Source organism: Rhizorhabdus sp. P4_G6, from assembly GCF_056401045.1.
Genome location: NZ_JBFUKC010000002.1, coordinates 331,848 through 382,567, shown reverse-complemented (window position 1 = coordinate 382,567; position 50,720 = coordinate 331,848). Strand labels below are relative to the sequence as shown.

The 50,720-nt window shown below is 64.0% G+C and carries 55 protein-coding genes, 1 tRNA gene and 1 riboswitch (1 of these 57 only partly in view); of the genes, 32 read left to right on the top strand and 24 right to left on the bottom strand.

Going from position 1 to position 50,720, the window contains the following annotated elements; translation table 11 throughout:
* Nucleotides 1-751, top strand: a 751-nt coding sequence (locus AC1DPF_RS04095; RefSeq protein ID WP_477959819.1) for a PLP-dependent transferase, incomplete at its 5' end; no start/stop codon positions are given.
* A 60-nt stretch (nt 752-811) separates the two neighbouring features.
* On the opposite strand, the gene AC1DPF_RS04090 is transcribed toward AC1DPF_RS04095, so the two are convergent.
* Entirely contained in the window at nt 812-1,696 is an 885-nt protein-coding gene (locus tag AC1DPF_RS04090; RefSeq protein WP_477959817.1) for a winged helix DNA-binding protein, read from the bottom strand.
* 198 nt (nt 1,697-1,894) lie between these two features.
* Here AC1DPF_RS04090 and AC1DPF_RS04085 point away from each other — a divergent pair, with 198 nt between their 5' ends.
* Nucleotides 1,895-2,455 carry a hemerythrin domain-containing protein gene (locus tag AC1DPF_RS04085; RefSeq protein WP_477870259.1) on the top strand — a complete coding sequence of 187 codons (561 nt, stop codon included), beginning with the start codon at nt 1,895-1,897 and terminating at the stop codon, nt 2,453-2,455.
* A gap of 15 nt (nt 2,456-2,470) precedes the next feature.
* On the opposite strand, the gene hglS is transcribed toward AC1DPF_RS04085, so the two are convergent.
* The 5 genes from hglS to AC1DPF_RS04060 form a co-directional block, all read right to left on the bottom strand.
* A complete protein-coding gene (gene hglS, locus AC1DPF_RS04080; RefSeq protein WP_477870257.1) occupies nt 2,471-3,760 on the bottom strand; it encodes a 2-oxoadipate dioxygenase/decarboxylase HglS in 1,290 nt (429 codons plus the stop codon).
* A 5-nt stretch (nt 3,761-3,765) separates the two neighbouring features.
* Entirely contained in the window at nt 3,766-5,049 is a 1,284-nt protein-coding gene (murA, locus tag AC1DPF_RS04075) for a UDP-N-acetylglucosamine 1-carboxyvinyltransferase (protein ID WP_477870255.1), read from the bottom strand.
* A gap of 162 nt (nt 5,050-5,211) precedes the next feature.
* Nucleotides 5,212-5,538: an ATP-dependent Clp protease adapter ClpS gene (gene clpS / locus AC1DPF_RS04070; RefSeq protein WP_477870846.1), complete on the bottom strand. Its 327-nt coding sequence runs from the start codon at nt 5,536-5,538 to the stop codon at nt 5,212-5,214.
* 206 nt (nt 5,539-5,744) lie between these two features.
* Nucleotides 5,745-6,698 carry a phasin family protein gene (locus AC1DPF_RS04065; protein ID WP_477959815.1) on the bottom strand — a complete coding sequence of 318 codons (954 nt, stop codon included), beginning with the start codon at nt 6,696-6,698 and terminating at the stop codon, nt 5,745-5,747.
* 205 nt (nt 6,699-6,903) lie between these two features.
* Nucleotides 6,904-8,670 carry a PHA/PHB synthase family protein gene (locus AC1DPF_RS04060; protein WP_477870249.1) on the bottom strand — a complete coding sequence of 589 codons (1,767 nt, stop codon included), beginning with the start codon at nt 8,668-8,670 and terminating at the stop codon, nt 6,904-6,906.
* A gap of 128 nt (nt 8,671-8,798) precedes the next feature.
* Here AC1DPF_RS04060 and AC1DPF_RS04055 point away from each other — a divergent pair, with 128 nt between their 5' ends.
* The 3 genes from AC1DPF_RS04055 (at nt 8,799) to AC1DPF_RS04045 (ending at nt 10,925) form a co-directional block, all read left to right on the top strand.
* Entirely contained in the window at nt 8,799-10,007 is a 1,209-nt protein-coding gene (locus tag AC1DPF_RS04055; RefSeq protein WP_477870247.1) for an LL-diaminopimelate aminotransferase, read from the top strand.
* 67 nt (nt 10,008-10,074) lie between these two features.
* Complete coding sequence (locus tag AC1DPF_RS04050; protein ID WP_477870245.1) at nt 10,075-10,536, top strand: DUF2721 domain-containing protein; 462 nt, start codon at nt 10,075-10,077, stop codon at nt 10,534-10,536.
* The gene (locus AC1DPF_RS04045; RefSeq protein ID WP_477870243.1) at nt 10,533-10,925 is read left to right on the top strand and encodes a DUF4345 domain-containing protein; all 393 of its coding nucleotides are present in this window, start codon (nt 10,533-10,535) and stop codon (nt 10,923-10,925) included. The genes AC1DPF_RS04050 and AC1DPF_RS04045 overlap by 4 nt, the downstream gene beginning before the upstream one ends.
* Nucleotides 10,926-11,159: 234 nt before the next feature.
* Here the strand turns inward: AC1DPF_RS04045 and AC1DPF_RS04040 are convergent, their stop codons facing one another.
* From AC1DPF_RS04040 to AC1DPF_RS04030, 3 genes are read right to left on the bottom strand one after another with little or no spacing between them, the layout of a single operon-like run.
* On the bottom strand, nt 11,160-11,687 hold the full coding sequence (locus AC1DPF_RS04040; RefSeq protein ID WP_477870241.1) for a hypothetical protein: 528 nt from the start codon (nt 11,685-11,687) through the stop codon (nt 11,160-11,162).
* A gap of 48 nt (nt 11,688-11,735) precedes the next feature.
* On the bottom strand, nt 11,736-12,392 hold the full coding sequence (locus AC1DPF_RS04035) for a hypothetical protein (protein ID WP_477870239.1): 657 nt from the start codon (nt 12,390-12,392) through the stop codon (nt 11,736-11,738).
* Nucleotide 12,393: 1 nt separating this feature from the next.
* Nucleotides 12,394-12,999 (bottom strand): hypothetical protein, encoded by a 606-nt coding sequence (locus tag AC1DPF_RS04030; RefSeq protein ID WP_477870237.1) that lies wholly within the window; start codon nt 12,997-12,999, stop codon nt 12,394-12,396.
* Nucleotides 13,000-13,149: 150 nt separating this feature from the next.
* Here AC1DPF_RS04030 and AC1DPF_RS04025 point away from each other — a divergent pair, with 150 nt between their 5' ends.
* From AC1DPF_RS04025 to AC1DPF_RS04015, 3 genes are all read left to right on the top strand, one after another.
* On the top strand, nt 13,150-13,755 hold the full coding sequence (locus AC1DPF_RS04025; RefSeq protein ID WP_477959813.1) for a YdeI/OmpD-associated family protein: 606 nt from the start codon (nt 13,150-13,152) through the stop codon (nt 13,753-13,755).
* Between the two features lie 71 nt (nt 13,756-13,826).
* Nucleotides 13,827-14,408: an extensin family protein gene (locus AC1DPF_RS04020; protein WP_477959811.1), complete on the top strand. Its 582-nt coding sequence runs from the start codon at nt 13,827-13,829 to the stop codon at nt 14,406-14,408.
* Between the two features lie 64 nt (nt 14,409-14,472).
* A complete protein-coding gene (locus AC1DPF_RS04015; RefSeq protein WP_477870231.1) occupies nt 14,473-15,375 on the top strand; it encodes an LOG family protein in 903 nt (300 codons plus the stop codon).
* Here AC1DPF_RS04015 and AC1DPF_RS04010 read toward each other — a convergent pair.
* Nucleotides 15,372-15,947: an alpha-ketoglutarate-dependent dioxygenase AlkB gene (locus AC1DPF_RS04010; RefSeq protein WP_477959809.1), complete on the bottom strand. Its 576-nt coding sequence runs from the start codon at nt 15,945-15,947 to the stop codon at nt 15,372-15,374. The genes AC1DPF_RS04015 and AC1DPF_RS04010 overlap by 4 nt on opposite strands.
* Nucleotides 15,948-15,950: 3 nt before the next feature.
* Nucleotides 15,951-16,577 (bottom strand): YbhB/YbcL family Raf kinase inhibitor-like protein, encoded by a 627-nt coding sequence (locus AC1DPF_RS04005; protein ID WP_477870227.1) that lies wholly within the window; start codon nt 16,575-16,577, stop codon nt 15,951-15,953.
* 90 nt (nt 16,578-16,667) lie between these two features.
* Between AC1DPF_RS04005 and xth the strand changes: the two genes are divergently transcribed.
* From xth to trmFO, 9 genes are all read left to right on the top strand, one after another.
* A complete protein-coding gene (xth, locus tag AC1DPF_RS04000; protein ID WP_477870225.1) occupies nt 16,668-17,462 on the top strand; it encodes an exodeoxyribonuclease III in 795 nt (264 codons plus the stop codon).
* A 4-nt stretch (nt 17,463-17,466) separates the two neighbouring features.
* Nucleotides 17,467-17,727 carry a hypothetical protein gene (locus AC1DPF_RS03995; RefSeq protein ID WP_477959807.1) on the top strand — a complete coding sequence of 87 codons (261 nt, stop codon included), beginning with the start codon at nt 17,467-17,469 and terminating at the stop codon, nt 17,725-17,727.
* Entirely contained in the window at nt 17,724-18,872 is a 1,149-nt protein-coding gene (locus AC1DPF_RS03990) for a winged helix-turn-helix domain-containing protein (RefSeq protein WP_477959805.1), read from the top strand. The genes AC1DPF_RS03995 and AC1DPF_RS03990 overlap by 4 nt, the downstream gene beginning before the upstream one ends.
* Before the next feature lie 161 nt (nt 18,873-19,033).
* Entirely contained in the window at nt 19,034-19,819 is a 786-nt protein-coding gene (locus AC1DPF_RS03985) for an IclR family transcriptional regulator (RefSeq protein ID WP_477959803.1), read from the top strand.
* A gap of 274 nt (nt 19,820-20,093) precedes the next feature.
* Nucleotides 20,094-22,649 carry a TonB-dependent receptor gene (locus AC1DPF_RS03980; RefSeq protein WP_477959801.1) on the top strand — a complete coding sequence of 852 codons (2,556 nt, stop codon included), beginning with the start codon at nt 20,094-20,096 and terminating at the stop codon, nt 22,647-22,649.
* Nucleotides 22,650-22,786: 137 nt separating this feature from the next.
* Nucleotides 22,787-24,166 carry a hypothetical protein gene (locus AC1DPF_RS03975; protein ID WP_477959799.1) on the top strand — a complete coding sequence of 460 codons (1,380 nt, stop codon included), beginning with the start codon at nt 22,787-22,789 and terminating at the stop codon, nt 24,164-24,166.
* A 179-nt stretch (nt 24,167-24,345) separates the two neighbouring features.
* Entirely contained in the window at nt 24,346-24,714 is a 369-nt protein-coding gene (locus tag AC1DPF_RS03970; RefSeq protein ID WP_477959797.1) for a ribonuclease E inhibitor RraB, read from the top strand.
* Nucleotides 24,715-24,847: 133 nt separating this feature from the next.
* Nucleotides 24,848-24,927, top strand: a riboswitch (ZMP/ZTP riboswitch).
* Nucleotides 24,928-24,943: 16 nt separating this feature from the next.
* Nucleotides 24,944-25,426: a protein tyrosine phosphatase family protein gene (locus tag AC1DPF_RS03965; protein WP_477959795.1), complete on the top strand. Its 483-nt coding sequence runs from the start codon at nt 24,944-24,946 to the stop codon at nt 25,424-25,426.
* Nucleotides 25,427-25,521: 95 nt separating this feature from the next.
* Complete coding sequence (gene trmFO / locus AC1DPF_RS03960) at nt 25,522-26,865, top strand: methylenetetrahydrofolate--tRNA-(uracil(54)-C(5))-methyltransferase (FADH(2)-oxidizing) TrmFO (protein WP_477870209.1); 1,344 nt, start codon at nt 25,522-25,524, stop codon at nt 26,863-26,865.
* Here the strand turns inward: trmFO and AC1DPF_RS03955 are convergent.
* Complete coding sequence (locus tag AC1DPF_RS03955; RefSeq protein WP_477870207.1) at nt 26,852-27,262, bottom strand: low affinity iron permease family protein; 411 nt, start codon at nt 27,260-27,262, stop codon at nt 26,852-26,854. The two genes, trmFO and AC1DPF_RS03955, sit on opposite strands and share 14 nt — an antisense overlap.
* A 315-nt stretch (nt 27,263-27,577) precedes the next feature.
* On the opposite strand from AC1DPF_RS03955, the gene AC1DPF_RS03950 reads away from it, so the two are divergent.
* The gene (locus tag AC1DPF_RS03950) at nt 27,578-28,759 is read left to right on the top strand and encodes a glycosyltransferase family 4 protein (RefSeq protein WP_477870205.1); all 1,182 of its coding nucleotides are present in this window, start codon (nt 27,578-27,580) and stop codon (nt 28,757-28,759) included.
* Between the two features lie 3 nt (nt 28,760-28,762).
* Here AC1DPF_RS03950 and AC1DPF_RS03945 read toward each other — a convergent pair whose 3' ends face one another.
* Both AC1DPF_RS03945 and AC1DPF_RS03940 read right to left on the bottom strand, forming a co-directional pair.
* On the bottom strand, nt 28,763-29,080 hold the full coding sequence (locus AC1DPF_RS03945) for a DUF2218 domain-containing protein (protein WP_477870203.1): 318 nt from the start codon (nt 29,078-29,080) through the stop codon (nt 28,763-28,765).
* Nucleotides 29,080-29,688: a PadR family transcriptional regulator gene (locus tag AC1DPF_RS03940; RefSeq protein ID WP_477870845.1), complete on the bottom strand. Its 609-nt coding sequence runs from the start codon at nt 29,686-29,688 to the stop codon at nt 29,080-29,082. The genes AC1DPF_RS03945 and AC1DPF_RS03940 overlap by 1 nt, the downstream gene beginning before the upstream one ends.
* A gap of 125 nt (nt 29,689-29,813) precedes the next feature.
* Between AC1DPF_RS03940 and AC1DPF_RS03935 the strand changes: the two genes are divergently transcribed.
* From AC1DPF_RS03935 to AC1DPF_RS03920, 4 genes are all read left to right on the top strand, one after another.
* Entirely contained in the window at nt 29,814-31,127 is a 1,314-nt protein-coding gene (locus AC1DPF_RS03935; RefSeq protein ID WP_477870201.1) for a replication-associated recombination protein A, read from the top strand.
* Nucleotides 31,124-31,474, top strand: coding sequence for an MmcQ/YjbR family DNA-binding protein (locus AC1DPF_RS03930; RefSeq protein ID WP_477870199.1), 351 nt, complete (start codon nt 31,124-31,126; stop codon nt 31,472-31,474). Before AC1DPF_RS03935 ends, AC1DPF_RS03930 begins: the two co-directional genes overlap by 4 nt.
* Complete coding sequence (locus AC1DPF_RS03925; RefSeq protein WP_477959793.1) at nt 31,474-32,343, top strand: hypothetical protein; 870 nt, start codon at nt 31,474-31,476, stop codon at nt 32,341-32,343. Before AC1DPF_RS03930 ends, AC1DPF_RS03925 begins: the two co-directional genes overlap by 1 nt.
* A gap of 19 nt (nt 32,344-32,362) precedes the next feature.
* A tRNA-Thr gene (locus AC1DPF_RS03920) sits at nt 32,363-32,438 on the top strand.
* 149 nt (nt 32,439-32,587) lie between these two features.
* Here the strand turns inward: AC1DPF_RS03920 and AC1DPF_RS03915 are convergent.
* The 3 genes from AC1DPF_RS03915 to AC1DPF_RS03905 form a co-directional block, all read right to left on the bottom strand.
* Nucleotides 32,588-34,708 carry a molybdopterin-containing oxidoreductase family protein gene (locus tag AC1DPF_RS03915; RefSeq protein ID WP_477959791.1) on the bottom strand — a complete coding sequence of 707 codons (2,121 nt, stop codon included), beginning with the start codon at nt 34,706-34,708 and terminating at the stop codon, nt 32,588-32,590.
* Between the two features lie 268 nt (nt 34,709-34,976).
* A complete protein-coding gene (locus AC1DPF_RS03910) occupies nt 34,977-35,828 on the bottom strand; it encodes a sigma-70 family RNA polymerase sigma factor (RefSeq protein WP_477959789.1) in 852 nt (283 codons plus the stop codon).
* Nucleotides 35,828-36,280, bottom strand: a complete 453-nt coding sequence (locus tag AC1DPF_RS03905) for a carboxymuconolactone decarboxylase family protein (RefSeq protein ID WP_477959787.1) — start codon at nt 36,278-36,280, stop codon at nt 35,828-35,830. Before AC1DPF_RS03905 ends, AC1DPF_RS03910 begins: the two co-directional genes overlap by 1 nt.
* A gap of 213 nt (nt 36,281-36,493) precedes the next feature.
* On the opposite strand from AC1DPF_RS03905, the gene AC1DPF_RS03900 reads away from it, so the two are divergent.
* Both AC1DPF_RS03900 and AC1DPF_RS03895 read left to right on the top strand, forming a co-directional pair.
* The gene (locus AC1DPF_RS03900; protein ID WP_477870189.1) at nt 36,494-36,976 is read left to right on the top strand and encodes an Hsp20 family protein; all 483 of its coding nucleotides are present in this window, start codon (nt 36,494-36,496) and stop codon (nt 36,974-36,976) included.
* 71 nt (nt 36,977-37,047) lie between these two features.
* The gene (locus tag AC1DPF_RS03895) at nt 37,048-37,563 is read left to right on the top strand and encodes an Hsp20/alpha crystallin family protein (protein WP_477959785.1); all 516 of its coding nucleotides are present in this window, start codon (nt 37,048-37,050) and stop codon (nt 37,561-37,563) included.
* 42 nt (nt 37,564-37,605) lie between these two features.
* Here the strand turns inward: AC1DPF_RS03895 and AC1DPF_RS03890 are convergent, their stop codons facing one another.
* The gene (locus AC1DPF_RS03890; protein ID WP_477959783.1) at nt 37,606-39,063 is read right to left on the bottom strand and encodes a cobyric acid synthase; all 1,458 of its coding nucleotides are present in this window, start codon (nt 39,061-39,063) and stop codon (nt 37,606-37,608) included.
* 329 nt (nt 39,064-39,392) lie between these two features.
* Between AC1DPF_RS03890 and AC1DPF_RS03885 the strand changes: the two genes are divergently transcribed.
* Entirely contained in the window at nt 39,393-39,779 is a 387-nt protein-coding gene (locus tag AC1DPF_RS03885; protein WP_477870183.1) for a response regulator, read from the top strand.
* A gap of 179 nt (nt 39,780-39,958) precedes the next feature.
* On the top strand, nt 39,959-41,356 hold the full coding sequence (locus tag AC1DPF_RS03880; protein WP_477959781.1) for a sensor domain-containing diguanylate cyclase: 1,398 nt from the start codon (nt 39,959-39,961) through the stop codon (nt 41,354-41,356).
* 57 nt (nt 41,357-41,413) lie between these two features.
* Here the strand turns inward: AC1DPF_RS03880 and AC1DPF_RS03875 are convergent, their stop codons facing one another.
* The 4 genes from AC1DPF_RS03875 to AC1DPF_RS03860 all read right to left on the bottom strand — a co-directional run bounded on the left by AC1DPF_RS03875 (nt 41,414) and on the right by AC1DPF_RS03860 (nt 45,249).
* Nucleotides 41,414-42,352: an ROK family protein gene (locus AC1DPF_RS03875; RefSeq protein ID WP_477870179.1), complete on the bottom strand. Its 939-nt coding sequence runs from the start codon at nt 42,350-42,352 to the stop codon at nt 41,414-41,416.
* Nucleotides 42,353-42,460: 108 nt separating this feature from the next.
* Nucleotides 42,461-43,765 carry a serine hydrolase domain-containing protein gene (locus AC1DPF_RS03870; RefSeq protein WP_477870177.1) on the bottom strand — a complete coding sequence of 435 codons (1,305 nt, stop codon included), beginning with the start codon at nt 43,763-43,765 and terminating at the stop codon, nt 42,461-42,463.
* A gap of 126 nt (nt 43,766-43,891) precedes the next feature.
* The gene (locus tag AC1DPF_RS03865; RefSeq protein WP_477959839.1) at nt 43,892-44,542 is read right to left on the bottom strand and encodes a 3-oxoacid CoA-transferase subunit B; all 651 of its coding nucleotides are present in this window, start codon (nt 44,540-44,542) and stop codon (nt 43,892-43,894) included.
* Complete coding sequence (locus AC1DPF_RS03860; protein ID WP_477959779.1) at nt 44,542-45,249, bottom strand: CoA transferase subunit A; 708 nt, start codon at nt 45,247-45,249, stop codon at nt 44,542-44,544. Before AC1DPF_RS03860 ends, AC1DPF_RS03865 begins: the two co-directional genes overlap by 1 nt.
* A 62-nt stretch (nt 45,250-45,311) precedes the next feature.
* On the opposite strand from AC1DPF_RS03860, the gene AC1DPF_RS03855 reads away from it, so the two are divergent.
* Nucleotides 45,312-45,803: an antibiotic biosynthesis monooxygenase family protein gene (locus AC1DPF_RS03855; RefSeq protein WP_477959777.1), complete on the top strand. Its 492-nt coding sequence runs from the start codon at nt 45,312-45,314 to the stop codon at nt 45,801-45,803.
* A 33-nt stretch (nt 45,804-45,836) separates the two neighbouring features.
* Here AC1DPF_RS03855 and AC1DPF_RS03850 read toward each other — a convergent pair whose 3' ends face one another.
* Nucleotides 45,837-46,505 carry an exopolysaccharide biosynthesis protein gene (locus tag AC1DPF_RS03850; protein ID WP_477959775.1) on the bottom strand — a complete coding sequence of 223 codons (669 nt, stop codon included), beginning with the start codon at nt 46,503-46,505 and terminating at the stop codon, nt 45,837-45,839.
* Nucleotides 46,506-46,602: 97 nt separating this feature from the next.
* Between AC1DPF_RS03850 and AC1DPF_RS03845 the strand changes: the two genes are divergently transcribed.
* Together AC1DPF_RS03845 and AC1DPF_RS03840 are read left to right on the top strand one after the other, a co-directional pair.
* Nucleotides 46,603-47,181, top strand: a complete 579-nt coding sequence (locus AC1DPF_RS03845; RefSeq protein ID WP_477959773.1) for a hypothetical protein — start codon at nt 46,603-46,605, stop codon at nt 47,179-47,181.
* Complete coding sequence (locus AC1DPF_RS03840) at nt 47,156-47,533, top strand: PRC-barrel domain-containing protein (RefSeq protein WP_477870167.1); 378 nt, start codon at nt 47,156-47,158, stop codon at nt 47,531-47,533. The genes AC1DPF_RS03845 and AC1DPF_RS03840 overlap by 26 nt, the downstream gene beginning before the upstream one ends.
* A gap of 53 nt (nt 47,534-47,586) precedes the next feature.
* Here the strand turns inward: AC1DPF_RS03840 and thiS are convergent, their stop codons facing one another.
* Nucleotides 47,587-48,591, bottom strand: coding sequence for a sulfur carrier protein ThiS (gene thiS, locus AC1DPF_RS03835; RefSeq protein ID WP_477870165.1), 1,005 nt, complete (start codon nt 48,589-48,591; stop codon nt 47,587-47,589).
* A gap of 83 nt (nt 48,592-48,674) precedes the next feature.
* On the opposite strand from thiS, the gene aroQ reads away from it, so the two are divergent.
* The 3 genes in view from aroQ to accC are tightly spaced (at most 40 nt apart) and all read left to right on the top strand, a layout consistent with a single transcriptional unit that may run on beyond the window.
* Nucleotides 48,675-49,115 (top strand): type II 3-dehydroquinate dehydratase, encoded by a 441-nt coding sequence (gene aroQ, locus AC1DPF_RS03830; RefSeq protein ID WP_477870163.1) that lies wholly within the window; start codon nt 48,675-48,677, stop codon nt 49,113-49,115.
* Nucleotides 49,116-49,155: 40 nt separating this feature from the next.
* Nucleotides 49,156-49,626, top strand: a complete 471-nt coding sequence (accB, locus tag AC1DPF_RS03825; protein WP_477870161.1) for an acetyl-CoA carboxylase biotin carboxyl carrier protein — start codon at nt 49,156-49,158, stop codon at nt 49,624-49,626.
* 6 nt (nt 49,627-49,632) lie between these two features.
* On the top strand, nt 49,633-50,720 hold the 5' portion of the coding sequence (accC, locus tag AC1DPF_RS03820; RefSeq protein ID WP_477870159.1) for an acetyl-CoA carboxylase biotin carboxylase subunit. 271 nt of this gene lie beyond the right edge of the window; 1,088 of the gene's 1,359 nt are visible here — the first part of the coding sequence; it begins with the start codon at nt 49,633-49,635; its stop codon lies beyond the right edge, outside the window.

Sequence of the window (50,720 nt, the reverse complement as noted above, 5' to 3'; positions counted from 1 at the left end):
TCTCGAAAGTCCGGCGAACCCCACCAACGCGCTTGTGGATGTGGAGGGTGTCCGGGACGCTCGAGATGCACTGTTCACGGATGACGGCGAACGGCCGCCGATCGTCATCGACAATACTTTTCTGGGGCCGATCTGGTCGAAACCGCTCAAGCATGGCGCGGACCTGGTGGTCTATTCGCTCACCAAATATGCAGGCGGGCATAGCGATCTGGTCGCCGGCGGCGTGGTCGGCGCCAAGGCGCTGCTCGATCCGGTGCGCGCGATGCGCAACACGATCGGCACGATCACCGATCCGAATACCGCATGGATGCTGCTGCGCTCACTGGAGACGCTGGAACTCAGGATGAGCCGCGCAGGCGAAAATGCCGCCAAGGTGTGCGAATGGCTTCGCCACCAGCCGCAGGTCGAGCGAGTCGGCTATCTCGGCTTCCTCGATCCCGGCTCGCGACAGGCCGACATTTTCGACCGCCACTGCGACGGCGCCGGATCGACCTTCTCACTCTACCTGAAGGGCGGTGAAAGCCAGGCCTTTGCATTTCTCGACGCCCTCAAGGTCGCCAAGCTCGCTGTCAGCCTGGGCGGCACCGAAACGCTGGCGAGCCATCCGGCGGGAATGACCCATTTGTCGGTGTCGGACGAGCGCAAGAAGGCGCTCGACATTGGCGACAATCTCGTCCGCATCTCGATCGGGATCGAGGATCCCGATGACCTGATCGCAGATTTCGGCCAGGCGCTGAAGGCGATTGGCTGACCGGCTGCTCCACCGGCCGGGCACGCCTGGCCCGCCGGTGGAGCAGTGTCGGAACGAAGCTCAGCCGCGCATTCCGTTCGACGTAGCGGCGAAATAGGACATCATTCCGGCGGCAGCCGCGCCGGTCAGTTCGATGAACACGCGACGACCGTCGACCGGATCGGCAACGCGCCGTAGCAATCCGGCCTCGGTGAGTTGCTTGATCCAGCGCAGGGCGGTGGTCGCCGGAACTGCCGCGGCGATGCAGAGGCTGGACACTGCGACGGACCGGCCTTCGATCTTCGCCGCGCTCAGGTCCAGCAGAATATCCCACGCAGGGTCGGCGAAGAGCCCGGCACCGAAGAGATCGTCACGCAGGCGCCGCGCCCTTATCATCTCACGGATTGCTCCCGCGGCGCATGTATCGCCATCGCTCGCCTGCTCGGGCATTGCGCTGCGCGCACTGGCGGCTTCCGCCGCCAGCGATGACAGGACGCGCCCGATCCGCGCATTCTCCTTGCCGCGAAGCCCCGATCCGATGGGATCGGCCGCATCATTGGTCTCGCGCAGTTCCAAAGGTGCCTTGAACAGCCGTTCTTGCATCGCCTTGGCGAGGGCCTCCGGATCCTGGCCCACAAGCACGTCGACGTCCTCATGCCCGATCCGTGCCGCGACGATGTCCAGCAATGCCGGGGTCACCACCACCACGCTCGCAAACCCGCCGGCAGCGGCGCCATCATCGACGATCCTACACAATTCATCGAGCACAGGACCGTGGTCCCGGCTGACATCAACAATGACGAGATCAACGCCGATCTGGCTGTCGAGCCTCTGCCTGGCCTCTCCGATCGGCAATGCCGCAGCAAGCCGCCCGCCAGTCTCCGCCACGCTTGCCGATGCCATGGCGATACCCACGTCGGTATCCCCGAACACCAGCACAACCGGAGCCTCGCTCCATTCCGACATCAGCCACCTCCAGCACGTCCCACAACATGCTCCGCCCCCGCGTGCGATGCCTGACACGAAAACTAGCGCACCGGTCCGGCATGTCAGCCGATATTTGGTCCGTTATGGATCAAGTCCCAGATCGGGAACATCGGCTGCACGCACTTGTTCAGGCTCGAACCCGCGCTTTGAGGCCCACGCTTTTCGGAAGGACTGCTGATGTCAGGGAAATATGGTGCGCGCAACGATGAGGGTCATCATGTGATCGCCGAGGATGATCCGTTGGCAATCAGCCTGCTCAAGCAGGAACATCATCTATTCCGCACGTTGTTCGACGAAGCCGAAGAGGCAGACGAACAGCGGCTTGCCGCGATCGCCCGCGAACTGTGCATGCGGCTGACCGTCCACATGGCGATCGAGGAGGAAATCCTCTATCCGGCGCTCAAGCCGATCCTCGGCGATGACGAGATCAACGAAGGCATCGTCGAACATCAGTCGGGCAAGCGAATAATCGCCGAGCTCGAACAGCTCGACGGCAGCGAGGAGCTTTTCGGCGCCAAGGTCCATGTGCTGGGCGAAGAAACCATCCACCATGTCGACGAAGAGGATGAGGATCTGTTCGAAGACGGCAAGGCGGCGCATGTCGATCGCAGGATCGATCTGAACGCCCTGGGCGAGCGGCTGAGGGCGCGGCAGGCGCAGCTTTATGACGAGATCGCAGCGACCGGGGAGACCGGCAAGACCTGCGAAGCGCAGCCGGACGAGGTCGCCCGGGCATGATGCGGTCGACGCCGGCTATAGGGTGACGGCCGCCAGCGATCGCGCCTCGGCAGCTTCATACAGGGCGAATTCGTCGAATAACGGGGTGCCGAGTGCAGCTTCGAATTCCTCGCGGCTCGACCTGGCAGCATAGGCGCCGCGCGCCGCATCGCCGAGATTGGACTGGAAGATACCGGCCGCGCTGACCGGCAGGAAGTCTTCATACAGGATCGGATCGGCGACGATGTCGCCTGAGTCTATGGCCGCTTCGAGGTCGGCCCGACGCACAGCCCTGCCGCTGTAGCGGAAGAAGGCGAGGCCCTGACGGCGAAGATCCGTCCAGTCGTCGGGCAACTCGGCAAATCGATCCCGTTCCGGCTGCGCGGCCAGGATCTCGTCGTAGAGCGCCCTGCCCTTCCGCGTGAGCGCGACGCCGCGCTGCTCGACCTCGCCAAAGCGCGCGCTGTGGCGGCCGGGCACGGAGTGGCCGGAGAGGGAGAGGAAGACGATCCGTTCGTCGAGGGCCTTGAAGCTGGTCTGGCGCAGCAGGACCGGACAGGCGCGGCGCGGCGGCCCCTCGATTTTGTCCTTGGGCGTGATGCCATGCGCGGGCATCGCCGCCTGCACTGCGTCGATGTCGAGCGTGCGCGGTGTCAGGTGATTGATGTGCGGACCGCGGAAGCTCACGACATCGGCGATCAGGCGGTGCGCGTCGAGCAGGCGGTCATAGCTCTCGGCGCTGACCGTGGCGGTATCGTGCCAGCGAAAAGTCTCCAGAAGCTCATCCACGAAGTCGATGGCAGCCGCGACATCGAGTCCGCCTTCCCGTTCGGCACGCTCGATCAGTTCGAGCGCGCCCGGCGTAAGGATGCGCCGCGCGTCGAGGATAGCAGCGGCCTCGGCGCGCAGGCGCGCGTCTTCGATCAGTTCGAGCCGCAGCAACGAGGTAAATATGCGGAAGGGGTTGGCGGTCAGCGCAGCCTGCTCGATCGGCCGGAAGGCTGTCGAGTGAACCGGCACGCCAGCTGCGGCGAGATCATAATAGCCGACCGGGTGCATCCCCATCACGGCGAAGGCCCGACGGATGAGCGCGAGCTCGGCGTCCGTGCCGAGCCGGATCGCGCCATGGCGCTCGCCGGCGAGTCGCTCCACCTCGCCGTTGCGGCGCAACGTGTCGGCCAGTGCCGGATCGCGCGCCAGCACTGCCGAATTGCCGTCCGCGACGAGCTTCAGCAAAGTGCCATATTGAGGGACTTCGGCCCGATACATCTCCGACATCGCCGCGGAGAAGCGGCCCCGGATCGCATCGGTTGCAACGAAGGCCATCGACGTCAGCCGTCGCTCTGACGCTCGATATCGGCTCCAACGGCCGAGAGTTTTTCCTCGAGCCGTTCATAGCCGCGATCGAGGTGATACACGCGATGAACCTGTGTTTCGCCATCGGCAGCGAGACCGGCGAGGATCAGGCTCATCGACGCCCGCAGATCGGTTGCCATCACTTCGGCACCAATCAGCCGGTCGACGCCCTTCACCACCGCAGTGCGGCCGTGCACCTGTATGTCGGCTCCCATCCGCGCGAGTTCCGGTACGTGCATATAGCGATTTTCGAAGATCGTTTCGGTAAGGACGCTAGCGCCGCCGGCCAGCGCGAGCATCGCCATGAACTGCGCCTGCATATCGGTGGGGAATGCCGGGAACGGTGCCGTCGACAATGTCAGCGCCTCCATCTTTCCATCGCCGCGGACATGGATGCCGCCGGGTACCTCTTCGATGCCGACGCCGGCGCTGCGCAGGCCGGCGAGGATCGCTTCCATGTCCTCGGCACGCGCGCCGGCAAGCAGCAGGTCGCCTCCGGTGATCGCAGCCGCACAGGCATAGCTTCCCGCTTCGATCCGGTCTGGCATCACTTCATAGTCTGCGCCGTGCAGGCTGGTCTTGCCCTGGATCGTCAGCCGGTCGGTGCCGATACCGTCGATCTCGGCGCCCATCGCGACGAGACAGCGGGCTAGGTCGACAATTTCCGGTTCGCGCGCGGCATTTTCCATCACCGTCTCGCCACGCGCGAGCACCGCGGCCATCAGCGCATTTTCGGTCGCGCCCACCGATACCACTGGAAATCTGATCCGGCCGCCGCTCAACCCGCCGGAAGGCGCCGTCGCCTTGACATAGCCCGCAGCCAACTCGATTTCCGCGCCGAGCGCCTCGAGCGCCTTCAGGTGCAGATCGATCGGCCGATTGCCGATGGCGCAGCCGCCCGGCAGCGACACTTTCGCCTCTCCGGCGCGGGCGAGCAGCGGCCCCAGCACGAGAATTGACGCACGCATCTTCCGGACGATGTCATAGGGGGCGACCGTCGATGCGATTGCCTTTGCGGACATCCGCATCCGGCGGCCGATGGTGTCGCCATTGCTGCGGCTGACGGTCGTCGACACACCGAGTTCATTGAGCAGATGGCCGAAACTGTCGACATCGGCCAGACGCGGCAGATTCGTGAGCGTCAGCGGCTCGTCGCTGAGCAGCGAGCAGGGCAGCAGCGTGAGTGCGGCGTTCTTGGCGCCCGATATCGGCAGGCGGCCGTGGAGGCGATTGCCGCCCCTTATTGTGATGCGATCCATTGCCTGCGTTTATCGTTTCGCAAGAAAGGCGCAATTGTTTGTTGGCGCGCCGGACCACGGGTGCAGCGCACAGGCCCAACTCTCGCATGCTATTGGCGCGACGCCGGGATCAGCGAATGTCGATCGCCGGGCGTTAGAGGGCAATCGGACAAGCTCGAAGGGTTATGCCTTTTCAAGCGTACATTGGAGCGGGTGCTGATTCTGGCGGGCGAAGTCGACCACCTGGCTCACCTTGGTCTCGGCCACTTCATAGCTGAACACCCCGCACACCCCGACGCCCTTCTGGTGAACGTGCAGCATGACGCGGGTGGCGTCCTCGATGTTCATCCGGAAGAAGCGCTGCAGGCACAGCACGACGAACTCCATCGGCGTATAGTCGTCGTTCAGCATCAGGACCTTGTAGGGCGAAGGCTTCTTCGTGCGCGTGCGCGTCCGGGTGGCGAGGCCGAGGCCGGTGCCATTCTCGTCGCTATCCTTGCGGATCGCCATGCTGATCGGGGCCGTAGAGGTGCTAAAATGACTCATCGTCGCGACAGGACTCACACATGGGCGGGGCATGCCACAGAATATGGCACCGCTGAGGCCTTCGGCAAGGCCTTCGGTGAGTCATATCGCGCAGGGGTTCCCGGAAAAACAAACCGGCCGCCCCGCGAGGGACGGCCGGTCGATGTTCGAATGTTAAATCGCGACGGCGATCAGAGCGACGCGGTCTTGATCTTCTCGGCCGCGAGCGCATAGCGGCTCGAAATCGGCTGGAAGACATCTCCGGCCAGCTTCAGCCATGCTTCGCTGAGCTTGGAGGCCTCGGCCACCGCGCTGTCGAAGGCCGACTTCGCATAGTCGCTCTGGATCTGGAACAGCTCGGTCGGAGTCTTCACACCGGCGAGGCTCTTCATCGTCGCCGAAGCGGTCTCGAAGCTCTTCTTTCCATATTCAGCCATTTCCTGGCCGAGCGTTTCAGCGCCCTTGGCGGCGGTCTTGGCCGAGGCGGCGAATGCCTCCATGTTGCCCTTGGTGAACTCGGAGAACTCTTCGCCGGCCTTGGTGGTCTTTTCGAGAGCAGCCTTCGCGCGATCGTTGAAATCAGCAATCATCATTGTAACCTTTTCAGCAGCAGCCTTCGGCTTAGGGGGAATGGTGGTGGCCATGACGGTCATTTCCTTCGTTTCCGGCGGTAACGCTGCCGGGGCGGCTTCAACCGGCGGTGCCGAAACCTTGGCGACCGGCGACGAACTGGTTTGCGGGGCGGGAGCCGCCGCTATCGGAGCAGGAGCAGCGGCGGGGGTCGCCGGGGCAGGAGCGGCCGCGGCCGGAATGGGCTTCGACGTCTCCGCCACCGGAAGCGGCTTCGCCTCAACGGTTGTCGGGCGCGGCTCAGCTTGAGCAACCGCAGGAATCGGCTTCGGCGCGACTGCTTCGGCCTTTACGACCTCGGCCGGCGCCTTCTCCACTGCAGCAGTTGGAGCGGGCTTGCTGGAGACCGGAGGCGTGGCCACGGCTGCAGGCTTGGACTCAACGGCGGCCTTGGGCTCAACCGCGGCCTTTGCATCGGAAGCCTTGTTCGAAACCGCTTTCGCACCCACCGTTGCCGCACGAGCAACATTCGGCGTGCGCACGGGCCTGCCCTTCGTTGGTCTCTTGTCAGTCATCGACTCGCTTCCAGCTAGGATGTTGCGACGCACAAATACTGGATTTGCAAAGCAGATGCAACATCTATGTTGCAGTGCAACATAGATTAGTGAGGCGAAGATTTACGGCAGATATCCGCGCTTTCTTACTATCTCGGGCCAACCCGCAGCGGTAAGGAAAGTTCCGTAGGACAAATTGTTTTGCGCTTGCACTCAATCAGGCAATCTAGCGGGTACGGACATAGCGCCCCGGTGCGTCCTCGATCGCTGGCAGCGCACCCTGCCCGGGAATACGTGCGCCCTCGGCGGCAATCTGATCCGCGCCGAACGCCTCGATCCAGCGTCGCCAGTCCGGCCACCAGCTGCCCTTCGTCTCGACGGCCGCAGCCTCGAACGCCGAAAGGTCCGGCGCCGGCGTATCGCTCGTCCAATATTGATATTTGTTGGCGTCGGGCGGATTGACCACACCGGCGATATGCCCCGACCCCGCCAGCACGAAGCGGACAGGACCGGAAAGCTGTTCGGTCAGCTTCCACACGCTCCGGCATGGCGCGATATGGTCCTCCCGGCCGGCCTGAACATAGGCCGGCGTCTCGATCCTGCGCAGATCGATGGGCACGCCGTCGACCGAGATCGCGTTCGGCTGCACCAGCAGGTTGTCGCGGTAGAAATTTTCCAGATAGGCGTGATGCCATTTCGCCGGAAGATTGGTTGTATCGCCATTCCAGTGCAGCAGATCGAAAGCGGGATAATCCTCGCCCAGCAGATAGTTCTGCACGACGTAATTCCAGATCAGGTCCCGCCCGCGCAACAGGTTGAAGGTCAGCGCCATGTAGCGGCCATCAAGCACGCCCGATCCCTGGGTCAGCGTGTCGATCAGCTTGAGTTGCTCATCATCGACGAAGAGATTCAGGTCGCCCGCCTCGGCAAAATCGACCTGCGCGGTGAAGAAGGTCGCGCTCCTCACTTTTGACGCCTCGCCCCTGGCCGCCAGATAGGCGAGAGTCATCGACAAGGCCGTTCCCGCAACGCAATAGCCGATGGTGTGGACCTGATCGACACCGAGCAGGTTGCGCACCGTGTCGATCGCATCGACCTGCCCGCGCACGACATAGTCGTCCATCGTCACGTCGACCATCGTCTCGTCGGCCGACTTCCAGGAAACGACGAACACCGACAACCCCTGCTCGACCGCCCAGCGGATAAAGCTGTTCCGAGGATTCAGATCGAGAATGTAGAAGCGATTGATCCAGGGCGGAAAGATAAGGAGCGGTGTCTCGAGCAGCTTGTCGGTGGTCGGCGTATAATGGATGAGCTGATAGAGCGGCGTTTCGTGGATGACCTTCCCAGGCGTGGCCGCGATGTTGACGCCGACCTCAAAGGCTTCGGTGTTGCTATGGGTAAGTTGGCCCTTGCCGAGATCGGCAAGCATATGCTCAAGGCCGCGCAGCAGATTCTCGCCTCGCGTCTCGAAAGTGCGTTCGAGCACCAGTGGATTGGTCAGCGGGAAGTTCGACGGCGACATCGCGTCCGAGAAGGTTCGCATCGCGAACCTCAGCTGCTCGCGCTGACGCGGATCCAATCCCTCCAGCGCGTCGACACCCGAGAGCCAGGCGTCGCACATCAGCAGATAAGCATCCGCTATGAGTCCGAAGATCGGCGTCTCGCGCCATTGCGCCGCCTTGAAGCGACGATCCTGCGCCGCACTGGCTCCCGGCTGACCCTCGATCATCTTGCCGAAAAGGCCCAGGCTCGATTTGATCAGCTCGCTCTGCTGGTCGGCGAGCTTCTCCGGATCCGCGAACATCGGCACGGTCAGCGGCGGCAGCGTCATCTCGGCGGAGCCGTTTGCCATCGTTTCGGCAACATGCTCCATCATCATCTGCTGCGCCTGGCCGATCAGGCCGGTCCAATGCTGGACGTCCTCCAGCGAGGGCATCGCAAGGCCCCGATCATCCGATGATGCCTGCGCTGTGTCGCCAATCTCAGCCATGTCCATTTCCCGACCAAGCTTTTTTCACCAAGCGCCCTGCAAAGGGGGCACAGAATCTGTATAGGTGGCGATGGCGATCATGGGCGATTGAAGCCCGTCCGCCAAGTCCGAAACCCAAAGGAATCACAATGTCCGAGGAATTCTACCGCATCAAACGCCTGCCTCCCTATGTCATCGCCGAAGTGAACGCGATGCGGGCAGCGGCGCGAGCGCGGGGCGAGGACATCATCGATCTGGGCATGGGCAATCCCGATCTGCCGCCGCCTCAGCATGTCATCGACAAGCTCTGCGAGGTCGCGCGCAAGCCCGATGCGCATGGCTATTCTGCATCGAAGGGCATCGCCGGGCTGCGCAAGGCACAGGCCGGCTATTATGCGCGCCGCTTCGGCGTCGATCTCGATCCCGACAGCGAGGTCGTGGTCACCCTGGGCTCGAAGGAAGGTCTCGCGAACCTGGCGCAGGCGATCACCGCGCCGGGCGACGTCGTGCTGGCGCCCAATCCCAGCTATCCGATCCACACCTTCGGCTTCATCATCGCCGGCGCGACGATCCGGTCTGTACCGACGACGCCCGACGAACATTATTGGGAAGCGCTCGACCGCGCGGTAAAGTTCACCGTGCCCAAACCATCGGTGCTGGTGGTCGGCTATCCGTCGAATCCAACCGCCGAGGTCGTGGATCTCGCCTTCTATGAACGGCTTGTCACTTGGGCGAAGGAGCACAAAATCTGGGTTCTGTCCGACCTTGCCTATTCGGAACTCTATTATGATGGCCAGCCGACGCCCTCGATCCTGCAGGTGCCGGGCGGCAAGGATGTCGCCGTCGAATTCACCTCGATGTCGAAGACCTACAGCATGGCCGGCTGGCGCATGGGCTTCGCGGTCGGCAACAAGCGGCTGATCGAGGCACTGACCCGGGTAAAGTCCTATCTCGATTACGGCGCCTTCACGCCGATCCAGGCGGCTGCGGTAGCGGCGATCAACGGTCCGCAGGACATCGTCGAGAAAAACCGCGAACTCTACAAACGGCGCCGTGACGTGCTGGTCGAGAGCTTCGCCCGCGCCGGATGGGATGTTCCGCCCTCGCGAGCATCGATGTTCTGCTGGGCGCCGCTGCCACCGGCAGTCGCGCATCTCGGCAGCCTGGAATTCTCCAAGCAGTTGCTGACCCATGCCGGCGTCGCGGTCGCGCCCGGCGTCGGCTATGGCGAGGATGGCGAAGGCTTCGTCCGCATCGCGATGGTCGAAAACGAGCAGCGCATCCGCCAGGCTGCCCGCAACGTCAAACGCTACCTCCAGTCGATGGGCGTCAACGTCGGCTCCCAGACGGCCAGCTGATTTTGATGGGAGGCGCGCTGCGCCTCCCATCTGAACGGCCATAGGCAATCATCCGGGGGATCTGAATATGATGTCGGCCATGCCCTTTGCGCCGGACGGGATCGCTCACAGCATACAGCTGGCGCTGGCGCCCTCCTTTCTGCTGACCGCCATTGGCGCTATCCTTGCACTATTGTCGGGGCGGCTTGGTCGCGTGGTCGATCGCTCGCGCTGGATCGAGCAGAACTATGCCCCCAAGGGCGATCCGCGCCATGATTGGCATGTTCAGCAATTGCGGTTGATCGATCAACGCATGCGCTACGCGAACAGGGCGCTCATCCTCTGCACGGTCAGTGCGGTGCTGATCTGTATCGTGATCGCCGGGCTTTTCAGCGCCGCCCTGTTCAATCTGGCGCTCGGGCAGGCGATGGCGATGGCTTTCATCGTGGCGATGCTGCTGCTGATGATCGGTCTCGGCCATTTTCTCCAAGAGGTCCGGCTGTCGGTTCACGCCACCCGCATCCAGGACGAATTGCTCGAGCGCGAATGAAGCCTGAGCGCAGCCTCCTCCAGGCGGCGGTTGGCATAGCCTGCCTCGTTCCGATCCTGACGGGGCTGGACGGCGTGCTTCGTGGCGCGGCGATGTTCGAGCTCGCCACGGTTCCACCCGATCTGGACAGCCATTTCCGCTATCTGTCCGGCATCTTCCTGATGCTCGGCTTCGCCTTCGCCTCGACCATTCCGATGATCGAGGCCAAGGGGCCACGCTTCCGGCTGCTCGGAACGATGGTGATCATGGGCGGTCTCGCACGCGCGCTGAGTTGGGCCATCGTCGGCACGCCCGGCTTGGGCCATCGGCTGGGGCTCGCCATGGAACTGATCGTCGTGCCGCTGCTGATGCTGTGGCAGGCACGGGTGGAGCGCCAGTCCCGGGAGTAGTTCGCCCCTCAAATGAAAAGAGTTGCCGAGGCCTGAACCTCGGCAACCCTGAACATGGTCAGCGGCCGGAGTGCCGGCCCGGAGAACCCGTGGCGCGTTAGTCGCACGTTCCCCGAACGGACAGAACCGACCTCCATGCTGAACCATGAGACATCGGATCACCTCCTTTCGCAATGTTAACGAGACGTGCAGCATCAGCCATCGGCGCCATGCGAACAAGGCTTGTTTTACATTTTATTTTCGGCAATCTTCGATCGCTCGCGCCGGCTCCGCCCATGCCGGAATGGCAAGGCTCGGCAGACCCGGCGAAGCCACCGCGATCCTGCCGCGGCTGAACACCATCTGATCCAGAAATGCGTCTGTCGCGGCCAGGATGATGCCTGTCATCGGCAAGCCAGCCTCTTCCAGGTGCCCCGCAGGAAAGCGCGCGGCGCCGCCCGAGGTGGTGATGACGAGTTCGGTCGACACGCCCGCCCTCATGATCGTTACGCGCCGTACTGACGCATCGCACCGGACGATGAACTGGGGCGCCGCCCGCTCGCCATAGACAGCGGAGGAGGTCGGGCTGCCAGGAACATAACGCCAGCTACCTGCCGTCAGCGGCCAGTCGCGCCAGTCACCGCTATGAGGCGGTGGAGCGGGTAGCGGCACAGGCGGGGGAACCGGCGCGGGCGGCGGTGGCGGGGCCTGGACGCACGCGCTCAGGGCCAGCGGCAGCAGCAACAGGGTCAACTGCCGGATGTCGATCGATCGGGATGCCATCAGCGATCCATGGCGGATCGTTTTGGCGATGGGAACCCCCGGCATTCCTCAGGCGCGACCGCGACAGGCCCTGACGAGACGAACGACGTCGGGATCGACCGGAACGATCGTCTTGCGCGTCGGCAGCAGTTGGACTTCCATCGGCATGCGCCCATCGAGAGCGTTGAGGAAGGGATGCGCAGCCGGCAGCTTCATGCTGATCGTCCCGCCACTGTCCCTGGCATATGTCGCGTCCATCAACAGCTTGATCTTGCCGACACTGAGCGCCTGCTGGTCGAAGTCTCCGGGCGAACCCGTGCCAACCGCAATGAACTCGATCATCCGCCTCCGGGCATCGCAGGCGAAGGCGAAGTTCCATTGCCCGCCATCGCGGCTGTAGATCGCCCCCGGACCGTCGCCGAGCCTGTTGACATAATACCACCGGTTGGGCTTCCGCGCGTCGATCGACGGCTGCGCCGCGACAATGGCTTCGGCCGGGGCTTCGACGGTCATAGCGGGTGCAGCTATTTGGTGAGCGGCGCTGGGCTGTTTCCTGCCCAGATCTGGCGCCGCGGCACGAAGCGGCTCGCGCTCGATCGACCGGCCAAGCGTGCACGTGCCCAGCACCAGCGCGAGGAGCAGCAGCGCGGCGATGGTCGGCAGCCGGCTGAACCGCTGGCGCCGCCGGATCAGGGTCGGCGGAGGATAGCCTGCGGGCGTTTCCATATCACTCGGCGTTGAAGGCCGCCGCATCGATGGCAACGGGCTTCACATTGGCGCTCTCCGATACGGAAAGCTGGTAGGAGACGCTGGTTCGCTTCACTTCGGTATGTTCGTCGTCATCGATGGTCTGCGTGCGCAGGTCGTCGGTTTCGGGAAGCTGATTGGCCTTGATGATGCGGGTGAACGACTTGCAGTCCGGCGCGAGCTGGGGACCGAAGGCATATTGGATACGGTAGGTCCCGTCGGGCACGCCCTCTATCGTCATCGTCTCCATTTTGCGCAGGAAGAAGCTGGCCGCGAGCTTGCCGGTATCGGCGTGACGGATCTTGACCAGCGCGTCACCGCCACCGCCATTGTCGATCTGGATGCTGTGGCCTTCCGCGGCAAGCTCCATATCGCCCGCCAGCTTTTCGCCCGAGGGCGGTGGGTCGATACACACCGGAACACCCGGCTCGGTCGCCGCCGGCAGGCCCGCTGCGGCATCGGCCGCCGCGATCGCCGCCGCGCGCGATGGAGGATCGGCGGCGTGGGCGGCCCACGGCAAGACGCTCGACGACATGATGACGGCCGCGCCGAGCCCTCTGCCCAGCCTGCCCAGATATCCAGCCATGTTTCCCAACCCCGTCCAGACGCCTGTCGGCGTCCCCCTTCGGCACTCTGCTCGATAAGCATGCGCCAGGAAAGGGGTGAAAGGTAAATTCTGCCACGATCCCGCGCCGTTTGGGCTTGACTTGATGCCACCGCGCGCCAGCATCCGACGATGGAGCCGGATCCTCGTATCGATGCCTATATCGCGCGGGCTGCCCCTTTCGCCCAACCGATCCTCGGCCATGTGCGGGCGATCGTCGCCCAAGCCTGTCCCGAAGGCGAGGAAACCCTCAAATGGGGCCTGCCCACCGTCGTCTATCGCGGCAAGATCCTGTGCAACATGGCGGCCTTCAAGGCCCATGCGACGTTCGGCTTCTGGCAGGGCAAGCTGGTGACCGGCCAGGCCACGGGTGAGCGCGAGGCGACAGCGATGGGCCAGTTCGGCCGCCTCACCAGCCTGGCCGATCTGCCTGGCGATGCATCGCTGGCGGCCATGGTGGCAAAGGCGATGGCGCTGATCGACAGCCACATCCCGACACCGCGGCCGCTCAAACATGCCAAGCCGCCGGCCGACACACCCGAAGACCTCGCCGCGGCGCTTGCCGCAGCGCCGAAGGCTGCCGCCACCTTCAACAGCTTCCCACCCGGCCAACGCCGCGAATATATCGAGTGGATCACCGGGGCGAAGCGCTCGGAAACCCGCAAGAAGCGCATCGAAACTACGATCGCCCAGCTGGAGGAGGGCAAGCGGCTCAACTGGAAATATGAACGCTGCTGAAATCGCGCACCTGGGCATCGATCGGCGGTGTGGCGGCGCTGGCGTTGGCGCTGACAGGCTGTATTCCGTCTGTGCAGGCCCCGCGCGGCGGCCGGCGGCCACCGCCCGCCGAGACTCCGGAGCGCTTCCGGCAGTGCGTCGCGATGATGCGCGCGGAAGGCGCGCAGGTGCAGCCCCTGCCCGACCGGACGTTCGCCAGCGGGTGCTCGGCCACATCTTCGGTGAAGCTGGTCGCGATCGGCATCCCGGTAACCAATCTCGGTGCGGTCAAATGCACACTGGCCGCGCCCTTCGCGCGCTGGGTCCGGCAAGACGTGCCGCAGCTCGCCACGCGCTGGCTCGGCGGCTATGTCACCAAGATCGAGAGCTTCGGCTCGTTCGCCTGCCGTCCGATCAACAATCAGGCAGGCAACGGCCTGTCCGAACATGCCCGCGCCAACGCGATCGACATCGCGGCGTTCCAGCTCGACGATGGCCGTCGGATCACCGTCCAGGACGGCTGGAACAGCGCCGATCCACAGGTGCGCGGCTTTCTTCGCGCTCTGCACAAGGCGGCCTGCGCCCGTTTCTCGGTCGTACTGGGACCGGAGGCCAATGCGCTGCACCACGACCATTTCCATTTCGACATGGGCAGCGGACCCTATTGCCGATAGAAAGGTTGGCGTCTTTCGCCCGCTGTAACCGAATCCAAACCAACACAAATATACCAGTGAGATGATGGCAAACAGAAAAGTACCCCAGCGGGTGTTCGCCCGCGCCAAGGAAGACGCCGCCGTTGCCGAAACCGCAACGGAAACGCCGCAGACCACCAACAACAGCTACAAGCTCGCTTTCCAGGACAGTGATTTCCTGCTGCGCGACGATCTGCGGCCGGTCCGCTTCCAGCTCGAGCTGCTCAAGCCCGAGCTGCTGCTCGACGAGGCCAATATCGGATCGACGCTGGTGATGTACGGTTCCGCCCGCATCCCCGCCCCGGACAGGGCGGACGCGCTGGTGCAGGCGGCGGCCACCGACCGCCAGCGGCTTATCGCCGAGCGGCTCCGTGCGAAGAGCAAATATTATGACGAGGCCCGCAAGCTCGCGCAGATCGCCAGCCAGTGCCCGGTCGATGCCGACGGCAAGCGCCAGTTCGTGGTCTGCTCGGGCGGAGGTCCCTCCATCATGGAAGCGGCCAATCGCGGCGCCGACGATGTCGGGGCGGAGTCGATCGGACTCAATATCGTGTTACCGTTCGAGCAGACCCCGAACGCCTATGTCAGCCCGAAGCTGAGCTTCCAGTTCCATTATTTCGCGCTGCGCAAGATGCATTTCCTGCTGCGCGCGCGCGCGGTCGCAGCCTTCCCCGGCGGGTTCGGTACCTTCGACGAACTGTTCGAGCTGCTGACCCTCGTGCAGACCGGCAAGATGGCGCAGCTGCCGATCTTCCTGTTCGGCGAGGAGTTCTGGCGCAAGGTCGTCAACTTCGAGGGGCTGGTCGACGAAGGCGTGATCAGCGAAAGCGACCTCAACCTGTTCCGCTTCGTGGAAACGGCCGAGCAGGCATGGGACAAGCTGAGCCTCTATTACGCAACCCGCGAGCGCGTCCATCTCCACCGGGATCCGCCGCCAAAAGCTGCCTAGGCCTGGCCTCGCGCTTTATCGGAAAGACTGCGGAAAGTGACGGACCAGCGCGTCGCCGCCATTGCGGCAATGCCATGCTCCCATTGGTGGCGCGCCTCGCCGCTGAGATGATAGATCGAGCGCGGCGCCAGATCGATCGATGCCCGGTCGAAGCCCCGTTCCCGGCGCCGGCGGAAGCGGAGCTTCGCGGGCTGGCCGAGCGAAATACCCAGCACATGCTCGAACACGGAGCGATCGCGATGCCAGCCGATACCGGCCCCGGGATCATAGCGGATCAGCAGGACATGGGCGAGCTGGTCGGCGGCAAGCCCGGCGAACGCAGCCGCGCGCTGGCGCAGTGGTAGCAGCCATGCCGGGATAGGTTCGGTCGGCGCGAAGCTCGCATCGTCGAAATCATAGCGCCAGCCGAACGAGGCGGTCAGCCGCTTGCCAAGCCAGCCGTGAAAGCGAAAGGGCGACAGCTCGACTCGATCGATGGCCGCAATCAACGCGTCTTCCTCGGCCCGGCTGACGATCTTCTCGCGATAGCCCAGCCCCGGCAGCAGCGGCGCACCGAACAGATCGCCGACCATGGCTCAGGCGGGGGCGACGCCCGGGATCGGCTTGGTCGCGATCGGCGCATCCTCGCCGCGCGAATAGGTGCCGACCAACATGCCGGCGGCGAGCACCCGGCCGGTGAGCGCGCGGACGAGGCCCGACCTGCCCGGATTGGCACCGATGTCCAGCGTCTCGCTCAGCGCGAACAGCTGGAACACATAGTCGTGCGAGCCATGCCCGGTCGGCGGGTCCGGCGGTAGCCACCCCTCGGCGAAATAGCTGTTGCGGCCGACGTCGCGGCCGTCCGTCGTCCCGCCAACGTCGCGGACGATCGCGCCCTCGGCGAGGCGCCGTTCGTCGGCCGGCAGGTTCCACACCAGCGCGTGGACCAGGGGGTGCAACGCAGGGGCATCGGGGTCCTCGACGATCAGCGCCAGGCTCGATGTTCCGGCGGGCACGTTGTTCCACAGCAACGGCGGCGACACACCGTCGCCATCAGCGGTGAAGCGCATCGGCAGGCGTGCGCCATTAGCGAAGGCGGGGCTGGTCAGGTCGATAACGCTTTCGCCCAGGACGAGCTCGGGCTGGGCTATGACGAGCTTTGAATGTCCAGCGCGGAAGTTCCGCAGCATGCCGCCTATCCAGCCGGGAAGATGTTCGAGCATCGCCTTGCCTCCTTCGCGAGATGACAATGTTTTAGCAGGGATAAATGTCCGCTCAAGGAACGCTACGCATCGCCGCTCATTTGCACGGCGATGAAGATTGCGACCTATAATGTGAATGGGGTCAATGGCCGCCTGCCGGTGCTGCTGCGCTGGCTGGACGAAGCGAAGCCGGATATCGTCTGCCTGCAGGAGCTGAAGGCGCCGCAGGAGAAATTTCCCGCCGCCGCGATCGAGGCCGCCGGCTATCGGGCGATCTGGCATGGCCAGAAAAGCTGGAACGGCGTGGCGATCCTGAGCCGCTGCGGCGCGCCGGTCGAGACGCGGCGCGGCCTGCCCGGCGATCCCGACGATTTTCACAGCCGCTATATCGAGGCGGCGGTGAACGGCATACTCATCGGCGGCCTCTATCTGCCGAATGGCAATCCGCGGCCAGGGCCCAAGTTCGATTATAAGCTCGGCTGGTTCGAACGCCTGATCGAGCATGGGGCCGGCCTGATCGAGAGCGGCGTTCCGGCCATTCTCGCCGGCGATTTCAACGTGATGCCGACCGATCTCGATGTCTATAAGCCGGAGCGCTGGCTGGACGACGCGCTGTTTGCGCCCGAAGTGCGTGCGGCCTATTTCCGGCTGGTCGAGCAAGGCTGGACCGACGCGCTGCGGACGATGCATCCGCACGAGACTATCTACACCTTCTGGGACTATTTCCGGAACGCCTTCGCCCGCGATGCCGGCCTGCGCATCGATCATATCCTGCTCAGCCCCGCAGTGGCCGGGCGGCTGGCGGCGGCGGCGGTGGACAGCCATGTTCGAGGCTGGGAAAAGACCAGCGACCATGCCCCTGTGTGGATCGAGCTTGCGCCGGAGAAGAAGCGCCGCCAACGATGATGCCATGGACCTCGACGCGCTGCTGCACCATTATTTCGGAACCGACGATCTCGATACGCTCGACGACCAGGCGATTGACGCCGGCCGGGAGCGCGTTGCCATCGCCTTCGGCACCGAGCGCGACACGGGCCGGCGCTTCGCGCTGTGGATCGTGCTCCACGCGCTCGGCGCCGCGCCCGATCCATCGGTCGCCTTCAGAAACGAGACCGACCGCAAGGCCGCCGAGGACTATGCCTGGGCCGCGACGCGCATAGGGCGGCGTTGACGGAGACCATCGCGCTCCCCCTCGCCCGCCGGATCGCGCTTGCCGCGCAAGGCTTCGGCACCGCACGCCCCAGCATCGTGGGTCAGGCGCAGCTTCGGCGCACGATCGACCGGCTCGCGCTTCACCAGATCGACAGCGTCAATGTTCTCGTCCGCGCACATTATATGCCCGCCTATTCGCGGCTCGGCGTCTACGACCGCGAACTGCTCGATCGCGCCGCATGGGGGCCAAGGCGTTCGCGCCGGATGTTCGAATATTGGGCGCATGAAGCCTCCCTGCTGCCACTGGACCTCCATCCGCTGTTGCGCTGGCGCATGGCGGAGGCCGATCGCGGCGAACGCGGCTGGTCATCGCTGCGGGTCTTCGCAACCGAACGCCGGCCCGAGATCGATGCCGTGCTCGCTCGCATCCGCGCGGAAGGACCGCTTGCCGCATCCGATTTCGACGAGGGCAAGAGCCGCAGCGGCTGGTGGGAATGGGGCGACAGCAAGCGCAAGCTCGAATGGCTGTTCTGGGCGGGGCACATCACCACCGCCACCCGCCGCAACAGCTTCGAGCGGGTCTATGATCTTACCGAACGGGTCATCCCGGCCGACATCCTGGCCTTGCCGACGCCGGACAAGCCTGCGGCGCACCGCGCCCTGCTCGAACGCGCCAGCCGCGCACTCGGCATCGCGACAGAGGCCGATCTGCGGGACTATTTCAGGACGGGCGTCGCGGACACCAGGCAGGCGATCATCGGCCTCGCGGGCGAAGGGCTGCTGGTGCCGATCCGCGTCTTGGGGTGGCGGCAGCCGGCGTGGCTGCATCGCGACGCAAGGCGCCCGCGCCGGATCACCGCCCGCGCTCTGCTGGCGCCGTTCGATCCGCTGATCTGGGAGCGTGCGCGGACGGAGCGGCTGTTCGGCTTCCGCTATCGCATAGAGATCTACACGCCCGCCGATCGTCGCCAGCACGGCTACTATGTCCTGCCCTTCCTGCTCGGCGACCGGCTGGTCGCGCGGATCGATCTCAAGGCCGACCGCCAGGCGTCGCGTCTGCGGGTCCAGTCGGTTCATCTCGAACCCGATGCGCCAGCGGAGACCATGATCGAACTGTCGGAAGAATTATCGACGATGTCCGAATGGCTCGGCCTAGATGTTTAGTCCCGGCCTCTGATGGTGCCGAGTATAAACCGATCCGGCCCGACCGCCATCCGATCGGACGACGAGTGCCGGCACGCCTATGTCTATAACCTGGGCATGCGGCCGGGAGCGCTGGCCGGGCGCATCCTGTACCGGCGCGGACGTCGACCATCGGGGGGGCGATGAACAGAAACATTGTCGATCTGGCCGGTTTCAACGACGATGGCTCGCAGATCGCCGGCAGGGCCGTGAAATCCGCCCTGCGCTGCATCCAGATATTGGAGATATTGCACAGCACGCGGATCGGCCTGCGGCTCCGCGACATCTCGAAGCTGATGCACTCCCCCAACTCCAGCGTGGACTATATCCTGAAGACATTGGTCGAGACCGGCCACGTGCATTACTCGATGGAGGATCGGACATACCGGCTGAGCCCGCGGGTCGGACTGCTGGGCAATTGGGTCGATCCGATGCTGATCGCGGACGGCCCCATCCTGCGGGCGATGCGCGAGCTGCACGATGCCACGGGCCATTATGTGTCGCTCGCCACCCCGAACGGGATGATGGCCGAGTTCATCCATGTCGAGATCGGCGATCACCCGCGCGAGACGATCGCGCTGGTCGGGCGCTCCGTCAGCCTGCTGCGTTCGCCGGTCGGCATCGCCCTGCTCACATTGGTACCCGATTGCGAGATCGCGAACCTCGTCCGTCGCCACAACGCCGCGCCCGATCATCAGGCCGAGCCGGTCCAGCTGGATAGGTTGAAGGCCGATATCGAAACCATCCGGCAGCAGGGCCATGCGGTCAAGCTGGACCAGCGGGGTTGGGTGCTGGCCATTCCCCTGCATCGGCGGGGAGGTAGCCCGTTGGCGATTTTGCTGGGGACTCCGACATCCGCCATGGATATCGATGTGACGTCGTTGCTGAGCCGCCACCAGGAAATCTTCTCGAAATTGCCCGTAGCTTGACTCGAAGACCCGGGCGAAATGCGAATTTCCCAGTAGTCCGCGCCTTCAGACATCGATCGCCCCATGTCGTCGCGGCGTTCCGCCACTCGAGCCCAACCATTGGATGCGCTTGGCGCGATGGCGGCAAGACGACAGCGCCGGATCAAACTTTGAACAGAAAAATCCGTGTATGTGGATTTTTGCCCGGCGAGTGGATTTCGATTCCAGCCCTATGCATATTCGCCGCCAAACGGCTCGACGAAGCCGGCCAATATAATGTTGGGGAGGAAACATCATGCTGAAGTCATCATTGCGCCTTGGCTGCGCCACCATCGCCCTGTGCATCGTCGCGCCCGCCGTCGCGCAAGAAGCCGTTCCGGCGGATAACGGCCTGGAAGAGATCATCGTCACGGCGCGCCGCATCGAGGAGAACCAGCAGAAGGTACCGGTGGCGGTCACCACGCTGACGGCCGCGACGCTCGAACGTCGAAACGTCACGACGGTCAACGACATCCAGTTCAGCGTGCCCAACCTGCAGATCAGGCCGAGCAGCATCAATCCTTCGCGTCCCGAGATCATCCTGCGCGGCCAGCGCCAGGTGAACCAGACGGACGAGAATGTCGTGACCTACGTCAACGGCGTCCCGCAGGGTACGCGCGGCCTGACCCTCTATGATCTGGACAGCGTCCAGGCGCTGAAGGGGCCGCAGGGAACGCTGTTCGGCAAGAACTCCATGGGCGGTGCGCTCGTCGTCACCACCAAACGCCCGGTGTTCGACACCGAGGGCCAGATTTCCGCCGAATATGGGAATTACGACCGCAGGCTGGTCAACGGCATGCTGAACATCCCGCTCGTCACGGACAAGGTGGCCCTCCGCGCCGCCGGCCAGATCGAGCGGCAGGACGGCTTCTTCCGGAACGTCAATCCGGGGCAGAAGGATCTTAACAACCGCCACAATGAGAGCGGCCGCGTCAGCCTGCTCATCAAGCCCGACGACCGCTTCGAGAATCTGACCACGGTCGACTATATCCATCGCAACGAGATCCCAACGCCCGCGGTGATCGACGCCGCGCCGCTGAACGGCAATTTCTTCCGGAGCGTCACCCAGCAGGCCGTAATGCAGCAGAGCGCCCTGGGCGGCGGCACCGCCGTGATAGACACCGCCAGGGGACTGCTCGTCCGCAGCGGCAATCCGTTCCGCTCGACCGCCTTCACCGGAGTCGGCAACACGCTGCCGGGCTTCTACTTCGTCAACGGCGTGCAGACCAATGGATCGCCACAGGTCATCAGCACCTTCGGCGCGCGTTCGGAGGTCTATGGACTGTCGAACGCCACGACCTACGAGCTGAACGACACGATCACCCTCAAGAACATCCTCGGTTACCGCCATGAGAAGGCGATAGACCATCAGGATCCCTCGGGCATTTCGGGCATGATCCTCAATTTCGCGGGCGTGCTGGGTAGCCCCGTGTCGGGCTATGCAACCAACAACGATACATATTATCGTAATAATTACAAAACCTTCTCCAACGAATTTCAGATCATTGGAACGATGGACAATCTTCGGTTCATCGCGGGCGGATTCTACGCGCACACCAAGCATCTCTACGCGGTGAACTCGTCTTTCGTGGTCGGGCCGGCCTCCTTCTACGGCCCGCGCCCTACCCGTCATTCGCAGATGAACGACTCCACCGATTCCAAGGCGCTTTTCGCACAGGCCACCTATGATTTCAGCGGCGTGGGCCTCGACGGGGTGCGGGTGACGGCAGGCTTGCGCTACACCAATGACAAAAAGAAGAACGTCAACGAGAATTTCTTCACGAGCACCGTCGATCAGCTGCAGAGCTGGGACGCCAGCCGGCCGCAAGCGGCCTGCAACGAGCTCAATACGACGCTTGGCAACGTGGTCGCCGTCAACAATGGCGCCCAATGCCAGATCAGCGGCCAGCGGACCTACAAAGCGCTGACGTGGACCGCCTCGGTGGAATATCAGGCGACGCCCGATACGCTGCTTTATTTCGCCAATCGCCGCGGGTTCAAGGCGGGCGGCCCGAACCCCACGACCCGGCTGCTGCAGTATAATCTGTTCGGGCCAGAGCGGATCACCGACTTCGAGCTCGGCCTCAAGCATCAGGGCCGGCTGGGAACGGTCCCCTATCGCCTGAACGTCGCGGGCTTCATCGGCAAGTACAAGCAGATACAGACGACCGACATCCTGCAATTCTGCGCCAACCAGGCAGCTGATCCGGCCAATGGCCCGGCCTGCGGCACCTTTACCGACGCGATCATTCTCAATCTCGGCAAGGCGACGATCAAGGGCGTCGAGATCGACGCGTCGATCAAGCCGATCCCGCAGCTGGAGCTGAACGCCGGCTATTCCTACCAGGTCGGCCGTTATGGCGCGGGTTCGATCGTGCCGCAGCCTACCAATCCGGCGCTGCCGATCGCCAATTCCAACCCGATCAACTTCGCCGGCGGCGTCAATCTGCAGGGCTCCGAGTTCGCGGGCGTGCCCCGTACCACGCTCACCGCCTCGGCCACCCTGGATCTCGATTTCGTGCCCGAAAGCTTCGCCAAGACCCGGCTGAGCGCGAACTATTTCTATCGCGATAGCACCAAGGGCCTGGCCGTGCAGGGCATCTACCAGACGCCCAGCTTCAGCACGATCGGCGGCCGGATCTCGTTCGACAATCTGTTTGGGTCAGACGTTTCGTTGGCCATCTGGGGCTCGAACCTGGCGGACAAGCACTACAAGCTGTTCTGCTCGAACAACCTCAACAGCATCGGCTATGCCACCTGCAAATGGGGCGATCCGCGCACCTATGGCGTGACGGGTACGGTGAAGTTCTAGGACGGGCTCGGGATCCGATCGCGTCGGATCACCGGCTCCGTCTGCCTTGCTGCGATTTCCGGGCCGGCACCTGAGCCCCGGCCTGGAATCGCTTTGAACCGGTGCGGCCGTCGGTCCCGCCGGATGGAGGAGCGATTATGAACAAGGCTGCTGCCGGTCTCGGCGGAGCGATCATCGCGATCGCTTTGATGGCCTCAACAGGGGCGCTCGCCCAAGGCGTCGCGCACCCCGACGACAGCCTGCGAAGCGCCCCGATCAAACGGCCGGTGCTCGGTACGCCCCAGCAGATCGAAACCGAAACGCTGCTCATCCGCCTGCTCGGCGAGCCGCAGATCAGCACGATCCGTCGCAAGCTCGCGGCCGAGCTGGAAGAGACCGCGACCGGCCGGACGATCGATGGCGCGGCGATGCTCGATCGCGCCGTGTGGCAGTGGACGTCGTCGTTCATCGCGGGCGAGATCACCGCGCTGCAGCCCGTGCCCGGATTCTTCTGGTGGGAGGATGCCCCGCATACGCTGGGCGGCCACACGCTGTGGGGCACCGGCATCGGCAGCGACCTTCCCGACAATATCTACCGGCGGGTCACGGTCGACGGCAGCGGACAATATGAGATCACTGGCCGGTTCGACATGTCGAGCCGACCGTCGATGATGATCTTCGAATTGATGCGCGGCCGGATTGGGCCGGTCCCGCTCAACGATCAGATCAAGAAGGCGGACATGGGCAATCATGTCAGCTCGATCACCGACGAGCAGATGACGATCGCGCCGGACGGCAGCTTCCGGATCACATTGGGCGGGTCGGCCGGCGCGGGCGACCACATGGACAGCGCGCCCGGCGATGTGACGCTCATGGTCCGCGAGACGCTCACCGACTGGAACCAGCGGCCCGCAGAACTGCATGTCCGCCGCATCGCCGGCGCCGCGCCCGCCGCCCTGTCCTATGACGAGCTCAAGCGCCGCGTGATGACGGGCCTGCCCGCCTATGTCCGCTTCTGGAGCAACTGGCACAACATCAACATGGGCGGCCTCGAGCCCAACAGCTACAGGGCGCCCGTCGCCCGCGCCGGAGGTTTCGGCTACGCCGGCAAGCTGCGCTTCCAGCTGGGCAAGGACGAGGCGATCCTGCTCACCCTGGCCTCGGGTGGCGCGAAGTATTTCTCGGTCCACGTCAGCGATCCGTGGGAGATCACGGCCGATTCACGGCGTTACCAGATCAGCCTGAACCCTTCGCAGTCGCGATCGAATGACGACGGCACCTACACCTATCTCATCAGCCCGACCGACCCCGGCGTCGCCAACTGGGTCGACACGGCCGGCCTGCACGACGGCTACGCGATCCTGCGCTGGCAGCGCACGCCGAAGGATTTCGACACCGCGACGGCCGTCCGCGATTTCCGGGTGGTCAAGCTGGCCGACCTGGCGACGATGCCGGGCCTCGTCCATGTCTCGCCGCTGCAACGCAGGCTGGAGCAAGCGGTCAACTTCGCCGCCTATGAACGTCGCCAGCGCGACTGAGCCGATAGGAAAGCCGGCCGGTGCTGTCGCCATGTCGCCCCCTCGGCCGGTCGGTCGTAAGCTGAGCGCGTGGAAAGGCGATAATCTTCCGACAGCGGGTGAAAACGCGCAGCGTCTCTTCAATTACGAAGGTCCGACGTTTAGAGCACCGATATTCCCTCCTTCCCGCCGGTGCCGCTATGACATACATCTCCATTGATCCCGCCAGGCTGGCCGAGGAACTGGCCGCCGATGAGGATGTCGTCCGTGCCCTGCGCGAAAATGGCGATGTCGCGGAGAAGGTGCGACCCGTCGACGTGCATTTCGAGGGTGACGCCGAAGCCATTTCGCAGATCGAGGACGATGCGGAGCAACTCGGCTGGCGCGTCGTCGACATTACCGAGGAAGACGACGGCCAGGCGACGCTGTGGCTGCAGCGCGACCAGACGACCACGGATAGCGCGCTGTGCGGCCTGACCGAAGATGCGCTACGCATCGAGGCTACCTATGGCGTGGGTTATGACGGCTGGGGCACAGTCGCCGAAACGGAGACGGACCACCATCCTTAGCTGAGGTCACCGTGCGGACCTTCATGCCCGCTTGCGCCTTACCGGCGGTCGCTAAGAACGGCACCCGGCGCTTCGAAGCGGTCGCCCACCTGGTCAGAAGATTTGGTGGTATAGCGGTAATGCGCTATAGGAGGCTCGTTCGCGTGACTGGCGAGAAAGGTGGAGCACCACCGTGGAGCGCGAATGAAGCCGCCGCTCGCCTGGGCACCCTGTAAACAAAGGTGCTGATATGTCCGATCCCACCGATATCTATAACTGGCGACGCCTCGACAGCCGCGTCACCACCTCAGGCCAACCCACCGAGGAGCAGCTTGGCGAACTGCCAATGCTCGGGATCGAGCACGTCATAAACCTGGGCCTGCATACGCATGAAAAGGCTTTACCTGATGAAGCAGCCAGCCTCGCAAGGCTTGGCCTTGTCTATAAGCACATTCCTGTGGAGTTCGAGCGGCCGACCGAAGAAGACTTCGTCAAATTTTGCGAAGCAATGAGCGAGATAGGCGACAAGAGTGTGCACGTTCATTGCATAGCCAATATGAGGGTATCAGCCTTTCTTTACCGCTGGCAGAAAGAGGTCTGCGGGCTCGACGACGCAGAAGCGCGCGCGTTGATGGACACGGTGTGGCAGCCCGGTGGCATATGGGCCTCGTTCATCGGAGATGATCTCGGCAGCTCAATGCCGCATCGTCCACCGAAAACGCTCATCTCATGAGATCAGCGATGGGCAAGTCCACACTAACGCTGGCGGCGGCAAGACCTCGCCATACCAACATTGCAGTAATCGCACCCGCGTCCTAGAGCCCCCGCATGGATCATCAGGTGCATGTGATCGGCGGCGGGCTCGCCGGATCGGAAGCGGCGTGGCAGCTGGCGGAGGCGGGTATCCGCGTCCGCCTGTCGGAAATGCGCGGCATCGAAGCCACCCCTGCCCATCAGACCGACAGCCTGGCGGAGCTGGTCTGTTCGAACAGCTTTCGGTCGGACGATCCGAACAACGCCGTGGGCCTGCTCCACGCGGAGATGCGCGCGCTTGGATCGGTGATCCTGAGAACCGCCGACGCGCATCGCGTGCCGGCCGGCTCCGCGCTCGCTGTCGATCGCGAGGGCTATGCCGAGGCCGTGACCCAGGCGATCAGCAGCCACCCCAACATCCAGCTTCTGCGCGAACGGATCGACACCCTGCCGATGGACGGGCCGGTCATCGTCGCCACCGGGCCACTCACCGCCGCCGCGCTGGCCGGATCGATCGGAGATGCGACCGGCGCCGATTCGCTGGCGTTCTTCGATGCCATCGCGCCGATCGTCCACAGGGACTCGATCGACATGGACATCGCCTGGATGGCGTCGCGCTGGGACAAGGGCGAGACGAAGGACTATATCAACTGCCCGATGGACAGGGAGCAATATCTCGCCTTCCATCAGGCGCTGCTCGACGGCGAGAAGACCGAGTTCAAGGACTGGGAGAAGGACACGCCCTATTTCGATGGCTGCATGCCGATCGAGGTGATGGCGGAGCGCGGCGTCGACACGATGCGCTATGGACCGATGAAGCCGGTGGGGCTCGACAATCCCCGCACAGGCCGCTGGCCCTATGCCGTGGTCCAGCTGCGCCAGGACAACGCGCTCGGCACCTTGTGGAACATCGTCGGCTTCCAGACCAAGCTCAAGCATGGCGAACAGGTGCGACTGTTCCGGACCATTCCCGGCCTGGAAAATGCCGAGTTCGCAAGGCTTGGCGGGCTGCACCGCAACACCTTCATCCAGAGCCCGAAACTGCTCGACGAGCGGCTCCGGCTCAGGGCGCGGCCGCATATCCGCTTCGCCGGTCAGATCACCGGCTGCGAAGGCTATGTCGAGTCCGCGGCGATCGGGCTGCTGGCGGGCCGCTTCGCCGCGGCGGAACTGCTGGGCAAGGCCATCGCGCCGCCGCCGCTGACCACCGCGCTCGGCGCGCTGCTTGGCCACATCACCGGCGGCGCCGACGCCGACAGCTACCAGCCGATGAACATCAATTTCGGACTATTTCCTCCCGTCGAAGGCGCCCGCGGCGGCCGCAAGCGCAAGGCCGATCGCAAGGCCATGTACGCCGAGCGCGCCCTCGAAGACATGAAGGCTTGGATCATGTCGAGCCAGGAGGCTATCGCCGCCTGATGAGGTGATTGAGGCTGGCGGCCTGGCCGGTACGGATGTCCTGGCCCTGGTCGCACTCCTGCTCCAGGTCGGTGCGGATCTTCTCCAGTTCCTTCTCGGTGAGGTGCTCGATCCCGATATATTCGTTGCGCGCCTCCCTGTGCGACCGGATCAGTTCGTCCAGCTTCGACTGCATCGACGCGGCGTCACGGTTCTGGGCATTCTGGATCAGAAACACCATGAGGAAGGTGATGATCGTGGTGGTCGTGTTGACGATCAGCTGCCACGTATCGGAAAAACCGAAGATCGGTCCACTCGCCGCCCACAGGATGATCGCCGTCAGCGCTACTACAAAGGCGAGCGGCTGGCCGACGGCGGAAGCCAGTTTGCCGGCGATATGGGTAAACCAGCGATCCATTGCATGAAGTCCTTCATTCCCCGCGGTGAGTTCCGAGCCGCATTTCAGCGCGACCTTACCGTCGTCGGAGCAGACCAGATAGGCCGGATTGCCGGGCGTGCCGCGCGGACGACCGTGTGCGCTCGATGGTGCGCTCGACGCGGCGCTCGAAACGCTCGGTGATCTCGCCCTGCACCTCATGCCTCCCCGCTTCCAGAGGATCTTTTGGCCTTTGCGAAAGCTGTTCGCCATTGCGGGACTCTTTCGCCGGATTAACTCATGATAAGGGGCGCTGTTCCGGTTGCCTTTGATGCCCGACGCGCTAGAGGCGTGCCGATGGACGCTTCCCAGCTTCGCGTTGCCCTGTTCACCGGCAATTACAACTATGTTCGCGACGGCGCCAACCAGGCGCTGAACCGGCTTGTCGGCTATCTGCTCGGCCAGGGCGCGGCGGTCCGCATCTATTCGCCGACGGTGAAGCAGCCCGCCTTCCCCCCGACCGGAGACCTCGTCAGCATCCCGTCGCTGCCGGTGCCGGGTCGCGCGGAATATCGCTTCCCGCTGATGATCCCTCCCAGCATCAAGCGCGACATCAAGCGCTTCGATCCCAACATCCTGCACGTCGCGAGCCCCGAGATCCTCGGACACCGCGCGGTGAGCCTCGCGCTGCGCCGCAAATTACCGGTGGTGGCGTCGGTCCACACCCGCTTCGAGACATATTTCCGCTATTATGGCCTCGCTTTCCTCGAACCCGTGGTCGAAGCCCTGCTGCGCCGGTTCTACCGCCGCTGCGACGCGATCTTTGCGCCGTCGGAATCGATGGCGCAGCTGCTGCGCGAACAGCGGATGAGCTATGATGTCGGCATCTGGTCGCGCGGCATCGATCGGACGATATTCCAGCCTGGACGGCGTTGCCAGGATTGGCGGCAGTCGCTGGGGATCGCCCCGGACGACGTGGCGATCGGCTTCGTCGGCCGCTTGGTCATGGAGAAGGGCCTGGACGTCTTCGCCGACGCGATCGACCAGCTGATGCGGCGACAGGTAAAGCACAAGGTGCTGGTCGTAGGCGAGGGACCGGCCCGCGACTGGTTCGAGAAACGGCTGCCCGGAGCGATCTTCGTCGGCTTCCAGAAGGGCGAGGAGCTCGGCCGCGCGGTCGCCTCGATGGACATGCTGTTCAATCCGTCGGTCACCGAGACCTTCGGCAATGTCACGCTTGAAGCCATGGCGGCCCGGCTACCGGTGGTCGCCGCACGCGCGACCGGCAGCGAGAGCCTCATCGAGGATGGGGTCACGGGCCGGCTGATCCAGGCGGGCCGCACCCAGGCCTTTGCCGATGCGCTCCAGCATTTTTGCGAGGACGAAGCGCTGCGCCGCACCGTCGGCGAGGCCGGCCTCAAATCGAGCGAGCGCTATGGCTGGGACAAGGTCAACCAGGAGTTGGTCGACGCCTATCTGCGCATCATCCGCCAGCATGGCGCAGGCGTGCGGCTGGCGCGGCAAAGCCCGGTGCCTTAAGGCTCACGCATTCCGCCAGTCGAACGCCAGCGGCGCTTCCCGAAAGGCGAAACGGTCGAGGTGGCGCGCGACGGCACCCTTCAGTCCTTCGAGTTGGGCGTCGCAGGTCGCGTCGATCCGCACCGCCAGCGACTCCGGGTCCGCATCGAATGTCACCAGCGCGTCGCCCGGGTGATTCGCGCCGCGCGCGTCCTTTGGTAGCACCGCGTTGCCATGGGTGGGCGTGAACTCAACCGCCAGATTATGCGACCAATGCTTGCAAAGCTGCTGTAGATATTTGCTGCCGCTCGTCGTCGGCACTATCGCGATCGCGACCACCATCACAGCCTCTCAATCTTGCGCGCCGTCTCGTCGAGCAGGGCGGCTATGTCATGGGCGAGGTCGGGCGAGCGGTCGCCGTGCCGCATCCGGGTCCGCAGCGCCATCGCGAGGTTGACCATCGCGCGCTTGACCGGCGAGCGATCGTCGTCGCTGCGCTGCTCGCCAAGCGCTTCGAGCCGCGCGAACAGCGCCTCGATCATCTCGGCCTGCTGGCCGACCTCGAGCTTGCCCGCATCGGTGATCGCAAATAGCCGCTTCGAGCCTTCGGCCGCCTGCTCGGCGATGTGGCCCATGTCCTCGAGCAAGGTGAGCGTAGGATAGACGACGCCGGGGCTGGGTGCATAGGCGCCGCCCGATCGTTCTTCGATCGCCTTGATCAGGTCATAGCCGTGGCGCGGCTGCGCGCCGATCAGGCTAAGCAGGATCAGCCGAAGCTCGGCGCCATCGAAGACGCGACGCCGCCCACCGCCCCTGCCGCTTCGGCCTTCGCCGAAACCCTCACCAAAGGCTTCGCCGAATCCACCGCCGAAGAAACCGCCATGGCGGCCGCGCATCGCATGTCTGGTGCCGTGGCCAGCGGCGCGATGCTGTCTGTGAAAACCGAACATCATTACTCCCTACTCGTCAAACGGAGTCACTTTCGATATGTCTAAGATATATCTTGAGTGGATTTTTGCAAGACCCTTCTTCTGCCCCCTGTGCGCGTGCCGATCGCGCGCCTATATCCACTGCGATGGCCGATCTCTTTGCGCCCGAACCCTCTGCCGCCTTGCCCGTCGATGCCGCGCCGCTGGCCGAACGGCTGCGACCCCGCAGCCTCGACGAGGTGATCGGCCAGGAACATCTAACCGGCCCGGATGGCGCGATCGGCCGGATGGTGGCCGCAGGCCGGCTGTCGTCACTGGTGCTGTGGGGGCCGCCCGGCACCGGCAAGACGACGATCGCGCGGCTGCTCGCCGACGCCGTTGGCCTGCGCTTCGCGCCGGTGTCGGCGGTGTTCTCCGGCGTCGCCGATCTCAAGAAGATCTTTGCCGAGGCGCGCGAGCACGCCCGGCTGGGCACCCGAACATTGTTGTTCGTCGACGAGATCCACCGTTTCAATCGTGCCCAGCAGGACAGCTTCCTGCCCTATGTCGAGGACGGCACCGTCGTCCTGGTCGGCGCCACCACCGAAAACCCGTCCTTCGAACTCAATGCCGCCCTGCTCAGCCGTGCGCAGGTGCTGATCCTCAACCGGCTCGACGCCGCGGCGCTGGGCCGGCTGATCGCTCGCGCGGAGGATATCGAAGGCCGCGAACTGCCGCTCACCGACAATGCTCGCGCAGCGCTGGTGGCCTCGGCGGATGGCGATGGCCGCTTCCTGCTCAACCAGGTCGAGACGCTGTTCTCGATCGCGATCGATCACCCCCTCGAGCCCGGCGAGCTGGCGGCGCTGCTCCACCGCCGCATGCCGGTCTATGACAAGGACCGCGAGGGCCACTACAACCTCATCTCCGCGCTTCACAAATCATTGCGCGGCTCGGACCCGCAGGCTTCGCTCTATTATCTCGCGCGGATGCTGACCGCGGGCGAGGAGCCGCTCTACGTCCTGCGCCGGCTGGTCCGCTTTGCCAGCGAGGATGTCGGCCTCGCCGATCCGCAGGCGCTGGTGCAGTGCCTTGCCGCCAAGGATGCCTATGATTTCCTGGGCTCGCCCGAAGGCGAGCTGGCGATCGTGCAGGCCTGCCTCTATCTCGCTACGGCGCCCAAATCCAACGCAGCCTATGCGGCACAGAAGGCGGCGTTCCGCTCGGCGCGGGACACCGGCTCGCTGAGCCCGCCCAAGACGATCCTCAACGCCCCCACCAAGCTGATGAAGGACATCGGCTACGGCAAGGGCTACGCCTATGACCATGATGCCGAGGACGCTTTCTCGGGCGACGATTACTGGCCCGAGGAAATGGGCGCCCAGACCTTTTACATGCCCTCCCCGCGGGGCTTCGAGGCCAAGATCGCCGAGCGCCTCGCTTATTGGGAAAAGCTGCGCCAGGAGCGGCGGGAAGGATGAGCCCCGACCGCGCCAGGGCCCTCGACTGGGAAGGCGTCACCGCCTTTGCCGCCAGCCTGCCCGGTGCCGAGCGCTCGACCTATTATGGCGGGCCCGCGGTCAAAGCCAATGGCAACGCCTTCATTGCCCCGGGGCGCGAAGACGGCAGCTTCTGCCTCATGATCGACCGCGACACGGTCGACATGCTTAAGGAAACCGACCCCGAGACCTATTGGCAGACGCGGCATTATGAAGGTTGGCCGTCGGTGCTGGTCCGCTTCGACAGCCCTGATCCCGAGCGCGTACATGCGATGATCGAGCGCGCCCACCAGCAGGCGCTCGCCAAGAAGCGGCCGAAGAAGACATAATGCACCGCCGCTTCAGGCGCTTCGCCTGCATCGACTGGTCTGGCGCCAAGGGTGAGCGGCAGAAGGGGATTGCGGTAGCGATCAGCGACGGGCCCGGACGGACGCCGCGCCTCATCGAGCGGCCCTGGTCGCGGGAGGCCGTCCTCGAATGGCTGCTCGACCATGCCACCCGCAAGACCGACCTTCTGGTCGGCATCGACTTCTCAGCTGCCTTGCCCTTTCTCGATGCCAGCGCCTATTTTCCCGGCTGGACGGAAAGCCCCGCCGACGCGCGCGCGCTGTGGCGGCTTGTCGACGAGACGTGCCGGGCCGAACCGCATATGGGGGCGGGAACGCTGGTTGATCATCCCGAGGCCAGCCGCCATTTCCGCCGTCATGGCGGCCGGCAGGGTGACTTGTTCGGGCCGGGAAATGGCCGTCACCGGCTAGTCGAACGGATCTGTCGCGATCAACGCCATGCGCCCGCGACGAGCAGCTTCAATCTGGTCGGCGCGGCGCAGGTCGGCAAATCGAGCCTGACCGGCATGCGCCTACTCCACCGGCTCGACGGGCGCGTGCCGGTCTGGCCGTTCGATCCGATCCCCGCGCGGGGGCCGGTGATCGTCGAGCTCTACACCACGATCGCCGCGCGACAGGCGGGCCTGAGCGGCGGCAGCAAGATGCGGGACGCCGACCGCCTGCAAGCGGGCCTCGCGGGTTATGGCATCCATCGGGTGCCGGTGCTGGCCAGCTATGACGACCACAGCACCGACGCGATCCTCACTGCCGCCTGGCTCGCCCAGGCCGCGCCGCGCGACGAACTTTGGCACCCGCCCCTGCTTACAGCCGACATTGCCGCAGTCGAGGGCTGGACGTTCGGCATTCCCTGACGCAATAGGGACAGCGTGTGCCGGCTTAGCTCAGTTGGTAGAGCACCTGATTTGTAATCAGGGGGCCGCGGGTTCGAATCCTGCAGCCGGCACCAGCACCACCCTTGTACATACCGGAGACATGGGTGACAGGTTGTACCTAAGACATGGGCAACAAGCTCGAGCCGAACGGGTTGCCGGGTGTTGCAAGGTGCGCTGCTCCAGATCGATGTAGCCGACACCCTCGCGCATCGACCGCCATGGATCAGTGTGCGGGCACTTCTTCGGCCCCCTTCCCCCTGACGTTGACGCCAAAGCCGGTCATCACGGGCATGGCATTGATGGGATCGCGCCCGAGGAGACGGTGGGTCAGCCGGTTCACGTTGACACCGATGCCGCCGCCCCAGCCATGGGTCATCGCCACGACCCCGCGGCGCATCGTCGGATCGGCTGCAATCGGCGTCTCCAGCACGCCATGCGCCGATCGGATCTCCGCGACATCGCCGTCAGCGATCCCCAACTCCGCCAGGTCGGCGGGGTGCATCCAGGCAGGATTGCGAGGCACCCGCTTCCGGATCGAAGCGAGGGCATGGTATTGCGTATTCTGAACCTCGCGCATCCTGCGCACCGAAAAACGGAACCTCCAGAGTGTGTCATCGCCACCGCCTTCAGCGGCCAGCTCGCCCATTTCCTGCAACACATCGACGGGTGCCACGGCAAAGCGCGCATCCGACGAGCCAGGCTGGACCTGCATCGGCGCCACGTCGAACACCCTGCCACCCTCGGCTGCCCTGATAGTCTCGAATGGCACAGCGCTCCCCTCGAGCATCATGGCGATCAATGACTCGCTGTCCGGTCGCGCGCCATAGTCGAGCACATGTCCAGCGACGCTCAGTTCGAGCTGCAGGCGCCGGCCAAGCTCCCAGAACACCAACCAGTCATCGACGAGTTCAGCACCAGATGGCGGAGCGATCACAGGCTGCACATATTGAGCATAAGGCTCCTGCAGGATGAACGCTTCATAATCCCCGCCCGAGATGTCATGGCGTTCCAGCATCATTGGCGGCGGCAGGATATAATGGGCCAGCCGTCCCGTCTCCGTCAGGAAGGGGTCGATCGACACCAGCAACTCCAGCTGCGCGAAGGCGGCGGCGGCGTCACTGCCCGGAATGGCATTCACCGGGTTCCCCCCGTCGACGATCAGCGCAGCGATACGATCCTCACCCCGCGCTTGGATCATATCGGGCAGGGTCGCGGTCATTCGCTGGCCGAAGATCATGCCGAAGCCATGGCCATCGCGCCATCCACTCTCCCAGCTGCGCTGCGGCGGGATAACCTGCTCGAGCCGTAGCGTCCTGGGGCCGACCACTCCTGGATTTGGCACGGCGTCGCCGGCTCGCGGATAGCGCCCGCAGACGATGTTGAGGCATTCGAGAAGATGCTCCGCCAGGTTCGAATGCGGCCCCATGTTCGGGCCGGTCCCCGAGGCGGCGGTCCCCCGCTTGGCGCGGTCGGGCAACGGCTCGGCAAACATCGCCGCGGCGGCTTCGATCTCCGCCGCGGTCACGCCGGTCCGCGCTGCCACAGCCGCGGGCGTGAAGGGCTCCAGGGCCAGGCGCAACATGTCTATGCCATCGACAAAGCGCGCGCAGAACGCCTTGTCCTGCCAGCCGCAGGCCAGCACGACATGCAGCAGGCCCGCCATCAGCGTGGCATCCTCACCGGGCAAGGGGCGCAGGTGCAGATCGGCGAACCGTGCCGTTTCCGTCTCGCGGGGATCGATGACGATCAACTTCAATCCGCGCGCGCGCGCCTCCTTGAGCCCTTTCATCGGGTTCTGGAGCGTGAAGTTGAAGGTCGAGAGCGAAATCAGCGGGTTGGTGCCCACAGCCATGAGGACATCGGACTCGCGCACGGGCGTGCGTCCTCCGGCCCAGGCCCCCAACCGCTCGACGTTGATCCACTTGGCGGACTGGTCGATCGTCATCGTCGAAAAGAAAGAGCGCGAGCCCAGCGCGCGCAGGAATTCCGGCAGCAAGGCATTGGCCAGGAAGTTGGTGTAGTTCATCGTGCCGCGAAACCCCGCCACGGCATGCGGTCCGAGCCGCTCGATAATCGCACGCATCCGCTCAGCGATCTCGTCGAGCGCCTGTTCGAGCGGGATACGCTGAAACGTGCCGTCTTCCATCCGCTTCAGCGGGTGAAGGATGCGATCGGGGCTGGCATGCGCCTCGTCCAGCGTCAGCCCCTTGATGCACGCATAGCCGCGCGTCACGGGATTGGCGTGATCGCCACGAATCGAGACCAGGCGGCCGGCATCGTCGAGCGACAGGCGCAAACCGCATTGTCCGGCGCACATCCTGCAGGAGCTGATCACCTCGCGCATCGGCATCTCCCTTTCACGCGGCCAGCGCACCGCCGACCCAGCAGCCAGCCCGCTCTTTTTCCATGAGGGTTCCTCACCCTCTCCAGCGCGCATTGCCTGCAACTAAGGCATCGACGACTTGCTTGTACCTCTGGCTCGAACGGTGGCAGCCCGCGATGCCGCCGCAGTCGGCGGCTGGCAAGGGCGGCGCAATCCCATCACAATCATGGAATATTCAGTCCCGTGAGGCAGCTCATCCAGCGAGCGCGCGGGTCATGACGCCCGCCCGCTAGTTCAGCCGCTTTTCCAGATGGCGGAGCTTGTCCGGGTTACGCATGACATAGATCGCCTTGATGCTGCCGCGCTCGATCAGGAGCGCGGTGGTCTGAAGCATTCCGTCCGCCTCGCGCGTGAGGAAGCCGGGAAGGCCGTTGACATAGGCATAGCGGATCAGCTCCCCTGTCCGTCCCATCGCCAGCCGCGCAATCGCGGCGAAGGTTCGCCTCACTTCGCTCGCGCCACGCATGACGCGCGCGGCCGCGGGCCTCTTGCCGCCCCCGTCGGAATAGAGACTGACATCCTCGGCCAGCATCTCGCTCAACCGCCCGATCTCACCCCCGCGTGATGCGGCAAAGAAGGCCTGCGCGATCTCCAGCCCGTGCGCGCGCTCGACCGGGAAGCGCGGTTTCTCGGCCTGGACATGCTCACGGGCGCGGCTGGCAAGCTGCCGGCAGGCCGCGGAATCGCGCCCAATGCTCTCGGCGATGTCATCGAAGCTCTCGCCGAAGACGTCGTGAAGCAGGAAAGCTGCACGTTCGAGCGGGGAGAGCCGCTCCAGTGCCAGCATCAGGGGAAGTGTGACATCTTCGACCGCTTCGGGCTCGATCACCGGATCCGGCAGCCAAGGGCCGATATATTCCTCGCGCAGCACCCGCGCCGACCTGAGCTGGTCCACGCATAATCTGGTGACGATTCGCCGCAGGAACGCCTCCGGGACGCGTACCCTGTCCCGATCGACCGTGCCCCAGCGCAGCCAGGCGTCCTGCACGACGTCCTCGGCATCTGCCATCGATCCGAGCATCCGATAGGCGACGCGCAGCAGCCGGGGCCTCAGCGCGTCGAAGGCCGCGGCATCGCTCATTATTTCCAGCCCAGCTCAGGCGCAAACAGGCCGAAGCCCACCGCCAGCCGGTTCCAGCCGTTGATGACGTTGATCATCATGGTCAGCTGCACCTGCTCCTCCTTGCTGAACTGGCTGTCCAATGCTTCATAGACATGAAGCGGCGCGCGCTTGTCGGCAACCAGCGTCAAATGCTCGGTCCAGGCCAGCGCGGCGCGCTCACGATCGCTATAGAACGGAGCGTCGTGCCATGCGGCGAGAACCGCGATGCGCTGCTCGGTCTCGCCGGCCTGGCGCGCTTCATAGCTGTGCATGTTGAGGCAGTTGGCGCAGCCGTTGATCTGCGACGCCCGGATCTTCACCAGTTCGAGCAGCGGTTTCTCGAGGCCGCTCGCGGCGACCTGATTGGAAAAGTTAAACCACGCCTTCAGCAATTCAGGCGCCGCTGCATAGGGATTGGTACGGCCAGTCATGTTCGAAGTCCTCTTGCCAGCTGTTTCACGAACCTGACGAGGCAGCGGGCGGAGATGTGACATGCAGATGAAAAAAACTCTTGAACGAGCCCAATCGCATCCTAAATTTTGCTCCGCCGGACGCTGCGAACCGGGTCCGGTTGGGACATATGAGAGCGTCGGCTCTCTCCGGCGCTTCTCATGCCCAAATTGCTCAATGTGGAGGATTTGGAAATGAGAACCACTTTCGACTTTGCGCCCTTCAGGCGTTCGACGGTCGGCTTCGATCGTCTGTTCGATCTGCTCGAAACCGGCATGCGCAGCGACGGTGCCGACGGCTATCCGCCGTTCGACATCGAGCGGCAGGGTGAGGACAGCTACCGCATCACGCTCGCGGTTGCCGGCTTCCGCCCCGACGACATCGAGATCGTGGCGCAGCAGAACCAGCTCACAGTCACAGCCCGGCAAGCCGAGGACAAGGCTGACGGCCAGTATCTGCACCGCGGCATCGCCACGCGCCCCTTCGAGCGGCGATTTGAACTTGCGGACTTCGTGGAGGTTCGCGCGGCCAGCTTCGACAATGGCCTGTTGAGGATCGACCTTCAGCGGGTTGTCCCTGACGCGATGAAACCTCGCAAGATCGAGATCGGCGGCAGCAATGCTTCCGCCAATGACCGCCTCGAAGCGCCCAAGGACGAGGGCCGCCACGCCGCCTGATCGAACCACCGGCCCGCCGTCCGCTGGGCGGCGGGCCCCATCATTCTCTAGCCACTAGAGGAGACGACATCATGGCAATTCGTGATCTGATCCCCTGGAGCCGGCAGGAGAACCGGCTCTCCGCACCCTTTGGTGCCGAGCGCGACCGTGGCGATTATCCGCTGCTGTCTCTCCACCGCGAGGTGAACCGGCTGTTCGACGATGTCTTCCGCGGGTTCGGCCTGCCCTCCCTCGGAGGCGCCGAACGCAGCATGGCATGGCCAAACCTCGAATTCGGCGAAACCGACAAGGATATCTGCATCACCGCCGAACTGCCGGGCCTTGAGGAGAAGGATGTCGACATCACGCTTGAAGAGGGCGCGCTCACCTTGCGCGGCGAGAAGAAGTCGGAGGTCGAAGACAAGGCCCGTGGCTATACCGAGCGCAGCTACGGGCGGTTCGAGCGGCGGATCGGCCTCCCCCGCGGGATCGAGCGGGAACAGGCGAGTGCGACCTTCAAAAATGGCGTGCTCACCATCACCCTTCCGAAATCCGAGGCGGCGAACGAAAATCTCCGCCGCATCCCGATCAATTCGCACGCCGCATGACAGGCTGGCCCGGGATTTCGATCCCGGGCCACGCCGCACTCATCATGCCGCCCGGCTTGCAAGAGCGATGAGCCCATCGATGTCGACATGCTCCTCCAGCTTCGCTGCAATCTCGTCGAGCGCCCGATCGACCGAGGCGCGATAATCGCGCCCTCCACCGTCTATCCCGAGGTGGGAAAGAAGCGCCCGGCGCTGGTGGGGATCGGATAACAGGCCGTGCACATAGCTGCCCAGCACGGCGCCATCCGCACTGATCGCCCCATCGCTGCGGCCGTTGTCGAAGGTGGCAAGCGGCCGGGCGGTGCCCGGGCCGCTCGTCTCGCCCATATGCATCTCATATCCGTCGAAGCGAGCGCCCAGTGCCTCGCCCTTGACCGCCCGGAGCGCCTTGACCGGCGTGAGGACGGTCTCAACGTCGAGCAAGCCAAGCCCAGCGACCTCCGCGGGCGCCCCTTCAAGGCCATCCGGATCGTGGATCCGCCGGCCCAGCATCTGATAGCCACCGCACAGGCCGAGAATCATGCCGCCACGACGATGGTGCGCCATTATGTCGATATCCCAACCCTCGACGCGCATCGCGGTCATGTCGGCAAGCGTCGCCTTCGAACCGGCCAAGATGACCAGCGCTGTGTCCGCGGGTATCGGGCGGCCAGGCGGTATCATGCGAAGTTCGACATCCGGCTCGAGCTTGAGCGGATCGAGATCGTCGAAGTTAGAGATGCGCGGCAGGATCGGACAGGCGATCAGCTTCCGCCCCTCGCCGCCAGCCATCGGCTTCTCCAGGATGACGGCATCCTCGCTGGGCAGGCGCGCGGTCGCTGTCAGCCAGGGCACCACGCCGAAGCCCCGCCAGCCGGATATCGCTTCGATCTGGCGATATCCGTCCTCGAACAACGTCGGATCGCCGCGGAATTTGTTGATGATGAAGCCGCGGATCATCGCCACGTCGGCGGGCTCCATGACCGCCCTGGTGCCGGCGATGGCGGCGATGACCCCGCCCCTGTCGATGTCGCCGACGAGCAGCACGGGCACATCGGCCGCGCGGGCGAAACCCATATTGGCGATGTCGCCCGCGCGCAGGTTGATCTCGGCCGGCGAGCCTGCCCCCTCGACGACGACGATATCGCACTGCGCCTGCAGCCGCCGATAGCTGGCCATCACCTCGCCGAGCAGCGCGCCGCGCGCCTCGCGGAAATTGCTGCTGCCGAGCGTGCCGCTGACCTTGCCATTGACGATGAGTTGCGAGGTCCGGTCGGCCTGCGGCTTGAGCAGGACCGGGTTCATGTCGCTGTGCGGTTCGACCCGCGCGGCGATCGCCTGGAGCGCCTGCGCCCGGCCGATCTCGCCGCCATCGACGGTGACGGCTGCGTTGTTTGACATGTTTTGCGGCTTGAATGGACGCACCCGCAGGCCGCGATTGGCAAGCGCGCGGCAAATGCCGGCGACGAGCACCGACTTGCCGACATCGGAGCCGGTTCCCTGCAGCATCACAGCAGCCATGCGACTCCTCCTGCGATGAGCCGGAGGCACAGGCAAGCCCGCACATCAACGAGAAGATCTTTGGCATCGCATTCTGTCGCAAAGCTTCTGCCAGGCTCTCGATAGCGGCGCGAGCGACGCCGGCCTCATCGAGGCTCCTGGTGCCGCGGCGACAATCATGCTTGCGGTCTGGCGCGCTGCTCGGCTTGCTCGGGAAGTCCTCGCAGGAAATCACAACAATTCTGCCGGTCCCGACCTCTAACCAATTCGGCGAGCCACTCTAGCAATCCATCATTTTCGGTTTATGAGAGCCAAGTCGCACGATCGAGCGATGTGTTCGGGAATTAGCTTTGGCGGGTGAATCATCAGGAGTGCCGGCAAAACCCGCGCTAATACTCGTGGTCGAAGATGAAGAGCCCATCCGCTTCATGGTCACGGAAGGTCTGACATCCGCCGGCTATTCGATATTGGAAGCCGCAAATGCCATCGAGGCAATCAAAGTTTTGGACGAACATCCCATAGATCTGGTTTTCACCGACGTCAGGATGCCAGGCACTATGGACGGAGCCCATCTCGCGTTCCTAATCGAAACGAGATGGCCTGCCGTTAAGATTATCGTCGGATCTGGAAACTTCGATCCCAAGGCACGGCGCCTCCCGCGGGGATCGAGCTTTCTCTCCAAGCCTTATCGACTGAGCGCGCTGACCGACCTGATCGAGCAGTGTTTAGAGGCGTGACCCGGATCCGGCGCACGAAGCATCGATGAAGAGGCGAGTTGAAGCTGGCGTCTTTTCAGACTGCATTTCTCCTACATTTCGCGGCGGCTTGAGCGAAAACGAGACTAATCGCGTCGAGCGGCATTTCTCATTCATGAACCCTCTCCTATCATGCCTTCATGTCGGGGGAGGTCGGAGCGTTGGGTTATAAGCTAACCGTTGAGGAAGTTTCCCGTGAAATGCTTGCGATTCAAGAACATGTGCTCAGCTCAGGTCTGGACATCGACCGGCTGATGAGAGGTGTTGCGGAAGGCACGTTGCGCATTATCCCCGGAGCCGATGGGGTTCACATCGAACTGCGGGATGCAAATGAGCGCGTATGCCGCGCGGCAGGTGGTATCGCTGCCCGGCATCTGGGCACCAGGAGGAGAATTAGCGGCAGCCTTTTCGAACAATGCGTGATTTCTCGCCAAGCGCATCTCTGCACCGATGTCGAGAATGATCCGTCCGTTAATCTGACCGCCTGTCGCGAGGGTGGCATCAAGGCAATTATTCTGGCACCGATCATGCTGCAAGGAGCGGTGTCGGGCGTCTTCAAGGCCTTTTCCAAGCAGCCGGGCGCGCTCGGTGAGGCCGATCTTCTCATCGCACAGTTGCTGGCCGGGGTCATTTCATCCGGGCTGACACGTTTGGCGCGCGACGAGGCTTATCGTGCCCGCGATCTGATGTCTCAACGCTTTCAAGCTACGTTCGACCAGGCTGCGGTGGGAATCGCGCACGTCGCGATGAACGGCGACTTCCTGCTGGTGAACGAGCGATTTTGCACGATTGCCGGACATGATAGAGAAACCCTGCTTCACCAAGGCTTCCAGCAGATTACCCATCCCGCAGACCTCGATGTTGATGTCGAAAATTCGCGGCGCCTGGTGGCGGGGGAAATCCCCTATTATGCCATGGAGAAGCGCTATATTCGCGCCGACATGGCTCTTGTCTGGGTCAATCTCACGGTATCGCTCGTTCGGCAACAAGACGGGACGCCGGACTTTTTTGTCGCAGTTGTCGAAGATATTTCCGATCGGAAATCCGCCCTGCACCGTGCTTACCACGACGTTCTTACCGGCTTGCCCAACCGGCTTTGGCTTGCTGACAATTTCAATCGGGAAATTCTCAACGGATCGGCCCTGCCGACTGTCCTGGCTTATATCGATCTCGACGGGTTCAAGGCGGTAAACGACCAACTTGGCCATGCCGAAGGCGACCGATGCCTGATCGCAACGGCCGCCTGGCTCCAGTTTTTTCTGCGAGATGGCGACACAGTATGCCGGATGGCGGGTGACGAGTTCGTGATATTGATGCCACGAACCGATCGCGCGGAGGCCGTCCGATTGATTCACGATCTTCGGAGCGGCATCGAAAAGCTCAGCAGGCAACAACGGTGGGGCATTGGAGTCAGCGTTGGCGCGGTTGTCATCGATCCCGCAGATACTACCGAGCTCGACGTCATACTGAGTGCTGCTGATCGAATGATGTACGAATCCAAGCGCGGTTCATGTGGATCGCCTGTGATTCACGATCTGGGTACTATTCTGGCCAACTGAAAGGCATCGTTGCTTTCTGCCGTTCCTCCCGGCGGTACGCATGCGTTGAACAAGGGTTCAGCGCGCCTGCCCGGCGGCTCGCCGGGCCAGTAGCAGCGCCCCGATCAGGCCCGCTTCCTGGCCCAGCGCGGATCCTTGAATGATCTCGGCGACGTCGGCATTCTCTGCGAAATAGCCGGCGTTGAACCGCGCCGCCTGGGCTCTGACCCGCGGCAGAAGCCCGGGCGTGTTCATAACGCCGCCGCCAAGGACGATCCATTTCGGTGAAAGCATGCCGATCACCGCAACCGCGAGATGGGCAAGATACCAGGCGACAATCCCATGTGCCGGGTGGTCCGCTGCCAGGCCCGAAAGCTTTTGCCCCCACCGCGCCAGGATTGCCGGACCACTGGCCAGGCCTTCCGTGCAGGCGCCATGATGGGGACAGACGCCGGGAAAATCCTGGTCGAGCGGATGACGGGGTGGGATGATGTGCCCCATTTCCGGGTGGCGAAAACCATGCAAGGGCAGCCCGTTGATGACGGCGCCCCCTCCGATGCCGGTCCCGACGGTGATGTAGACGAGCGTGGAGTGATCGCCCTTTTCCATCTCGGCGGCTTCGGCCATGGCCGCGGCGTTGACGTCGGTGTCCAGTCCGACTGGAATGGCGAATATCGCTCGAAGGATGGCCGCCGGCGACACGCCGCTCCATCCCTTTTTCGGTGTCCTCTGAAGCGCGCCCCAATCCGGTGCGCCGGGATCCAGTTGCAGCGGACCGAAGCTGGCAATGCCGATTGCGGCCATCGGCCCGTGGCGCGCCTGTGCCGCCTTGAAGAAGGCTATCGTGGCATCCATGGTTGGGTCAGGGGCCCCGGTGGCTATCCGGATCCGGTCGAGCCAGGGCTGGCCGGGCCTGCCCACCGCGCACAGGAACTTGGTACCCCCCGCCTCCACGCAGCCGTACAGCAGCTTCCCGTCCTTCTCCTGGATCCCTGGGCGCTGCTCGTCAAAGGGCACGGGCGGTTCCTGTCCTTAAAGCCTTGATCGACACGCCTGCTTTCACCGCGCGCCCCGATGGTGAATGCCGGCCATCAAGGGCCGGAGGCAAGCGATGATACAGGAGCCCTACTTCTCGAGCTCGAGCCAGTCCTTGGTGGGCTGGTGATAGAGCATGTCGAACACTTCGAGCTGCATCCCGGTCGGTTCGACCGCGTTCGAGTTCCACAGCATGCCCACGCCGGCCTTGAGAACCGGATCGAACAGGATCAGCGAACGATATCCGTCGACCGCGCCGCGGTGGCCGATCACCTCGCGGCCGGCATAATGCCAGATCCTCCAGCCTAGCCCGTAGGACGCATCCTTGAGCACCTGATCGAGTTCGCGCTGGCGGTGAATGGAGAAGGTGCGAATCCGCGGTGAATGCAGCTGGCGCAGGACCTTCGGCGACAGCACGCGCGGCGCCTCGCCCATCTGGGCGCGCATCCAGATGCCCAGGTCGATGATCGAGGAGTTCACCCCCCCCGCTGCCGGCGTCCGGTAATAGGCGTCCGCCACCTTCAGTTCGCGCCGGCCCTCGTGGGGGCGAGCCCAGCTTGGCGACGACTCCAGGCCCTCGCGGGTCGTGGTCGCCGACTGCATGCCCAGCGGGCCGAATATCTCTTCCTGAACCAGCTGGGAATAGCTCTTGCGGCCGGCATGCTCGGCTGCTTCGCTCGCAGCATCATAGGCGATATTCTGATAGCTGTAGCATTTGCCCGGCGGGCACAGCAGCGGGATCTGATTCAGCCTGCTGCGGATCTCCTTCGGATCCTTGCCGTCCTCCAGATCACGATCATAGGCGTTCTTCCAGATGCCCAGGCTCTGCGACAGCAGGTTGTCGATGGTCGCGACATTCTGCGCATTCTTTGGCAGCTTTAGCGATGGCGCCCAGCGCGACACCGGATCGTTCAGCGACAATTTCTTCTCTGCCGCCATCTTGGCGAGCAGGGTCGCCGCCACCCCCTTCGAAACCGAGGCCCAGCGGAATACGGTATGCGCATCGACAGGCTTGCCCTCGGCTCCGTCGGTGGTGACGCCATAGCCCTTTGCGAAACTGATCTCGCCATTTTCGATGGTGACGATCGCGACACCCACCACCGAGCGTTCGGCGGCAAGCTGGCGCATCCGCTGATCGAGTCGGCGGTAGTCGATCCGCGTGGGTCCGTTCTTGCTGATGCCAATGCGGCTGAGATCGATCGACAGCCGCGCGAGGGGCGGCTTCGCGCTTTCCTGCGTCCTGCGCAGATAGATCCCGCCCGCCGCGAGAAAGGCGATCAGGAGCGCGATGAGGACCGCGCCGGCCACCACCAGGCCGCGCTCGATCTGAACAACAGCCGGCACATCGTCTTCTGGCGGAGCCGGCTGATCGACCTTGATATCTTTATCGGACATGAGCGCGAGGATGGACCCAGCAGGCAGGAGGGACAGCAGGCATAGCAGGTCGGGAGACGAACGCCCGCCCGGCCGACTGCCGCTCAACCCACGACATGCACCATCCGACGCGGCATCGAAAGGCCGTCAGCTGAGATATTTGGCAGTGGTTTTCGAGGCGACCTCCTCCGCGGTCACGCCAGGCGCCAGCTCGATCAGCCTGAACGGCGACTGGTGGTCGGACCGCTGGAATACGGCGAGGTCGGTTACGATCATATCGACCACATTCTTGCCGGTGAGCGGCAGCGTACAGGCCGGAATAAACTTCGGGTCGCCGTTCTTGGAGCTATGCTCCATCACCACGATGATCCTCTTGACGCCGGCGACGAGGTCCATCGCGCCGCCCATGCCTTTCACCATCTTGCCCGGGATCATCCAGTTGGCGATGTCGCCGCCTTCGGAGACCTCCATCGCGCCGAGCACCGTCAGGTCGATATGGCCGCCGCGGATCATCGCAAAGCTGTCGGAGCTGGAGAAGAAGCTCGACGAGGGCAATTGGCTGATCGTCTGCTTGCCGGCATTGATCAGGTCGGCGTCGACCTCCTCCTCATAGGGAAAGGGCCCGATGCCGAGCATTCCGTTCTCGGACTGCAAGGTCACCGTCATTCCGGCCGGGATATTGTTCGCCACCAGCGTCGGGATGCCGATGCCGAGGTTGACGTAATAACCGTCCTGAAGCTCGCGCGCGGCACGCGCTGCCATCTGGTTGCGGTCCCAGCCCCTTACTGCCGTGGCCATCATGCCGTCTCCCTCTGCCRCACGGTGCGGAACTCGATCTTCTTGTCATATGGCGCGCCGAGAACGAGCCGTTTCACATAGATGCTCGGTAGATGGACATGGTCGGGATCGATGCTGCCGACAGGCACGATTTCCTCCACCTCGGCGACGCAGATCTTGCCCGCGGTCGCCGCCGGCTGGTTGAAGTTGCGCGCGGTCTTGCGGAACATCAGGTTGCCGCTTTCATCCGCTTTCCAACCCTTGATGATCGACAGATCGGCACGGATGCCGCGTTCGAGCACATAGGTGTCGCCGTCGAACTCCTTGATTTCCTTGCCTTCGGCAACAAGCGTGCCCACCCCTGTCTTGGTATAGAAGCCGGGAATACCCGCGCCGCCAGCGCGCATCCGTTCGGCCAGCGTACCTTGCGGGCAGAACTCGACCTCCAGTTCACCCGCCAGAAATTGCCGCTCGAACTCCTTGTTCTCGCCGACATAGGACGCGATCATTTTCCGGATCTGGCGGGTGCGCAGCAGCTTGCCCAGACCTTCGCCATCGATACCGGCATTGTTCCCTGCCACGGTCAGATCCTTCACGCCCGACGCGACGATCGCATCGATCAATCGTTCGGGAATGCCGCATAGACCGAACCCCCCTGCGCAGATCGTCATCCCGTCGAACAACAATCCTTCCAGCGCAGCTTCGGCAGATGCATAAATCTTGGTCATGAACGTCTCCGGATCATCGCCGCTGGTCTGCCCCGGCGGAAAAGCACGGTCAACGGGGCGATATGGAATATCGCCTGTTTCAGCCAGGCCGTGGCGCATCGCAACAAAGATTCTGCTCTGCGCGTCAACATTTCAGCGGAACTGCGCCACAAACACGCAGTCAGGCGTTGACCGCGGCAGGCTGTTTGATCATCACAAAGGTGCAGGAGGCGACGATGATCAAGGAACTGGCGGAAATCGACATCAAGCCCGGCCATGAAGACGCTTTCGAGGCCGCCGCAGCTCACGCCAGGGACCTGTTCCTCGCATCCAAGGGCTGCCTTGCCTTCCGGCTCTATCGATCGATGGAGCAACCCAGCCGCTACAGGATGTTCGTCGAGTGGGAGACTATCGAGGATCACATGATCGAATTCCGGAACTCCGATGCGTTCACCGCCTGGCGACGGCTATGCGGTCCTTACTTCCTCCAGCCGCCCCGGGTGGAGCATTTGATCGCTATCGTCGAGGGGCGGAACGAGAACGATGAAATAGTCGAGGCGATGGTCCTGGGTTAGAGTCTCAGCGCCCTTTTCGAATAGATCATCTTCCTAGCCCAGCACCTTCCCCACGAACCAGCCCCAAGCCTCCACGGCGGCGTAACCCAATCCTCCCACGATCGCGCCGCTCGCAATCGTCGCCACGACACCCGCCAGCACGGCAATCCCGTCGCGAGCCAGCAACCCGAGCGCGAACAGGGAGATCGCCGCGGCAGGTACCGCATTGCCGAGCGGAACCGGCAATCCCAGCAGCACCGCAAGCGCGAGGCAGAGCAGGCCGAGCAGCCGGCGGCCCGCCAGCCCGGTGAGCGCGTCGAGCCGGCGGCTCAGCAATATTTCCATTCGTCGCGTCATTGGGCTGAGCCGCTCGACCAGCTTGGCGAATCTTTCGGTCGTTATCTCACGGCTGCGGATCCAGGCTGGCAGCCAGGGTCTGCGGACGCCGAGGACGAGTTGCGCAGACAGGATCGCCAGCGGCACCGACAAGGCGATATCGCAACCCGGCGGCAAGGGCAGCATGTTCGGCGCGGCCAGCAGGAAGATCAGGCCGGCAAAACATTTCTCGCCAAGGGTCGAGCTGAGGTCGTCGAGCGAAATACGCTCCCCGGCACAACCCGATGCCAGCACGTCGAGAGTGTCGGTCAGTCGCGTAACGGAGCCCGGTGAGACGGAGCAGGCCTTCGCCTCCTCGGCGCGGGTGGCATCGGGAATAGTGGACACCCATGCTCAACCACGCACGGCTTCGCGATGTTCCGGCGTCGTTGCTCGCGCACCGCCTATGAGGTACAATTTCATCTGTATCTCAAGCGGGAATCCCGTGGCCAGTTTCGCTGATCTTCCGCATACCGAGCCCGCCCGAGCCGACCGCTTCTTCCTGCCTGGCGCAATCGCCATGGCGATCGTCATCGTGGCTGGATTCTCGGTTCAGCTGGCGATGGGACGATCCGGCTTTTCCTCGCCACTACTGGTCCATGCTCACGCGGTGGTCTTCATGGGCTGGGTCGCCCTCTACCTGCTGCAGAACATCTTCGCGACGACCGGCAGCATGACGCTCCACCGTCGGCTCGGCTGGATCGGCGCTGTCTGGATCGCTCCGATGGTAATGCTGGGATGCATGGTGACGGTGGCGATGGTTCGGCGCGGCCATGTGCCGTTCTTCTTCCAACCGGCGCATTTCCTGATCTTCGACCCTCTCGCCGTCTTCACCTTCGCCGGCCTGGCAGCTTCGGCCATCCTGCTGCGGCGACAGACCGAGTGGCACCGCCGCCCTGACAGGCACTTCTGCAGCGCCAAGAGTCTAATATCCCTGGAAATTGCTCCTACAGGAGAGTATTTTCCAGATGACGGGGGACTCGGAAAAGGAGGCTTTCATGCTTGTCGAAGCCAATCTCGATGAGCTCACCGACCGATCTCATCAACTCATCTCGTCCGCCCGGGTCGAGGGTACCCCGATCTACAACAAGCAGGGCGAGAAGCTGGGCACCGTACATTCGGTGATGATCCACAAGACCACCGGCCAGATCGCCTACGCCCTGCTTGCCTTCGGCGGATTTTTCGGCCTCGGCTCTCATGTCCACCCGATTCCATGGCAGATGCTCACCTACGACCCCGCGCGCCACGGCTATGTGGTCGATGTCACGCGCGAGATGCTGGAAGACGCGCCCAGCCTGGAACTGGACAAGAGCGACCGGCCGACCGAGAGCGAACGGCCGATGTACGACTATTGGAAGTTCGACGCCTATTGGTGAGCTGGATCAACCCTGACGGTGCAGACTGGCGCCTGGAGCAGGCGGGAGCTGCCTTAGATCAGCCCCGCCAGCGGGCTCGACGGGTCGGCGTACATGCGCCGACCCATCCGCCCGGCGCGATAGGCCAGCCGCCCCGACTCCACCCCCAGCTTCATCGCCGTCGCCATCATCACCGGATTCTTCGCCTCGGCGATCGCGGTGTTCATCAGCACGCCCGCGCAGCCGAGTTCCATCGCCGCCGCCGCTTCGGACGCGGTGCCGACGCCGGCGTCCACCAGCACCGGCAGCTTGGTGCCCTCAACGATCAGGCGGATCGTCACCTTGTTCTGGATGCCGAGCCCGGATCCGATTGGCGCACCCAGCGGCATGATCGCCACCGCGCCCGCATCCTCCAGCCGCTTCGCTGCGATCGGATCGTCGACGCAATAGACCATCGGCTTGAAGCCTTCCTTCGCCAGGATCTCGGTTGCACGCAGCGTCTCGACCATGTCCGGATAGAGCGTCTTGGCCTCGCCCAGCACCTCGAGCTTGACGAGATCCCATCCTCCCGCCTCGCGCGCCAGCCGCAATGTGCGGATTGCGTCCTCGCCGGTGAAGCAGCCGGCCGTGTTGGGCAGGTAGGTGATCTTCTTCGGGTCGATGAAGTCGGTCAGCATCGGCGCCTTGGGGTCGGCGATGTTGACGCGGCGCACGGCGACCGTGACGATCTCGGCGCCCGACGCCTCTACCGCGGCGGCGTTCTGCGCGAAATCCTTGTACTTGCCGGTACCCACGATCAGCCGCGAGCGGAAAGTCCGGCCCGCCACCGTCCAGCTGTCGTCGTCCACCGTCACGCCATGATCTCCGCCGCCAACAAAATGAACGATCTCGAGATCGTCGCCATCCTCGACCTGCACTTGCCCCAGCGTCGAGCGCGGCACAACCTCGAGGTTGCGCTCGACCGCGACCTTGGCCGGTTCAAGCCCCAGTTCGTTCGCCAGTTCGGCGATGGTCATGCCGGCGAGGATGCGGCGATGCTCGCCATTGATGCGGACCGAAATGGTGCCGTCGGGATTCATGTCGCCTCCAATGCGCTTTCGCTTTGCGTCTGCGCGCCATATAGGGGTGCGCGTCGCACCATCGCAACGGAAAGGCTTGCCGCGTGGCGGATCGCCCGGTCATCTTCGTCCTCAACGGGCCCAATCTCAACATGCTGGGTACGCGCGAGCCTGAAATCTACGGATCGGATACGCTCGACGACATCGCCGGGATGCTCGAGGATCGCGCGCTCGAACTCGGCCTGTCGATCGACATGCGCCAGTCGAACCATGAAGGACATCTGGTCGACTGGATACAGGAAGCCAATGCCAGCGGCGCGAAGGCGGTGCTGATCAACCCGGGCGCCTATACCCATACGTCGATCGCACTGCACGACGCGATCAAGGGCGTTTCCGTTCCGGTTATTGAGGTGCATCTGTCGAACCCGCATGCCCGCGAGGCATTTCGCCATGTCAGCTATGTCGGCCAGGCGGCGAAAGGCTCGATCATGGGGTTCGGCGTGCAATCCTACATGCTTGCGCTGGACGCCGCCGCCCGCATCTGACAATGGCGTCCGCCACGGATCAACTACCGAAGAGCAACTGATGGCCGATCAATCTCAGGGGAAAGCAATGCAGGTCGACCCGGAACTGGTGCGCCAGCTCGCGGTGCTCCTGGACGACACCAACCTGACCGAGATCGAGATCCAGGACGGGGAGCGGCGGATCAGGGTCGCTCGCAACATAACAGTGAGCGCAGCACCGACCTATGCGGCGCCGGCCGCGGCGCCAGTCGCAGCACCGGCCGCAGCGCCTGCTCCAGAGGCCGCTGCCGCGGATCATCCCGGTACTGTGAAGTCGCCGATGGTCGGCACGGTCTATCTGGCCGCCGAACCCGGCGCCAAGCAGTTCGCCTCTGTGGGCGACAAGGTGAGCGCGGGCCAGACCCTCGTCATCGTCGAGGCGATGAAGGTGATGAACTCGATTGCCGCGCCGCGCGCCGGCACGGTCAAGGCGGTGCTGGTCGAGAACGGCCAGCCCGTGGAGTACGACCAGCCTCTTATCGTCGTCGAGTAAACGACGATGGCCATCAGCAAGGTCCTGATCGCGAACCGGGGCGAGATCGCGCTCCGCATCCACCGTGCCTGCCACGAGATGGGCATTCAGACGGTGGCGGTCCACTCGACCGCCGACGCCGACGCGATGCACGTCCGCCTTGCCGACCAGTCGGTCTGCATCGGGCCGGCCCCGGCGTCGGAAAGCTATCTTAACATCCCGAGCATCATCGCCGCCGCAGAGATCTCGGGCGCCGACGCGGTCCATCCCGGCTACGGCTTCCTCTCCGAGAACGCGATGTTCGCCGAGATCGTCGAATCGCATAACCTGATCTGGATCGGCCCCAAGCCCGAGCATATCCGGACGATGGGCGACAAGATCGAAGCCAAGACCACCGCCGCCAAGCTCGGCCTGCCGCTGGTCCCCGGATCGCCCGGCCCGCTGACCTCGATCCATGAGGCGCGGGAGATCGCGGCCAAGATCGGCTATCCGGTGCTGATCAAGGCGGCTTCGGGTGGCGGCGGACGCGGCATGAAGGTCGTCACCGAAGAGAGCCAGCTCGAGACCCTGATGGCGCAGGCCGGTTCCGAGGCGAAGTCGGCATTTGGCGATGCGACCGTCTACATGGAGAAATATCTCGGCGATCCGCGCCACATCGAGTTCCAGGTGTTCGGCGACGGCAAGGGTAATGCGATCCATGTCGGCGAGCGCGACTGTTCGCTCCAGCGCCGCCATCAGAAGGTGCTCGAAGAGGCCCCCTCCCCGGTCATCACCCATGCCCAGCGCAACGAGATGGGCGCGATCGTCGCCCGCGCCATGGCGGACATGGGCTATCGCGGCGCCGGCACGATCGAGTTCCTCTACGAGAATGGCGAGTTCTACTTCATCGAGATGAACACCCGCCTGCAGGTCGAGCATCCGGTGACCGAGGCGATCACCGGCCTCGATCTGGTCCGCGAGCAGATCCGCATCGCCGAGGGCAAGCCGCTGTCGGTGACGCAGGAGGACCTGGAGTTCCGCGGCCATGCGATCGAATGCCGGATCAACGCCGAAGACTGGAAGAGCTTCGCGCCGAGCCCCGGCACGGTGAAGGCCTTCCATGCGCCGGGCGGCAT

What these genes read in the sequence shown, in the direction of transcription:
- AC1DPF_RS04090 (WP_477959817.1), bottom strand. Translation starts at nt 1,696, where the DNA reads ATGTCGGAATGGAGCGAGGCTCCGGTTGTGCTGGTGTTCGGGGATACC.
- AC1DPF_RS04085 (WP_477870259.1), top strand. Translation starts at nt 1,895, where the DNA reads ATGTCAGGGAAATATGGTGCGCGCAACGATGAGGGTCATCATGTGATC.
- hglS (WP_477870257.1), bottom strand. Translation starts at nt 3,760, where the DNA reads ATGGCCTTCGTTGCAACCGATGCGATCCGGGGCCGCTTCTCCGCGGCG.
- murA (WP_477870255.1), bottom strand. Translation starts at nt 5,049, where the DNA reads ATGGATCGCATCACAATAAGGGGCGGCAATCGCCTCCACGGCCGCCTG.
- clpS (WP_477870846.1), bottom strand. Translation starts at nt 5,538, where the DNA reads ATGGCGATCCGCAAGGATAGCGACGAGAATGGCACCGGCCTCGGCCTC.
- AC1DPF_RS04065 (WP_477959815.1), bottom strand. Translation starts at nt 6,698, where the DNA reads ATGACTGACAAGAGACCAACGAAGGGCAGGCCCGTGCGCACGCCGAAT.
- AC1DPF_RS04060 (WP_477870249.1), bottom strand. Translation starts at nt 8,670, where the DNA reads ATGGCTGAGATTGGCGACACAGCGCAGGCATCATCGGATGATCGGGGC.
- AC1DPF_RS04055 (WP_477870247.1), top strand. Translation starts at nt 8,799, where the DNA reads ATGTCCGAGGAATTCTACCGCATCAAACGCCTGCCTCCCTATGTCATC.
- AC1DPF_RS04050 (WP_477870245.1), top strand. Translation starts at nt 10,075, where the DNA reads ATGATGTCGGCCATGCCCTTTGCGCCGGACGGGATCGCTCACAGCATA.
- AC1DPF_RS04045 (WP_477870243.1), top strand. Translation starts at nt 10,533, where the DNA reads ATGAAGCCTGAGCGCAGCCTCCTCCAGGCGGCGGTTGGCATAGCCTGC.
- AC1DPF_RS04040 (WP_477870241.1), bottom strand. Translation starts at nt 11,687, where the DNA reads ATGGCATCCCGATCGATCGACATCCGGCAGTTGACCCTGTTGCTGCTG.
- AC1DPF_RS04035 (WP_477870239.1), bottom strand. Translation starts at nt 12,392, where the DNA reads ATGGAAACGCCCGCAGGCTATCCTCCGCCGACCCTGATCCGGCGGCGC.
- AC1DPF_RS04030 (WP_477870237.1), bottom strand. Translation starts at nt 12,999, where the DNA reads ATGGCTGGATATCTGGGCAGGCTGGGCAGAGGGCTCGGCGCGGCCGTC.
- AC1DPF_RS04025 (WP_477959813.1), top strand. Translation starts at nt 13,150, where the DNA reads ATGGAGCCGGATCCTCGTATCGATGCCTATATCGCGCGGGCTGCCCCT.
- AC1DPF_RS04015 (WP_477870231.1), top strand. Translation starts at nt 14,473, where the DNA reads ATGGCAAACAGAAAAGTACCCCAGCGGGTGTTCGCCCGCGCCAAGGAA.
- AC1DPF_RS04010 (WP_477959809.1), bottom strand. Translation starts at nt 15,947, where the DNA reads ATGGTCGGCGATCTGTTCGGTGCGCCGCTGCTGCCGGGGCTGGGCTAT.
- AC1DPF_RS04005 (WP_477870227.1), bottom strand. Translation starts at nt 16,577, where the DNA reads ATGCTCGAACATCTTCCCGGCTGGATAGGCGGCATGCTGCGGAACTTC.
- xth (WP_477870225.1), top strand. Translation starts at nt 16,668, where the DNA reads ATGAAGATTGCGACCTATAATGTGAATGGGGTCAATGGCCGCCTGCCG.
- AC1DPF_RS03995 (WP_477959807.1), top strand. Translation starts at nt 17,467, where the DNA reads ATGGACCTCGACGCGCTGCTGCACCATTATTTCGGAACCGACGATCTC.
- AC1DPF_RS03985 (WP_477959803.1), top strand. Translation starts at nt 19,034, where the DNA reads ATGAACAGAAACATTGTCGATCTGGCCGGTTTCAACGACGATGGCTCG.
- AC1DPF_RS03980 (WP_477959801.1), top strand. Translation starts at nt 20,094, where the DNA reads ATGCTGAAGTCATCATTGCGCCTTGGCTGCGCCACCATCGCCCTGTGC.
- AC1DPF_RS03975 (WP_477959799.1), top strand. Translation starts at nt 22,787, where the DNA reads ATGAACAAGGCTGCTGCCGGTCTCGGCGGAGCGATCATCGCGATCGCT.
- AC1DPF_RS03970 (WP_477959797.1), top strand. Translation starts at nt 24,346, where the DNA reads ATGACATACATCTCCATTGATCCCGCCAGGCTGGCCGAGGAACTGGCC.
- AC1DPF_RS03965 (WP_477959795.1), top strand. Translation starts at nt 24,944, where the DNA reads ATGTCCGATCCCACCGATATCTATAACTGGCGACGCCTCGACAGCCGC.
- trmFO (WP_477870209.1), top strand. Translation starts at nt 25,522, where the DNA reads ATGGATCATCAGGTGCATGTGATCGGCGGCGGGCTCGCCGGATCGGAA.
- AC1DPF_RS03955 (WP_477870207.1), bottom strand. Translation starts at nt 27,262, where the DNA reads ATGGATCGCTGGTTTACCCATATCGCCGGCAAACTGGCTTCCGCCGTC.
- AC1DPF_RS03950 (WP_477870205.1), top strand. Translation starts at nt 27,578, where the DNA reads ATGGACGCTTCCCAGCTTCGCGTTGCCCTGTTCACCGGCAATTACAAC.
- AC1DPF_RS03945 (WP_477870203.1), bottom strand. Translation starts at nt 29,080, where the DNA reads ATGGTGGTCGCGATCGCGATAGTGCCGACGACGAGCGGCAGCAAATAT.
- AC1DPF_RS03940 (WP_477870845.1), bottom strand. Translation starts at nt 29,688, where the DNA reads ATGTTCGGTTTTCACAGACAGCATCGCGCCGCTGGCCACGGCACCAGA.
- AC1DPF_RS03935 (WP_477870201.1), top strand. Translation starts at nt 29,814, where the DNA reads ATGGCCGATCTCTTTGCGCCCGAACCCTCTGCCGCCTTGCCCGTCGAT.
- AC1DPF_RS03930 (WP_477870199.1), top strand. Translation starts at nt 31,124, where the DNA reads ATGAGCCCCGACCGCGCCAGGGCCCTCGACTGGGAAGGCGTCACCGCC.
- AC1DPF_RS03925 (WP_477959793.1), top strand. Translation starts at nt 31,474, where the DNA reads ATGCACCGCCGCTTCAGGCGCTTCGCCTGCATCGACTGGTCTGGCGCC.
- AC1DPF_RS03915 (WP_477959791.1), bottom strand. Translation starts at nt 34,708, where the DNA reads ATGCGCGAGGTGATCAGCTCCTGCAGGATGTGCGCCGGACAATGCGGT.
- AC1DPF_RS03910 (WP_477959789.1), bottom strand. Translation starts at nt 35,828, where the DNA reads ATGAGCGATGCCGCGGCCTTCGACGCGCTGAGGCCCCGGCTGCTGCGC.
- AC1DPF_RS03905 (WP_477959787.1), bottom strand. Translation starts at nt 36,280, where the DNA reads ATGACTGGCCGTACCAATCCCTATGCAGCGGCGCCTGAATTGCTGAAG.
- AC1DPF_RS03900 (WP_477870189.1), top strand. Translation starts at nt 36,494, where the DNA reads ATGAGAACCACTTTCGACTTTGCGCCCTTCAGGCGTTCGACGGTCGGC.
- AC1DPF_RS03895 (WP_477959785.1), top strand. Translation starts at nt 37,048, where the DNA reads ATGGCAATTCGTGATCTGATCCCCTGGAGCCGGCAGGAGAACCGGCTC.
- AC1DPF_RS03890 (WP_477959783.1), bottom strand. Translation starts at nt 39,063, where the DNA reads ATGGCTGCTGTGATGCTGCAGGGAACCGGCTCCGATGTCGGCAAGTCG.
- AC1DPF_RS03870 (WP_477870177.1), bottom strand. Translation starts at nt 43,765, where the DNA reads ATGTCCGATAAAGATATCAAGGTCGATCAGCCGGCTCCGCCAGAAGAC.
- AC1DPF_RS03865 (WP_477959839.1), bottom strand. Translation starts at nt 44,542, where the DNA reads ATGGCCACGGCAGTAAGGGGCTGGGACCGCAACCAGATGGCAGCGCGT.
- AC1DPF_RS03855 (WP_477959777.1), top strand. Translation starts at nt 45,312, where the DNA reads ATGGAATATCGCCTGTTTCAGCCAGGCCGTGGCGCATCGCAACAAAGA.
- AC1DPF_RS03840 (WP_477870167.1), top strand. Translation starts at nt 47,156, where the DNA reads ATGCTTGTCGAAGCCAATCTCGATGAGCTCACCGACCGATCTCATCAA.
- thiS (WP_477870165.1), bottom strand. Translation starts at nt 48,591, where the DNA reads ATGAATCCCGACGGCACCATTTCGGTCCGCATCAATGGCGAGCATCGC.
- accB (WP_477870161.1), top strand. Translation starts at nt 49,156, where the DNA reads ATGGCCGATCAATCTCAGGGGAAAGCAATGCAGGTCGACCCGGAACTG.